This is a genomic window from Mangrovibacterium sp. (assembly GCF_041596335.1).
Taxonomy (GTDB): Bacteria; Bacteroidota; Bacteroidia; order Bacteroidales; family Prolixibacteraceae; genus Mangrovibacterium.
Map to the genome: position 1 here is coordinate 1 of NZ_JBFHIT010000022.1, position 57,671 is coordinate 57,671.

At 44.3% G+C, this 57,671-nt stretch carries 34 protein-coding genes (1 of these 34 running past the window's edge); all 34 read right to left on the minus strand.

All coding sequences use genetic code 11. From position 1 onward, the window contains the following. Positions 1-913: 913 nt before the first annotated feature. Positions 914-3,454 carry a hypothetical protein gene (locus tag ABZD21_RS09470; RefSeq protein WP_372774711.1) on the minus strand — a complete coding sequence of 847 codons (2,541 nt, stop codon included), beginning with the start codon at positions 3,452-3,454 and terminating at the stop codon, positions 914-916. 74 nt (positions 3,455-3,528) lie between these two features. Continuing rightward, a complete protein-coding gene (locus tag ABZD21_RS09475; RefSeq protein WP_372774713.1) occupies positions 3,529-5,040 on the minus strand; it encodes a T9SS type A sorting domain-containing protein in 1,512 nt (503 codons plus the stop codon). A gap of 374 nt (positions 5,041-5,414) precedes the next feature. Then, positions 5,415-6,926 (minus strand): sulfatase-like hydrolase/transferase, encoded by a 1,512-nt coding sequence (locus tag ABZD21_RS09480; protein WP_372774714.1) that lies wholly within the window; start codon positions 6,924-6,926, stop codon positions 5,415-5,417. A 213-nt stretch (positions 6,927-7,139) separates the two neighbouring features. Beyond that, entirely contained in the window at positions 7,140-8,630 is a 1,491-nt protein-coding gene (locus tag ABZD21_RS09485; RefSeq protein WP_372774715.1) for a sulfatase, read from the minus strand. 124 nt (positions 8,631-8,754) lie between these two features. After that, positions 8,755-9,126, minus strand: coding sequence for a GxxExxY protein (locus ABZD21_RS09490; protein WP_372774717.1), 372 nt, complete (start codon positions 9,124-9,126; stop codon positions 8,755-8,757). 129 nt (positions 9,127-9,255) lie between these two features. Continuing rightward, complete coding sequence (locus ABZD21_RS09495; RefSeq protein ID WP_372774719.1) at positions 9,256-10,833, minus strand: arylsulfatase; 1,578 nt, start codon at positions 10,831-10,833, stop codon at positions 9,256-9,258. A gap of 26 nt (positions 10,834-10,859) precedes the next feature. Continuing rightward, positions 10,860-12,407: a sulfatase gene (locus ABZD21_RS09500; RefSeq protein WP_372774721.1), complete on the minus strand. Its 1,548-nt coding sequence runs from the start codon at positions 12,405-12,407 to the stop codon at positions 10,860-10,862. Between the two features lie 4 nt (positions 12,408-12,411). Continuing rightward, positions 12,412-13,923 (minus strand): sulfatase-like hydrolase/transferase, encoded by a 1,512-nt coding sequence (locus ABZD21_RS09505; RefSeq protein WP_372774722.1) that lies wholly within the window; start codon positions 13,921-13,923, stop codon positions 12,412-12,414. Positions 13,924-13,933: 10 nt separating this feature from the next. Then, positions 13,934-15,364 (minus strand): sulfatase, encoded by a 1,431-nt coding sequence (locus ABZD21_RS09510; protein ID WP_372774724.1) that lies wholly within the window; start codon positions 15,362-15,364, stop codon positions 13,934-13,936. A 3-nt stretch (positions 15,365-15,367) separates the two neighbouring features. After that, positions 15,368-16,255: a hypothetical protein gene (locus ABZD21_RS09515; RefSeq protein ID WP_372774726.1), complete on the minus strand. Its 888-nt coding sequence runs from the start codon at positions 16,253-16,255 to the stop codon at positions 15,368-15,370. Between the two features lie 22 nt (positions 16,256-16,277). Continuing rightward, positions 16,278-18,107 (minus strand): hypothetical protein, encoded by a 1,830-nt coding sequence (locus tag ABZD21_RS09520; protein WP_372774728.1) that lies wholly within the window; start codon positions 18,105-18,107, stop codon positions 16,278-16,280. 138 nt (positions 18,108-18,245) lie between these two features. Continuing rightward, on the minus strand, positions 18,246-21,155 hold the full coding sequence (locus ABZD21_RS09525; protein ID WP_372774730.1) for a hypothetical protein: 2,910 nt from the start codon (positions 21,153-21,155) through the stop codon (positions 18,246-18,248). A 22-nt stretch (positions 21,156-21,177) separates the two neighbouring features. Then, positions 21,178-22,578, minus strand: coding sequence for a sulfatase (locus ABZD21_RS09530; protein ID WP_372774732.1), 1,401 nt, complete (start codon positions 22,576-22,578; stop codon positions 21,178-21,180). 19 nt (positions 22,579-22,597) lie between these two features. Then, on the minus strand, positions 22,598-25,183 hold the full coding sequence (locus tag ABZD21_RS09535) for a GH116 family glycosyl-hydrolase (RefSeq protein WP_372774734.1): 2,586 nt from the start codon (positions 25,181-25,183) through the stop codon (positions 22,598-22,600). A 91-nt stretch (positions 25,184-25,274) separates the two neighbouring features. Beyond that, entirely contained in the window at positions 25,275-26,693 is a 1,419-nt protein-coding gene (locus ABZD21_RS09540) for a sulfatase (protein ID WP_372774736.1), read from the minus strand. Further along, the gene (locus ABZD21_RS09545; RefSeq protein WP_372774738.1) at positions 26,690-27,664 is read right to left on the minus strand and encodes a sialate O-acetylesterase; all 975 of its coding nucleotides are present in this window, start codon (positions 27,662-27,664) and stop codon (positions 26,690-26,692) included. Before ABZD21_RS09545 ends, ABZD21_RS09540 begins: the two co-directional genes overlap by 4 nt. Further along, positions 27,661-27,846 (minus strand): hypothetical protein, encoded by a 186-nt coding sequence (locus ABZD21_RS09550; RefSeq protein WP_372774740.1) that lies wholly within the window; start codon positions 27,844-27,846, stop codon positions 27,661-27,663. The genes ABZD21_RS09545 and ABZD21_RS09550 overlap by 4 nt, the downstream gene beginning before the upstream one ends. A 110-nt stretch (positions 27,847-27,956) precedes the next feature. Then, positions 27,957-29,546, minus strand: coding sequence for a ThuA domain-containing protein (locus ABZD21_RS09555; RefSeq protein ID WP_372774741.1), 1,590 nt, complete (start codon positions 29,544-29,546; stop codon positions 27,957-27,959). Between the two features lie 12 nt (positions 29,547-29,558). After that, positions 29,559-31,871 (minus strand): glycoside hydrolase N-terminal domain-containing protein, encoded by a 2,313-nt coding sequence (locus ABZD21_RS09560; protein WP_372774743.1) that lies wholly within the window; start codon positions 31,869-31,871, stop codon positions 29,559-29,561. A gap of 37 nt (positions 31,872-31,908) precedes the next feature. Further along, entirely contained in the window at positions 31,909-33,333 is a 1,425-nt protein-coding gene (locus ABZD21_RS09565) for an arylsulfatase (protein WP_372774745.1), read from the minus strand. Positions 33,334-33,403: 70 nt separating this feature from the next. Next, positions 33,404-35,491 carry a Sip1-related alpha-galactosidase gene (locus ABZD21_RS09570; RefSeq protein WP_372774746.1) on the minus strand — a complete coding sequence of 696 codons (2,088 nt, stop codon included), beginning with the start codon at positions 35,489-35,491 and terminating at the stop codon, positions 33,404-33,406. Between the two features lie 37 nt (positions 35,492-35,528). After that, positions 35,529-37,448 carry a glycoside hydrolase family 97 catalytic domain-containing protein gene (locus ABZD21_RS09575; RefSeq protein WP_372774748.1) on the minus strand — a complete coding sequence of 640 codons (1,920 nt, stop codon included), beginning with the start codon at positions 37,446-37,448 and terminating at the stop codon, positions 35,529-35,531. A 21-nt stretch (positions 37,449-37,469) separates the two neighbouring features. Continuing rightward, the gene (locus ABZD21_RS09580) at positions 37,470-38,438 is read right to left on the minus strand and encodes a family 43 glycosylhydrolase (RefSeq protein WP_372774750.1); all 969 of its coding nucleotides are present in this window, start codon (positions 38,436-38,438) and stop codon (positions 37,470-37,472) included. Positions 38,439-38,467: 29 nt separating this feature from the next. After that, on the minus strand, positions 38,468-39,862 hold the full coding sequence (locus ABZD21_RS09585; protein ID WP_372774752.1) for a sulfatase: 1,395 nt from the start codon (positions 39,860-39,862) through the stop codon (positions 38,468-38,470). A gap of 4 nt (positions 39,863-39,866) precedes the next feature. Next, on the minus strand, positions 39,867-41,417 hold the full coding sequence (locus ABZD21_RS09590) for a sialate O-acetylesterase (protein ID WP_372774753.1): 1,551 nt from the start codon (positions 41,415-41,417) through the stop codon (positions 39,867-39,869). Positions 41,418-41,468: 51 nt separating this feature from the next. Beyond that, positions 41,469-42,704, minus strand: coding sequence for a DUF6786 family protein (locus ABZD21_RS09595; protein ID WP_372774754.1), 1,236 nt, complete (start codon positions 42,702-42,704; stop codon positions 41,469-41,471). Positions 42,705-42,717: 13 nt separating this feature from the next. After that, positions 42,718-44,271 (minus strand): arylsulfatase, encoded by a 1,554-nt coding sequence (locus ABZD21_RS09600; RefSeq protein ID WP_372774756.1) that lies wholly within the window; start codon positions 44,269-44,271, stop codon positions 42,718-42,720. Positions 44,272-44,451: 180 nt separating this feature from the next. Further along, positions 44,452-45,870 (minus strand): sulfatase, encoded by a 1,419-nt coding sequence (locus ABZD21_RS09605; protein WP_372774757.1) that lies wholly within the window; start codon positions 45,868-45,870, stop codon positions 44,452-44,454. Positions 45,871-45,876: 6 nt separating this feature from the next. After that, positions 45,877-48,441, minus strand: coding sequence for a GH116 family glycosyl-hydrolase (locus ABZD21_RS09610; RefSeq protein WP_372774759.1), 2,565 nt, complete (start codon positions 48,439-48,441; stop codon positions 45,877-45,879). Positions 48,442-48,490: 49 nt separating this feature from the next. After that, positions 48,491-49,159: an SGNH/GDSL hydrolase family protein gene (locus ABZD21_RS09615; protein WP_372774761.1), complete on the minus strand. Its 669-nt coding sequence runs from the start codon at positions 49,157-49,159 to the stop codon at positions 48,491-48,493. An 88-nt stretch (positions 49,160-49,247) separates the two neighbouring features. Beyond that, entirely contained in the window at positions 49,248-51,839 is a 2,592-nt protein-coding gene (locus tag ABZD21_RS09620; RefSeq protein WP_372774762.1) for a GH116 family glycosyl-hydrolase, read from the minus strand. A 430-nt stretch (positions 51,840-52,269) separates the two neighbouring features. Beyond that, the gene (locus ABZD21_RS09625; RefSeq protein ID WP_372774764.1) at positions 52,270-52,719 is read right to left on the minus strand and encodes a hypothetical protein; all 450 of its coding nucleotides are present in this window, start codon (positions 52,717-52,719) and stop codon (positions 52,270-52,272) included. A gap of 31 nt (positions 52,720-52,750) precedes the next feature. Beyond that, entirely contained in the window at positions 52,751-54,607 is a 1,857-nt protein-coding gene (locus tag ABZD21_RS09630) for a RagB/SusD family nutrient uptake outer membrane protein (protein WP_372774765.1), read from the minus strand. Positions 54,608-54,623: 16 nt separating this feature from the next. Then, positions 54,624-57,671 carry the 3' portion of a TonB-dependent receptor gene (locus ABZD21_RS09635; protein WP_372774766.1) on the minus strand. 411 nt of this gene lie beyond the right edge of the window, so 3,048 of the gene's 3,459 nt are visible here — the last part of the coding sequence; its start codon lies beyond the right edge, outside the window; it ends in the stop codon at positions 54,624-54,626.

Genomic DNA, 57,671 nt, shown 5'->3' on the forward strand with positions numbered 1-57,671 from the left:
AATGCCCACCAATATTTAGGTTGAAAAATAAGGTTTGTTAACAGCGCTTTTCATCTCTTAACAGGGAGAAGCAGTATCTTTGAATCATACAAAAAGCAAAGTAGTTAGTATAGTTTTTTTTCATAGAGATAGGTTTGGTTAAGTTAGAAAAGGATGGATCACCATCCTTTTTTTTGTTTGTAGCCGGCCGAATAGTTTGCGGTTTTACTTCTCCACATTCGATCATTGATTTAGTAGAACGCCCACCAATATTTAGGTTGAAAAATAAGGTTTGTTAACAGCGCTTTTCATCTCTTAACAGGGAGAAGCAGTATCTTTGAATCATACAAAAAAGCAAAGTAGTTAGTATAGTTTTTTTTCATAGAGATAGGTTTGGTTAAGTTAGAAAAGGATGGGTCGCCATCCTTTTTTTTGTTTGTAGCCGGCCGATCAATTTCAACATTTTCTGCTACTCATTTCTATTTGATACACTGTGTTTCAAATCAAACACACATCCGTTTTATAACATTTGTTAACATCCCTTTTCATCTCTTAACTGGTAGATGCCTTATCTTTGTTACAGACATTAAAGCAAAGTAATAAGCATAATTTTTTTCATAGAGATAGGTTTGGTTAAGTTAGAAAAGGGATGGGGCACCATCCTTTTTTTTTGTGCTTATATTTTCCGTTTGTAGTATTTCCGGATGTCGGTAACCTTCAGTAATCCATCTTTTAAGTATTGATTTTATGGATTCGGTTGAAGAAAAAAAGTCAACCCGATACGATCCAATTGCGTTGTAGGAACAAAATCGGTGTCGTAGCTTCTAATCTCGTTCAAATACTGAATTGCTCCGTATACTGCTGATCGGTTTTATGCGATTTGTGCAGTGGTTGAGGTACTCTAGGTGAGTGTTCAACAATTTTCAGGAAGCAATCATTTTCTGTTGAGGTACTCGTATTTATACAGTCTGAAATCACCGCTCTTTTGAATCTTAAACATGGCTGTCCCCTTGTTGTCGGTTTTTATAATAAACGTATTTCCTGTAAGTAGATTCGTGATTTTTAGTCTTTTCTTTTCAAGAAAGAGAAGCTGTATTGATTGGCTGTTTTCGTTGTTGTTTCGTTCGCGGAAAAGCGTAAGATAGCCTACTCTTTTTTGCGGATGAACAGCTTGGAAGCCCGACCATGATTTGTTGTCGGGTTCATTTCCGATGGGATAGATGAAGCACTCGTAAAGCTCGTTTCGAAAGGTTTTATAGGCTGCCAAAATGGATTTGATCTGAAGAACAGCATCTGCCGATAAAAACTGGGTTTCCTGAAAGAAAAGCGGTGTCGACATTAAAGGGATGGCCGTTGCGTAGGCCTGCGAATGTTGCCAGGCGTCGCTCAAGGTTTTGTCAGTCATGGCTACATTTTGTACCGATCCCTGAAATTTATTCAAATTCGCGTATTTCGAAAGGTGCCACAGGTCGCGTAAAACCAGGTGTGGCACATAAACGACATTGGTCGGCACATCGGTCTTTCGGTTTTCGAGGAATACCGAGCCATACTCGCGTGCCCAGAAATAGCCATAGCGGGGAGCGTTTTCGGTAACGTCCCAGTTGACGCGTACTTTGTGCTCGGTAGCTTGAATGAAGTTTCGGATTTTGCCAATGATTTCATCAATTCTGTCGTGTGTTGAAAGGTTTGCGAAGTCGAGTTTGTAAGTCACAAAACCACCATGCTTATAGTTGTATATCAGTGCTTCGGGAGTAATTGGCATGGCGGCTCCCCACAATCCTAGTTTTATGTTTTTTGCTTTGGCGCGTTCCACCACATTTCCCCAGCCGGTTGGGTACCATTCGGTAGAAGGTAACCAGTTTGTATCTTGCCAGCCATCGTCGATTTGCTGGATGTCGATGCCAAGGTTTGCCTGGCAGTCGATTTCCCGGAGCACGTTTTCTTCTTTAGCCGCCAGTCGGTTTCGGCTCGATCCCCAGGTATTAGCCATGGTGTAAATGTCGAGTTCCGGATTTACAGGATAGCGCAACCGGTCGAACGCTTTGATCGCCGCACGTCCGTCATTCTGATTGCCGGAGTAGAGAACAGTCCAGGACGACCAGTACCATTTGTATTCGTCGGGTGACAAATCTTTGGGATACAAGCTGGTCCCCCGGTTTTCGATTCCATCAGCAGAAACTAGAAAATCACCTGTTTCAACGCCGCGCTGGTTAACACATTTATGCGATTCTTTAACCAATGCCAGTCCCTCGTTTTGGTCGGAAACCATCAGTATGCTGGCCCAGTTTATTTTTTCAGTTTTGGCGATCGATCCCGTTATTTCTTCCTCTTTCAGAAGGGGTGTTTCAGGGGTGTTTCGATGCTGTGTATCGTTGTAATATCCGGCATACACGCGTTTGAACTCCGTTGCGTCAATCGGAAGAAAGTCGCAACGACCATAAACGGCCAGTGCTGCCTCGTCGGGTTCGTTTCCACAATCGGAGTAGGCTGCAAGTATCCATGGCTCTTTTTTCGCATTTTTCAATTGTTCTATTCGGTTTTCATCGCCTTCAAACGTTAAATCCGATGCTAATGCATCTGTTTTTTCATTGATCCACAATTCACCAATTATCGTCTCTGTGTTGTTTGCCGATTCAATTCGTACACGCATCGATCCATCCATGAGTACTTTTGCCGGAATATCGAGAACTATTTCCTTGGGGAATTCCTTTTTGTTGCGATAATCGGGAAGGGGAGTGGGGGCGAGAATTTCTTCCGTAGTTTCGCCATCAACGCTCGTCAGAATAATTTTTTGGATGCGATCTTTACCTTCAAAATCCCACCAGCTTAATCCCAATTGGTACAATTTGTTCTTGTTCAGTCCAAAAACCTGGTATTCTATTTCTTTTGGAGATACGACCCAAGCCGATTGCCATATTTTTCCGACTCCGGCAGCGGCATAGCTGTGTACTTTTTTGCCTGAATTTAGTTGAAAGCGGATCCCTTCATTGTTTTCAATTGGGATATCGCCAAGCATCGAATCGGTAGCTTTCCCTTTAATCCAGACCTGAGTGCGCAAACCGGGCGCATTGGGATATGCCCAGATGTGGTATTTAATGCGTGTTTGTGTGGCAGGATAGTCAAATTCGGCAACTGTTTCGAGATATTCCGATGTGAATCCTTCGTCGTTCCCGAGCTGCGATGAGACCTGAATAAGCTTACATTCTGAGCTGTCGGCAAGCAATCCCTCGTAGTTCCAGTCGCATTTTATGGCTGGGCTATTTACCCATTGTTTGCCGGTTTCAAGGTTTTTCAAATCTGTTGTAACCAATCCGGAGGAAGTAACTTTCCATGTTCGTTCAACTTTGCCGGTTGAAACAACCAGTTTGTTGTTGGAAAAAGAAACGGTAGCCGATCCAAGTTTCTCCTGAATTACCTGTTGTGAAAATACAAAGCTGGGCAATGTAACGAATAATAAAAGTAGTGTCGTTTTCATTTTACGGAGTCGGTTCGGTTTAAATCAGTTTCTTCTTTTTCCAATGATTGCCATTAATTAGTTATCTCTGGCTATTATGCTTTTATGAACTTCAGTATTTTACCGTCGGTCGTTTTAAGAATATAGATTCCTGTATTTAGGTTCGCAACATTTAACTGAGTTGTTTCCCCTTCCAATATTTTTTCGCCATTCAGATTATAAACCGCATAGGTTGAGCCTGCTTGAAGACCAAAAATCGATAAAATGTCGGAAACAGGATTGGGGAAAACGAAAATGGTTGAAGTTGACGATACCGAAGTTGTGCCGGTTACCGTACCTAAATTGAATGTAAACGAAGTGATTGAACGAGCAGGTAAATTCAATTCAAATTTTGTGTCGCTAATCAGATTCGCCGAGCCCGAGTTCCCAATAGTTGCTGATTCGTCTGTCCATTGTTTGAACGCGACAGTTCCATTAATGGTTCCCGAGTTCAGGTTGAAACCATAATTTGGATAGTCAAGCGTTTCGCTCATGTTGATGGCATAAACCGTAATTTGATCTCCTTTTCGGAACGCACGGGTCTGTAATTTTCCGAGTGTGGAGATGTCGCGTCCGTCAATGTCGTCCATGTCGATCGGTTGTGAATCCAGAAGAGGAACTGTGGCATTCCGCATCATGTAACCACGATGTGAGGTTAACTCATAGTTCCACCACATCACGCCACTCATTCCTAAATCAGTCTGATCCCAAAGGGCACACATGGCTTGCTCGGCAATCGCCAGCTGGTCTTGTTCAGACTTGTTATCCCAGTGAGGTTCGGTAGACCAAAACGGTTTGTCGCCGGCGTAGCTCAGGTCGGTAATCAACTTCGATTTTGGTCGGTACTGTGGGTAATAGTGAGTGCCATACAGATCAATTCTGTCGAGCCAATCGTTTTCGCTTAACGTCTTCATCCAGTCGTTTTTGTTGGGGCCATAATCTTCGTGTCCAATAATGAGCGGCATGGTGAACTGATCGGATACCGAAAATGCTTTCAGAAAGTCGACCGTTTCTTTATGTTTTTGTGGCGTCATATTTCCTTCATTGTAGACGCGTTCATTGTCGATTCCCAGTACATCAATTTCGATTCCTTTTGAATTCATGTACCTAATGAAATCGGCCAACAAAGTGGCGTATTGTTCAGGGATGATTCCATCCTCATCTTTCACCCAGTCGGGGAATGAGTCTTGTCCTTCGAGTTTTTTGCTGGCGAATATTGTTAATCCGGAGGTGCCTCGTGTTGTTTTTGCCAGATTGATGGATGAGATGAGGCCGGTATATTCCGACTCCACAACCACACCTGCCGAGGGGTGAGCCGGTTTCGAGTTGTTTCCGTAGATTGAAATCCGAACACCGTTCATGCCATCGGTAACAAACAAATCGTTGGCTTTCGATTCGCTATTGACAGCTCCGGCCCATTGTTTCAGATCGTAAAAAAAAGCATCAATGAGGGTTCCTTTTTCTTCAGGATAGATTATTGCGTCGCCCCCGGTTTGAGCCCGGATTTGGTTTGAAAACAGAGCAAGAAGAAGAAACAGGAAACAAAGATTAGTTGGAATTGATTTCATTTTGAAAACGAAAGTTGGTTAGTTTCCTGCAAGTTTAGAGAAATTGCCGCCAGACTTCTGTGAGAAATTAGTCAATCGATCGGAGATATCGTTCAAAAACAGGTCTAACTATAATCGGAGCACGAATGATTAGATGATTCGACTGAAATTTTAGAGTCAGTTCATTTCAGTAAGACTTCAGGCGAAGCCTAACTAAAATAGAACTGACTCTTGTATGCGCTATTCAAAAAGCTGCACGTCAATGTTGGGGCGTTTTCCCCTGCTGCGAACCATTGGATATGAAGCTGTAGTCGAAAACACCGATATCTCAGGCTAAAGTTTCTTCTTGTTGACGATGTTTTTGTCGACTACCAGTGGGTTTTTACGCTGCGAGATTAATGTTGTGTCCGTTTCACGTTACTCAGATCAACACCTTTAAAATACCGCTCTAAAATATACTCCGGCTGTTTGTCATCTGGTCTTTGTTTAAGCTTCGTATAGTCGTATTCAAGCGGAAGTACTGTTTTCGGATTCATTGTCGCCGTGTCATCTGTGAGGGTTTGCCATTCGTTCATCATTGCCGCTAGTTCGCTTATTTTGGCTTTGTTTTCGGGAAGTTCAGCCAGATTGTTAATCTCTAAAGGATCTGTTTTTAGGTTGAATAACTGCGTGTAATTACGCTGAGGGTAGCGAATTAATTTCCATTCGGGAGTTCGAACAGCTCGTACTGTGTTTCGGTAAACCGTATAGATTGAACTCCTGACTTCGTTCTTTTTCCCTCTGATGACAGGAGCAAGGTCTTTCCCATCAACGTTTTCCGGTTGGGGTAATTCGCACAGATCTGTCAAGGTAGGAAAGAGGTCGTAAAGGTAAACCAAGGCATCGCGCACTTCATTTTTAGGAAGGTTCGGGCCAGTAATAATGAGTGGCACCTTCATGCTGTGTTCATATAAGTCTTGCTTGCCTACAAGTCCATGACTACCAATAGCTAATCCATTGTCGGCGGCATAAACGATAATGGTATTTTCGAATAAGCCTTTTGTTTTCAATGTTTCAATGATGTCGCCAATACGGCTGTCCAAATGGCTGATCAGAGCGTAGTAGTCGGATAGTGATTTCTGAATCATTTCCGGAGTTCGGGGCCAGGGAACCAGCGTTTCGTCCCGAACATTCATATTGTCGAAAGCAAACGGATGCAGCGCTTTAAAGTTGCCGGGAAGTGGGATTGAGCCATCGGGATACATGCCAATGTAATCTTCGCGGGGCGACCGGGGATCGTGTGGAGCGGTAAACGCCACATAGCAGAAGAAGGGCTTTTCGCGTGTTCCGCTCGCGTAATCGGTGAGATAGTTTATCGTCGCGTCAACAAATAAATCGGTTGAGTACCCATTTTTTACAGGTTCGGATAGTTTCCGATCCGGGCCCAAGGTTCGACACGGCACATTGTAGTGATCGGCCATACCGCCAATAAACACGTTGTCGCCCTTCTGAAAACTTGCTTCAAACGCTTCGGCTTCGTTGTGCCACTTGCCAGTGCCAAAAGTTTCGTAGCCGTTATCGGCAAAATGCATCGGCATCGTGTGAATTCCGTTTAGTTTATCGTAAACATGGAACAGGCTCTTTCCGCTCATGAGCATAGCACGGCTTGGCGCGCAAATAGCTCCATGATGGCCACCCATGACATAACTGTTTGTAAAGCGAACACCATTTTTGGCGATCTGGTCGATGTTGGGTGTCTGAATATACGTATTACCCGAGCAGCCAAGTGCATCGGCCCGTTGATCATCGGCAAAAAGAAACAGGATGTTGACTTTGTTTTTTTCTTTTGCAGCTGCTTTTGCTGTATTGAAATTTGCGACTGTTCCTGCAAGCAGGAGAGCAGACAATGGGAAAATTGAATAGTTCATTTCAACTATGTTTGGATTATTGGTTACTAATTAAATTAATCGGTTCATTTGCAGCACCCGGCATTAATGTTTTGCGCAAAGGTCGGTGGTTTGTTCTCCGGTTGTTGTGCGACCTGGTTTTTGTTGGTATCATAAATACTTGCCAATAGAATTATGCCCCAGTGTTCAAAGCCTGACTTTTATGGCTCGTTTCAACAAGCAATTTTAGTCATTTTAATACTTCAAAATTGAAGCTGGTGGCAATGGAACTTTGTTTTCTCGGCGCCAGGTTGTAAGTTCATCCAATAAACTTTTTGCAACTGTTTTATTCACTTCCGCAAGGTTTTTACTTTCTTTCAGGTCATCTTCGAGCTTGTACAATTCTACTTTTCCATCATTCAGAAACTGGATCAGCTTCCATTTTCCTTTGCGGATAATGGAGCAGGGTGGGTCTATGTAAGTGCTGGCGATGTGCCAGAATAAAGGTCGCTCCTTCATTGTTTTTCCTTTCAATAAGGGCATTAAGCTGTTGCCATCTAATGTTCCGGTGTAATCCCGAATATCTGCCAGTTCCAAAAAGGTAGGAAAATAATCCATTCCGCTAATGGGAACGTTTGTGATACCTGCCTTCACTTTTTCGGGCCAATTGATAAATGCCGGAACCCGAATCCCTCCTTCGTAAACACTTCCTTTAGCACCACGCAAAGCATTCGAATGGCTTGTTAACCCGTTGAATCCATTGTCAGAAGTGAATATTACAATCGTATTTTTATGTAATCCTGCCTGATCCAGATAATCAAAAATACGTTTTACATTTTCATCAATGGAGGCGATCATAGTGGCGTATCCGGCAATCTCTTCACGGTTCTTTTGTCCTCCCTGCCCGGTGATCGAATCAGGAGCTTTCGCCATAAATTTCTGATACCCTTCTTTACTCCTTGGAACTATTGGACGATGTGGCGCATAAAAATGAAGGTTCACAAAAAAAGGTTCTTCTTTATTACGTTGAATAAAATCGATCGCTTCGTCTGTTAGTCTGTCAGTCAGCCACTCATCATCTGGCTTGTCGTCGATAAATGGATTCTTAAAAGGAGCTTTGTAACCGCCACTTTCCGATTTGTAGCCTTCCGGATAACCGCGGGCCGGATCGCCCCACCAGGTTCCACCTACGTTTTCGTGAAACCCACGACCTTCGGGATAATACTGCCGGTATTCCTGTTGGTGTTTTTCAACCCAACTGAAATCACCATTGTCAGGCTGAGTCAGTTTTTGTTTGAAGGGATACTCTTTCTCCCGATCCGGGTTTGGCCCAACAATGTGCCATTTTCCCAGGTGGATCAATTTATACCCAGCTTCATTCAAAGGCTCGGCATACACCGGGTGTTCATGCCCGACGGTCCAGCGAGAGAAAATATTGCTTTGATCATCGCCTTTTTCCAACACAGGAACCGTATAGACGCCCGTGCGGAAGGACTGACGCCCGGTAAGTAATGCGGTTCTGGATGGCGAACAGGTTGGATACATATAAGCATTTGTAAAAACAAGGCTTTCGTTCGCCAGCTTGTCCAGATTTGGCGTTTCGAACCATTTACTTCCCATAAAGCCAACATCCTGCCATCCCAAATCGTCAGCCATGATAAAAATGATGTTTGGTTTTTTGGATTGTGAAAAAGAGAGTGATACACTAAAACAAAAATAGAATAGGGTTATTATCTTGTTTTTCATTCGTTTATATTTTGTTTTTTTTGTGAATCTCTGTGCTTTCTTTGTGACCCTTTGTGAAACAGCTATGACACAAAGTTGCACAAAGAAGTCACAAAGTTGCACAAAGCCAATAGGTTACTTCAGATTAATTTATAACTCTTTTAATTCCATTCTTCAATATTGCAACTTGAAAATTAAGTAATATACCCAATTTATAATTGCCTAGTTTCAAATATGTAAGAACCTGTGCAAAGTGAACTTCATTAAGAAGATCAACAGTTTTAATTTCAATAACGACTTTATCTTCAACCAATAAATCAATTCTATATCCATGATCCAATTTCACTTCTTTGTAAACAATTGGCATTGGAACTTCCTTCTTTACTTTTAACCCAGAATTTCTCAACTCATAAAGCAAACATTCCTGATAGGCTGATTCTAATAATCCAGGTCCCAATTGTTTGTGCACTTCAATCGCACATCCAATGATAATATTTGACAATTCGTTTTCAGTCATTTTGTTATTTCTTAGTGAATCTCTGTGTTTCCTTTGTGCCCCTTTGTGAAACAGCTATGACACAAAGTTGCACAAAGTAGTCTCAAAGCTGCACAAAGCCAATATGATAAACGGTATTAAATACTGCTTTTATTCTTTTATAGGTATATATGTTTTCAAAATCGCATCCATCTCCTTAACAATTTCAGGGTATTCGTTATAAAGATTCGTGCTCTGGTTTACATCCTTCTCCAGATCGTAAAGCTGTGCCGGAGGAGCGTCTTCTTTGATCTTACCATTTTCGATATCGCTGTTTTTCCCGCCCACAAAGGCGACAGCCGGAGCGCCGCCCCAGGCATGATGTTCCGGTTTCGATCCAGAAAAACCGCCACTTCCCTGTGCTGGAATATAGATCCATTTTCCTTTACGAAGAGATAGGTTTTGTTTTTTAGAAGGAGCTAAAATCAATTCATCTCGAATTGGCTTTTTCGGGTTGCCCACCAAGGCAGGCATCATATTTTTACTGTCGCTGTTATCAAGCGTTTTAGGATCTTGTCCGGTAAGAGCCATAAAGGTAGCCAGCATATCCACATTGCAAATCAATTGGGCTGATTTACTTCCGGCTTCAATTTTCCCCGGCCACTTCGCAATAAAAGGTATCCGGTGTCCGCCTTCCCACACGCCAAATTTAAAGCCAAGCAAATCGCCATTTATTTTGTGCCCGGCCTTCACTGCATTCCGACCACCCAGATTCAACATCGCCCCGTTATCGCTTGTGAAGATCACCAGGGTATTTTCACTTAATCCATGCTTCTCCAGCGTTTCAGTAACTTGTCCCACCATCCAATCCAGTTCCTGAATAAAATCGCCGTAAAGTTCAGCGTCGCTACTTCCCTGAAAATTTGTCCCCGGTGTAAAGGGATGATGAATATGGGTTGTAGCCAAATAAAGAAAGAACGGATTTTGCTTATTGTCTGAAATCCAGTCAACTGCTTTTCCCGCCAACATGGTTCCTACAGTATAATCGTTGTATTGCTTGTGCGCTTCAACTGCACCTTTAAACATATTTGGCGTACGCTGCGAAGCCTCGGGCGGAATTGGAGTAATCGGTGTCGCATCTTCATGTGCTCCTCTTCCAAGATAGACCAGCGGATCCGATGGATCTCCACCAACCACACGGTCGTTTTCCACATAAACATAAGGCGGAGCGCTGTTTACAACGGGTACACCAAAGTAGTAATCGAAACCGAGATCCTGAGGGCCGGGGCGTAAGGGTTCCTGCCAGTTGTTTTCTCCTACTCCAAATCCCAGATGCCACTTGCCAAGCGCAGCCGTTTTGTAGTCACTGGTTTTGAATACATCGGCAATCGTCAACCTATCCGGTTCAATAAGGAGAGGCGAGGTGACCGGAGCAGGCCCCCATATTCCGGCGCCATTATTGGCACGCAAAGGGTATTGTCCGGTAAGCAAGGCATAGCGCGAGGGCGTACAAACAGCCGAGGCCGAATGAGCGTCGGTGAACATGCGTCCTTCGCTTGCCAGTTTGTCGATATTTGGCGTTTTAACTTTTGTTGCTCCATAGCACCCTATATCGCCATAGCCCAGATCATCGACAAAAATGAGGACTACGTTGGGTTTATCTTGTGCAACTAGTTTTAATGTGCTGCAACAAAGTAGGAGAAGAAAGACGACAGTTATACTAATTTTTGAAGATTGATTCTGTTTCATATTCATGCGTTTTGGTTTTTATAGGGTTAGTTTTTTTCCTGAATGTTTTCATTCGCGGCTTTTTCAAACATCAGATCCTTGCCATCCGGGGTAATCATTCCCTGCTGCATTCGGGCTTCTCTCGCTGTTTTTATCGGATCAAGTATGGTATTCAGTTCAGCTTCAAACTTCTTTATTATTTCTGAATAAGATGGATCAAGCGCCAGGTCATTGAGTTCCTTTGGATCAGTTTCCATATCATACAAGCTGGGTCTGTCGCGCTCGTAATAAGTATATTTATACTTCTTGTTTGCCAGCATATACCAGGCACCCGGAAACCCAACGCCATGCCATTCGGAGAATACGGTGCGATCGGCGGCGACCTCTTTCCCCTGCAAAACAGGCAGCAGACTTTTGCCCGGCATTTCCGGATCGCGGTATTCAATCCCGGCCATATCTATGATCGTCGGATACATATCAACCAGCGCGACAGGCGTATCGACTTTTGCTCCGTGTTTTACATCCGGACCGGTGATGACCAGTGGAACAGCCACAGAACCTTCCATTGAAGTATGTTTGTTCCCGATTAACCCATGTTCGCCCAGATTATCGCCATGGTCGGAAGTGAAAATGATGTAGGTATTGTCGTACATGCCGTTTCTTTTAAGTTCGGCAATTAGTTCGCCAACCATATCGTCAACAAAAGTTACCATGCCGTAATAGGCCCGAATCGCATTCTTAAGGTCTTTTTCATCCGGAGCCACATCCAGTCCGTCCCATTTTTGAAAATGCTGCAAGGCAGGATGCATATTCGTGTTCGGGAATTTGGCGGCGTGAGGCATCGGAATTTCAACATTGGCATATAGGTCGTAATATTTCTGCGGAAGGGTAAAAGGCCAGTGCGGCATAAGTAAGCCAACATGTAACATCCAAGGTTTCTGGTCGTTTTTTCTTTCTTTCAGAAATTTTAAGGCATGGTTAACCGTTGGACGATCAACAGCGTATTGCCCAAAATTTTTCGGACCGCTTTCATAAGGATCAGCCTTATAGTCACTAATTTCAAATGTGTTTACTTTCAGATGCCCTTTTGCCAGGCGATACTTGTCAGGCAGAAACCGTGAGTCGGTTCCGGTAACCTTTGCTTCAGGTCGCTTCGCAGAATTCCACTCCTCTGTAAAGCCCAAGTTACCGTACAATCCCGGCGAATCCATCTTGCCAAAGTGTGCCGTGTAATATCCACTTTCGGTCACACGTGTTGCCCATGTAATCTCATCCTTCGGCCATGCTTTGCCATTGTACCAGTTTTTAATCTGAAAAACATGTTTCCCAAACATATACGCAGCGCGGCTTGGTCCACAAACCGGAGATGAAACATAGGTTCGTGTGAAGTGCATTCCTGAGGTTGCCAAGGCATCGAGGTTTGGAGTTTTTACAACCGGATTTCCCCGAAACCCGCAAATCGCCGGATGCTGTTCATCGGTGCAAATAAACAGGATGTTTGGCTTTTCCTGTGCTGTTAGTTTTAAGAAATTGAAACACCAAAAAACCAGAAAAAGGAAACTCAATCCAGATCTTTTCCACTTTAATTTGTTCATACGTCTATTGTTTAATTTCATTTGATTTTTCATATGTCCGATAATGCGGACTACCCTTTAACCACTCGTAGTCTTTGTATTGGTATTCGTCTTTTTCACCCGCTTCATTGCTGAGTGTTTTCCAAATAGGCAGCTGACTTGATTGATTTAGCGTTTTCCACCGGGCTAACATTTCGCTAGTCCGTTCAGGTTGGGTTTTGGATAGATCTGTCGTTTCGGAGAGATCTTCTTTTAAGTTGAACAGTTGTACCTTATCCTTTTGAACGATCAGTTTATAATCGCGAACGCGCAACACACCACTTTCTTCATCAAACTCTCTGCCGATACGCCAGAAAAGTTCCTCGTGCGGAGCGGTTTTCGTGAGTCCTTTGATGTATAGCGAGATATCAGCACCATCCAGGTTCGTACCTACCAAGTTGCCGCCAGCCAATGCTATTGAAGTTGCGCCAATATCGAGCGAGCTAACCGGAGCATCCAGAACAGTGCCCGGTTTCACATGCTCCGGCCAGCTAACCACGAAAGGAACACGAAGTCCGCCCTCGTAACTGTCCCATTTGGCGCCACGAAGCGGACGGTTATCGCTGGTGCGCTTCATCCCGCCATTATCGCTTAAAAACCAAACGATCGTATTTTCTGCGAGTTTCAGTCGTTCAAGCGTCGCAATCAACTGCCCAACTCCCCGATCCAATTCATAGGTCATTGCCGCATAAATTGAACGAATCTCCGGTTTAACCCCCGGAATTTCGGTCATATTTTCAGGAGAAAACATTGCGATTGTTTCTTCCGGTGCTTCCATGTATTCGTGAGGCGCATTGTACGACATGAACAGAAAGAACGGTTTTTCCTGATTCCGTTCGATAAAAGCAACACCCTGATCGGTTAATTCATGGGTCAGATATTGATCCCACTCCACAGGTTCGTAGTTGTGAATGATGGGTAAAGTATGGTGCATATCCCGCATCCCGTATGGTTTCTTCAGTTCTGTATATTTTCCATGATAGGAAGGATGATCCATTGGAAAATAAAGATGGCCTCCACTGAGGAATCCATACCAGTCGGAATAGCCCAATTTGTTCGGATGCTGACTGGGAGCCGTGCCCATGTGCCATTTACCCACACCACCGGTTACATACCCAAGCTCCTGCATGTACTGCGCAATAGTTTTAACAGAGGATGGAAGTCCCTGCTCCGGATCCAACGGTGCTCCGGGGTTGCCATACCAACCAAAGGAGGATTGCATTCGTCCGGTAATAAACCCGGCACGCGAAGGGCCACACATGGGGCCGGTAACGTAACCAGAAGAGAAGATTGCTCCACTCTCTGCCAGCTTGTCGATGTGTGGTGTAGGAATATCCTTGCATCCATTATAACCCACATCGGCATAACCCAAATCATCGGCCATAATTACAATTACATTCGGACGAGTGGCTATCTGAGCATTTACATTCCAGCTATTCACGAACAGCGATAGAAAAATGGGAAGCGATAAATTGATTTTTAGTTCGTTGAGTTTCATAGGCCGAAAATTATTTTTTCATTTTCTCAGGAAACAGCTCATTGGGTGTAAAGTAAGGTTCATCACCCAGCGGACGGGCATTTACGCCTCGTTTGTCAAAATCTCCAATATCAGTTTTTGCCCAATCCAGAAGTTTAAGCAGTTTTGCAACAACTTTAGGATTTTCAGCAGACACATCAGTCGTTTCAGCGATGTCGTTTTCCAGGTTATAAAGCACCGGTTTTTCGAATAAAATCCGGTCTTCGGGCGCAATATGAACCGGCCATTTTGTGTAGGCTATCGACTTTGAATCCGGCTGATGCGGCAAATGCAATTTCCATTGTCCGAGGCGCACCCCACGTAAATCCTGATGCTGGTAAAAGAAATAGGGACGTTTCAGCGCACTTTTTTTTCCGTTCCAGATTTTTGAAATATCCAGACCATCAATTACCCGATCGCTTGGAATTTTCGCGCCGGCAATTTTGGCAAGGGTTGGAAGCAAATCGATGGTGGCTGTAAGCTGATCTGAAGTTTTTCCGGCAGGAACTTTTCCCGGTGCCCGGATGATGCAGGGTACGCGCAATCCGCCATCCCAAGCCGAAGTTTTTGCTCCACGCAAAGGATCGGCGTGGCCGGCATGCTCTTTCTTGATCCACCACGGACCGTTATCACTGGTGAAAATCACATAGGTATTTTCATCCAGTCCTTTTTCTTTTAAAGCTGATAAAATGCGACCCACATTGTAATCTATTTCCTCAATTACATCGCCATACAAACCACCTTCCGACTTTCCTTTAAATTCTTGTGATACTGCCAGTTTCGTATGCGGCATGGTATGCGCCAAATAAAGAAAGAAAGGTTGCTCCTTGTTTTTCTCAATAAAACCGATGGCCTCATCGGTATATCGGCGGGTGAGGGTTGACATATCAGCATTGAGCTCAATTACTTCCTTATTCCGAAGAAGATTTACATAATGATCGTTGCTGGTTGGTGTAAAGAATGAGTAGTCGAATCCCTGATTGTAAGGCAATAGTTCCGGGTTAAACTGCTCCTGATTATGCCCGGCAAGATCCCATTTGCCGATCATACAAGTTGAATAGCCAACTGGTTTTAATACTTCGGCAATGGTCACTTCGCTCAACGACAATTTGGGATGTGGCGCTTCTCCATCGTCGTTGCGGGCATTCCGCATGGGATAGCAGCCAGTTATTAAAGCCGCGCGGGATGGCCCACAAACGGTTTGCGCATAAAAATTGGTAAACTTCGTTCCCTCGGCTGCCATAAGATCCAGATTTGGGGTCTTTATGTTTGGCGAACCAAAACAGCCCACATCCTGATAGCCCTGATCATCGGTCAAGATGATGATGAAATTCGGTTGGCGCGATTTGTTTTCAGAAGTACATGTGATGCTTAATGACGCAAGCAGGAAGGATATAAAAACTACGAATAAATATTTCATCATTGTCTATTTTTTGATTTGATCCGGATAAACCTGAATGTTGGTGCAGCTGCATGTTTGCGCTGCATTGTTATATGTCCAAATGACTTTTTTATCGAGATTGATTTTAAAAAGAGGCACCCCTTTTTTGAAGGGTTTATGTCCCAGCCAATTGCAAACTACAATTTCATTGTTTGGCAAATACTGAAAACCAGCCAGATGATTAACGCCCAGCTCGGGGTATTCTTTTGCATTGAATTCCCAGATCAAGTTTCCGTTTTTGTCGTAAATCGAAAGCGCGAACTTATCGGCGATAACCGTATTCCCATTTTCCAGACGATGTGCACCATATACATTGTTGGGGCGCACAAATTCCTGAATAATTTCTCCATCACTGTTATATTCCCGTACTGTTTTATCGCCATATTGACTAACCATGTAGTTTCCGTTTTCAAGTTTACGGGCGCTTCGGAAACAAATATGACCACCAACTTTATACGTTAAAGGAATTACCTTCAGGATCTTGCCCTTCCGGTCGACTTCTAAAAGTCGTCCTGCCGAGCATTCGCCAATTAGGATTCTGTTTTTTTCAATAGCCTGGCAAGCAAAAATTTCACTTTCACTTTGATAGTCAAAAGCGATCTCGTCGGCTGGGGTGATAATTTGAACACCATAATGGCAGGTATAGAGAATATTTCCGCCTTTTAACTGATGCGCATCGTACGTGTTTTTTGCTTCAATCTCCCTGATTATTTCTTCCCTGGAATTAAGCAGCAAAACTTTACCCCGCTCTGAAGCACAAATAATAAAAGCAACCGAATCGGCTTTATTGGTTTTTTCACCATTACCTGATGCCACAAGTATTGAGGGGGATAAAACGGCCAGTAAAATGGTGAAAATCAGTAGTCTTTTCATGTATGTTTTCTGTTTTTTGAATTTACAGCGACAGGCAATACTCCTCCAAATCATCAAGTTCCTGTTCGGTTAAATCGGCAGTCTTTCCATGTTTGTCGCTGGTATTGTAGGTGGTAAAAAGTTCTTTCAAATTCATCGCTTTTCCGTCGTATAAATAGGGAGCTGTTCGCCAGATTTCAACAAGGGTAGGCGTATCGAATTTTTGACTCGCTTCCAGGCCTGTTCCTTCGCCAACATCGTAGCTTTTCATATTCGTGAAATACGTTCCGGAGTGACAATGGGCACATTGTGCTTTTTGAAATACTTCTTTTCCTCGTTTTGCCGATTCACTTAATTCCCCATTTACCAAAAGTGGGCTAGGAACCGGTTTCAGACTGCTTAAGTAAGCATCTATTGCAACAGCAATTGTTTCAGGTTGTTGGGTGAATAAAATATGTTCGATACCCGCGCGAACAGCCAGATTCGCATCAGCCCTGATTCCGGTTATCATCGATGGTGGGGTGGAGTGAGCCAACAACATACTTTTTGTATTCTTTGGGTTGCCAATGCCATCGTTTAGCAAGTCCCAGTTTAAGCCATCCACGCGCGCGTCTCCGGGATGACAAGACGTGCAACTTTGCCAATGTTGCTTGCACAAGGTGGCGTCGTTAAAATAGATCTCGCCCAATCGAGCCAGGTCTGGCTTAGCCTGAATTCCCAATTCAATAGGCGATATTGAATTTGTTCCTGATAAATCAATTTCAGTAACAAAACCTGAAAAATACATGGAGACAAAAATCTTGTTGTCTTTCAAAGCCAGCCCTTTAGCTCCTTTCCCGTTTAAGTCAATTCGCTTGCGGATGCCTTGCAAAAAGCTTAAGTCGTTTTGAATGACTTCCAATGAACGGGCATAAACAGTTAGGTCTGCGCCGTAAGCTATGTTTGCGATTCGTTGGTGCAGAGCTTCCCGGTTGATGATGCTTAGCTCGTTGGTTCCGGAGTGGGTAACATACAGGTTTTTACCATCGTCACTACATTTTACATCGTAAGGATTTGCAGCTCCTCGATCCAGATTGTCGAGCATTACCGTACAGAGATACGAGGTGTCCTGAATGTCGATAATGCTCAGTGCATTAGTATTGATCCAACCACGTTCCACCTGGTTGGTTGGAACATTGTATCGAGCCAGAATATGGGTTACATAAGCAAACTTTTCGTCGGGTGAAAGCGCTATTTTATTCAGCGAATTTGAACCGTTGGGCAACAAAATTTCCTTTAATGGCTCAAGGGTTTCGGCATTAAATACCGAAATCGTGGCTGTGTGATAATCGGCATTGGCACTGCCGCTTGGCAGATGATTGGCAACAAGAAGTAGGTTTCCTTTTTCTGCCAACGCAAGATCAACCGGTTCACGATCGGCTTGAGAAGTATTTGTGATGGTGAACGATTTCAGGTCTATTTTGCTGACACTGTTGTTGAAACGATTGCACAAATAAATTGCGTTTCCGTCGGGTGAAAGCACTGGTGACATGGGGGTGTGCCCAACTTGTACTGTGCGTTCTACTTTTTGTGTGGCCAAATCAATTTCCTGCAAACGTCCCTGAGGATCGGAAAGCGTGACGTATAATATGGACTCGTCGGCAGATAAAGCCAAACCTCCGGGTTTCCCATCCAATAAGACAGGACTTTCAAGTTCTGAATTTTCAAGGTTTACAATTGAAATTCGATTAGCCGTTTCATCAGCAATAAATAGTTTGTTTTGGGTTTTACTAACCACAATCTGGTTGGGCGACATCAGCTCGCCGGTCGACGAGGAGCATCCGACCAACACAGCGAAACAAAGGAATAGACAGGCGTAAATTGTGGATTTCATTTGTTTGTAATTAAGCCCCCTCCAAACCTCCCCCGAAGGGGAGGCTTAAAAAATGCAAAGTTTTTATTCTTGGTTTTTTAATCATCCTTCTGTGTGAGCATATTTCTCATCGCTCGATTTATTTTCTGATATTCATTATTAGTTTGCTCTTTTTAGTTCAGGGTCGAAGTGTTTCTCCTTATTTTGAATTGCTTCCCGGTTTGTGATTTCCTCTTTCAGCCGGTAATCATATTTTTCGAGGCGTTTCTTGTCCGTTTCCGAAGGGACAAAATGTTCCATATCCAGCCTTGGTTTTTGAATAAGTTGGTTTTTTCCTTTTGTAATGATGGCCAGAGCTTCCTTGTATTCTGCTGAGTTTTTGTCTGCAATGTTTTTCAAACACGGACTCAGTTCAGGTCGTTCAAAAGCAATTTGCACCCTCAAGGTTCTGCCATATTTACTCAGCTCTTTAAAATTGATGTCTGTCAATTCGCCCAGACGATTTAAATCCTTTTCTGAAATTGGGCTGCGACCGGCCGGGTTATTGGGATATGCTGAAATAAAATCGGGATAATAAACCGCATTCAAATCAATCCAGGTCGTGATTCGTTCCATCTCTTCTTCCGAAAGTTTGACATTGGCATGTCCTTTTTTTAGCATTTGAACGAGCTTACTTGGGTGTGATCCCCAGGAATAGGCTTGCTGAATTTCGGCAGGACCGGCACCGATAGGCTTTACAGCTTTCTGCATGTGCATATCCATGTACGCCGCGTTAAAGTATGGATTTCGGTCTCCGGCCAATACTAATTTTTCTCCGGCCTTTTTTCCGAAGTCGTGGCATTTAACGCAATGCTTATCGAGTACAGGTTGAACTTCTTTCGTAAATCCAAACGTTCGTGGTTCGCCGTACCAGCCGTTTAATTTTTGAGGAGGATTTTTTAAAGCCTGCGCTACCTGCGACATCGATGAAGGCGGCGCCATTCTGCGATCGTCGTGGCATCCAATACAGCCCAGCGTTTCTCCGGATTGCACCATCGTTCCGCTTCGCATGGATTGGATCATCATTTTATGCTCATCCAAAAGTTGAAAATATACGTATTTATCGGCAGGAACTTCCACATAAGCCGATCCGTCTTCCTCGACAGGAACTGTTCCCCATATTTTTTTACACTCGAAACTGTGCCAGTTCATTGCCGGACGATGAACGCCCTGTCCGCCCCAGGCAGGCACGGTCCAGCTGCGTTTTGCAATCGATTCAACTACGCGCAGGTATTTTACGGCTCCCCGCTCAACGCCATTCATGTGGGTTCCCTGGTAAACATCCTGCACGTAAAACTGACCGGTTTCCGATTGGTAATTTCGTTTATTCTCGATGGAATATTCTTTCTCGCGTGCTTGAATTGGAATGGGGTCGTAGCACCCGGGTGCTTCGGTGTAAATGAGTTGTTCGTTTCCGAAAATATCAATCAGAAACAAGCCCATTTGCTCGCCAATTCCAAGGGAGCGCGAACATAAAAACCAGGTATCATTTAAAGGAAAGGGATCTTCGTAAAGCGGTTTTACTTGTTTAAAGGTGTCCCAATTTCCTATACCAATCAGTTCACGGGCCGAAGCAGGCCAGGTTTTTTCAACCGACGCTTTTTCATCGAGGCCCTTTTCCCGGTTGATGATTCCAAGAGCTCCCCACGGACGATCGTGGCATGAACCCATAATTGCAATCACCTTATCGGTGCCGGGAATAGGGCGAGCATCGATATATCCGCCGGGTGAATTGCTGTTGTTGCCAAAGTAAATGGCCTGATTTGTTCCGTCGGGATTCATGGTCCACAATCCCTGAGCATCGCCAAAATTTCGATCGACATATTCCCAGCGGTCATACAGAATTCGGCCATCAGGTAAAATCGTGCTGTGACCTTCGAATAAGGTGCTTTTACCAAGTTGTGTAATGTTAGCGCCATCGCCTTCCATTTTAAACAGGTTGGCCATAATGTGAATGTTACACATGCAGTATTTGGGTTCACGTGTCGACGAAAACACGATGTCGCCGTTGGGAAGATACTGAGGGTCGATATCTGCCACACCAGTTGCGGCGGTTAGTTGTTTTAGGTTTTTACCATCCACATCCATTTCGTAAATGTGATAGTCTTCGTCAATGTTGTTTCGCATTGAAAAAAGCACCTTTTTACCGTCGTAGCTGATTTCAGGATCGCGAATCACACCGTCCGTTGTTTCCAGAAGTGTGGTGATTTTGCCTCCTTTTTTCAGGTCGATAATTTTCATTGAACCACCCGGCGCAAAACTATTGGTATTTGTTTCATTGGTTTGAAAAAGCGTTGCTGTGTTGTGATGGTCGATGGCATACTGATTGCGCGTAACAAAAACAATGGGCGTGTTTTTCACAAGAGGATTCGAAAGCACGGCCTCTTTTTTCAAGGCCTCATAATTTTGTACAAACTGTTCCAAATCCAACACAGCCGAGGGCGCTGAATTTGCGAGTTTCGCCTCAATCTGTTTGTGTTCTTTCTCTATTTTTTCGAGCTGAAGTAAAAATTCTTTGCTTTTGTACTGATCAGGGTATCGCGAATGAATTTCAGCAATTCCGGCTTTTAGCGCATTGAAATTAATGGAGTTGAAACGATCTGTGATTTCCAGGAAAACAATCATTTCTTCGATAAGGCTTTTTTTCTCGTCAAGTGAATGCGCTCCGTTCTTCGCGCCGATTTGACTGACTCGCTCAGAAAAAATACCCGGATAAGTTTTAATTTTTTCGAAGGTGTGAAGAGCCAGCTGATCAATGAGCAGATTTTCAGTATCAAACCACCCGACCAATTCTTCAACCTTTACGTTGCCTAAAACGAGCTGAGTTTGTGCTGGATATTCCGTGTTTAATTCCTTCATCAGAAGTCTGACACTACTGTTGTTGATGGGCTGATGTGTTGCTTGTAATTCAAGCAAGCGGCTGGTCCATTCAACCTGCGCCGGAGTAGTATCCTGAACCGGGACACAGGAAGTTAGACCTATAAACATTCCGAACAGCAATTGCTTTCCTACTTTAAGATATCTGATCATTCTTCTGAACTTTTTTCAAGGTTTAATTTGAGCTTTTACCAGTAAATTCCATATCTCCCTGTTGGTGCATCCATCTTTTTAATGCTTGCTTAAGTTCTGTCAGACGAACAGCATATTCCGGGTTCTCAGCCAGGTTATTCATTTCCCAGGGATCTGTTTTCAAATCGTAAAGCTGAAATTCGGGTTGTTTCCGAAAACGCAGTACCATATTTTTCGCATTGGTATCCGTTTTTGCCTTCTCGAGCCAGCTTTCGTATATTTTACGTACATGCCGATCTTCCATTTTATCGACGTAACCAAAATCGAAGCCATTGATTACCCGTATCGCGAAGAGATTGTCAGGTGTCAGGTTCCACATTAACTTAAATCGCCCATCAGTTACAGCTCGCGATGCAAAATCAGTTCCTTCCTTGCCGTTGTTGTAAACAAAGAATGCATGATCGCGATGTTTTGTGGTTTTACCAGAAATAAGCGGCAGCAAACTTTTTCCGTCCAGCCCATCGGGAAGATCGCCACCGGCAGCTTCAATTAATGTGGGAACAATATCGCAATATTGGGCAAGAGCATTGGTCTGGAATGCTCTGCTATAAGGTTTCGGCCACTTCATAATACAGGCCGAGCGAACACCCCAGTCGTAATTCGACCACTTTCCGCCGGGCATTCCTGTACCGTTTTCGTCCAAAACAATCAGCGCAGTATTTTTATTGAGGGCCAGTTTTTGCATCATTGCACGGGCTTTGCCAACCTGTTCGTCGAACAGACGAACTTCAGCCAGATGCTCGCGAAAATAATGTCTGGTAGTATCGGTATCCACCATGTGAGGCGGCAATTGTATTTCATCCTGATTCCAGAGCGACGTATTGCCGGCATCCCAGGGCGCATGCGCGTGGATGGAGCAAATAATCAGGCAAAAAGGCTGGTTGGGGTCGCGGGTTATAAATTCCTCAACGCCTTCCCACGATTCGGCAATTGGCGCCCGTGAATTGCAATTTTCCTCGAATCCGGCCACCTTCTCAAAAGGATAGACGGAGGTAGGCGAAAAATGCCTTTTACCGGTTAATCCAACCCGGTAACCGAGTTTTTCCAAATGCTGAACAATGCTCAATGTCCCCGTTTTTGTGTTCATGTGGTTGCTTTTGCATCCATTTCGGTGCGGCTGAAGACCGGTGTACAATTCGGCACGCGTGGGGGCACAAACTGCCTCAGAAACAAACATATTGGTAAAACGGATTCCTTCTTCCGCCAGTTTATCAATGTTGGGTGAAGTATTCAGATTGACTGAACCGTAGCAACCCAAACTTGAAGAACTGATGTCGTCGCCCAGAATAATCAGATAATTCAAGGGTTTTGACTCGGCAACCTTCATTTGTAAAAACGGAAGCATTACCCAAATTCCTATTCCATAAAGTAGTTTTCCTCTCATCGCTTCACTTTTTTGATTGTTACAACTTAATCGTTACAGCTTCTGATGCTTGAATCGTATTGCCATTCAATTTTTTAGTCCCCACCCCTTCAAGTGAAAAGCTATTCAATTCCAGTTTGCCTGAAAGTACGGTTAAAACGGCTTCCTTATTTTTTACTTCGCAAGTTCCCCAACTGTAGCCATTGCTCCAGAAGTATTTTCCGGGCGCTGAGGTAAACGACATGGATTTTTCCACTGCAGAGTAATGGAATTTTGTGCTTGCCAATACGCCTGCCCATGCGATCATGCTGCGCGAATAGTGGTGGCCACATTCCGCCTCGTCAAAAGGACTGCGCTTTTTACCATCGTAACGGTCGCGAATGTTGCGGATACATTTTAATCCGTCTGCTGTCTGCCCCTCTTGCAACATACCAATGGCGGCTGTGTATTCGAAACCCGTCATTACTTCGGTAAAATAGGGAAAGGGTTTTTCGGGACGTTCACCCGGATAGGCAGCCATCAATAAAGCAGACTCTTCACCCATGGCATATGAACGATGAAAGTTAGCATGAGAATACATCTTATCCACATAGTTGTACTTCATTATAGAAGCCGTCGTTTGCTTAATGTTGTCCTCATTCGCTAAATATCCCAGCCCAACAAGGTGTGCAAATACCTGCCCTACGAGTTGATCGACCAATACACCTTCACCTAATTGATAATCGGGTGATGTAAGATCTATGCCATCTTTGCCTGTTGCGCCCATAAGAGAAGCAGCCACATTATCAACAGACATGGGTGGCTGAATGTGCTGCACATAATACTCTCCATTAAACAAGTTAGCGTCCATCCATGCTGAACCTTGTGTAAGAAGTTGGTCGCAGGTAGTTGCAAATTTCTTATCACCTAAGTAATTCGCCATTTCGGACGATGCTTTCAACGCGCCCAGATACCAAAAGCCCATTTGTGGGTTGGGTCCAAAATATTCCACGTCCATGGTGTTGTGCTGCGAACCTTCCATCACGCCATTTTTATCGGCATCCCATCCACCGGGAATCCAGCAAAACTCCAGTGACTTTTTCACCTTTGGCCAATGTTCTTTTAGAAATTCATCATCACCCGAAAGTTGCCAGTCGCGGTAGAACTTCATTACACAACCCATCTGCCCATCGGCAGCGGCTTTGCCCCAAACTCGCGCCGAATCTAAAGGTAAATACGCTCTGAAACTCATTAGGCCTTCGTCGTCGGTGGCATATTTATACTCCACCTCGCGCATCGTTTTGGCCAATTCACCAAATAAAAAGGCGGTGGTTTGCTCGTAATTCCAAACGTGCGTACACGACCCAAAGCAACTCCCCCTATCATCAAAAGTACCTTCCCATCCGAGCATCTGTCCGGTTTTAATACGGAACGCTAACTGTGTACGTAAATGGGCCAGGTTAAACAATGCAGATTCTTTCACCTCTTCGGGTAGGTCGCTATTTATTAAGGAATTGACAAACACTTTAGTTTTATCTTCCAAGACATCAATCTGAGGAAGGGTTTTAGTAATCACATCCCAGGAATCATCATACTTTGTCGTATAATAGTTTCCAACTGTCGCTTTAATCATTTTCTGAAAGCCTGGTTTGTCCCAGGTTTGGCGGTTAGGGAAGTGCCACGCGATTAGAAAGCGAAAGTTCTTTTCTTCACCAGCCTTTAAGCTTGTTTTCACTGCCATAGAGCCCATTGGCGCATTGGCTTCGTCATTCTCACGTGGCTCCAAAACACCATCTTCGCTAAAATCATCCCAAAAGTCAAGACGCTTTTTATCCCAACGACCGGTTTTCTTTTGCCAAGCGGTACGGTAGGTCGTTTGACCTTCATTTAAAGAAACTAAACTCATTGTGCCCCATTGTTCGCTTTCGGGATCAACACCATTAGAAGTGTAATGAATGCCTTTTAGCCCATCTTCTTCACGGATGGTATTTATATTCTTAATGGCCTGACCTCGGTTGCCATCAAAACCAATAAAGTTCTGAATGGTACCTGATAACGAAATCGTAATGTCTTTTGAGCTGGTGTTTTTTACAGTGTAATTAAGAATGGCCAAAGGAATACTGCTATTATCCACGTCGCCGGGGATCAGCGGGTTAAATGCGCCAACAACCACCTCAACAGGAAGCACATCGTCACTTAAGACCGCTTGGCCAAAAGGGTAAGCCGCTTTAAATTCGGTATGACCAAAACGCGGAAGGCCAATCTGATTGGCAAGTGCTCCATTAGATGATTCATACTCTGACTCATCAGGTAAACCTTCCAACAAACGGGTATAGGTATGTCCGTCACCATCCTCAATAAAAATAGCAAAGAAAGGCCCTTTTTCTTTTACAGGCCCCCAATTTTCCAAGGTAGGATTAAAGCCTTTGGCGGGGCGATTCATAATTTCCCAATCCTCTAAAGAGCCACGGCCCGTTAGCGAAATTGTTCCTGTTCCAATCCCTCCAACAGGCATTTTAATTTTTTGAATATGTTCCTGATCGTAGGTTTTTAGTACCGGCCAATCGGTGCTCTGTTGCTGAGCATTTGAAATTACAGCAATAATCATTAGCACTGCAAACGGGTATATAAATCTCAGCTGTTTCATAGTTTTAACGTTTTGCCCCTCCAAGCCTTCCCCGAAGGGAAGACTTTAAAAAGGTATGGTTTAAATAGTTTGTTTTTAATCGTTTATCAGTCTACAATTTGGTTTTGGTTTTGCTGAGCGGTTTTGGGTTTTCCATGTATGCCGCCGGGCGAATGTTGGTTTTTATATCTTCCTGAAAATCTTTGATATAAGATTGAAGTTGATCAACAATTGTCTGGTTCCCCTCAATAACATTGGTTGATTCTGAAATATCCTTTTCCAAGTTGTACAAAGCCACCGGCTTGTTCCCATCGACATGCAATTTCCATTTGCCCGAACGCACTGCCTTCAGTTCGCGGCGTTGGTGATAGAAAAATGCTTTGTGCGGACTTTTCTCAGCTCCGGTCAGCACCGGCCAGATATCTTTACCATCAATCACGCGGTCATCAGGGATTTTGGCACCGGCCAGTTTTGCAAAAGTTGGTAAAAGATCCATCGCCGTCAGCAACTCATCATTCACTTGCCCTCCCCGAATTTTCCCCGGCCAGCGGATAATTGCCGGTTCTCGCATTCCTCCCTCATAAGTACTTCCTTTTTTGCCTCTTAAGGGGGTGGCACTTCCTGTTGTTGGGCCATTGTCTGACGTGAAAATCACCAGTGTATTTTCATCGATTCCATTTTCCTTTAAGGCATCAAGCACTTGGCCAACCGACCAGTCGATTTCGTTGATGGCATATTTGTAGAGAAGGTCTCGTGCAGCATAATCAATATAACCATCCTCTTTTTTTAGGCGATCTTTTATCGAATCCGGTGCATCGGCAATGAAATCGGGCGATACATAAATAGGCCGGTGAGGGTCGGGGTGGGGGATGTATAAAAAGAATGGCTGATCCTTATTTTCTTCAATAAAGCGAACCGACCGCTCTGTTATTTGCCTGGTGAGGTAGTCGCAATCCGGATTTTCCTCAATCACCGTTTCCATTTCAAGCAGTGGTAAAGGGGGAAAATTATAGTTCTTATTTTGATGAAAAGGACTAATGTCGTAGCTGTACGGAAGGCCGAAAAACTCATCGAATCCCTGGCGGGTTGGAAGAAATTCCGGTTGATCGCCCAAATGCCATTTTCCAAACATACCTGTTTTATAGCCTGCTGATTTTAAAACTTCGGCAATGATAATCTCATTGGGATTGAGACCTTTGGGGTCGGCATCCAACAAAACCGGGAAGTTTACACCTTCAGCCATATCAATACGCGAAGGATAGGAACCAGTCATTAATGCCGCACGTGAAGGTGTGCAGAGTGGAGCCGCTACATAAAAACTGGTCAGCTTTATTCCTTCAGCAGCCATTTTGTCGAGCCTGGGCGATTGAATGTCTGGCGAGCCAAAACATCCCAAATCCTGGTAGCCCTGGTCGTCGGTGAAAATGATAACGAAATTGGGCTTTCGCGCATCATCATCGGCAGTGCAATTTATACCCAAAAAGAGTACGAATATGGCTGCGAGTGTTGGTGTTAACTTTCTTTTGCTCATCTATTTATGTCTGTTTTATTCAAATGGAAAATTGCTTCAGCGAATTTCTCGCCCAAGTCGATATACCCATTGCTATCGTAATGCCAGGGATCTGAGTACGTATAAAATTTGGTGCTCCTGACAATGGCGGCGTTACGCTCTGTTTTTGCATACTTTTCCTGCGCATATTGCACCAGTTCTCCATAATCCCAAACTTTACCATCCTCATCATTCTCCGAATCCGATATTTTCCCAATCACAACAGGTAAATCGTTGTTACGAAATGTGGCTCTCATTAAATCCATTAATCTTTTCAGATTCGCATAATAGCGAGAAGCTACTTTTTCATCATTGCCATCGCTTTCGCCTTGCATCCAAATAATGCCCGAAGGAATGAGAACATCGTTGTTTCCATCGCCATTAATGTCGCTTACATCGAATGCATTGTTTATTGTTTTTAGAAAGTTTTCGTAATGATTTACTCCTTGCTTTCCACTATAGTCGGGCTCCCAGTAACCAGATTTACGGTTTGCCATGGTATCGATGGATGTGCCTCCACAAGCATATTTTACGAGCGCAATTTTTTCGTTGGGATAAAGCTTTTGTAGTTTTTGGGCAAAAGACAGTTCAACTCCAAATTTAGTTGAATGAGAATTTGTGGAGCCATCTGATTTAAATCCGGCGCCGTGACCCGGCTGCAGCTGCTCCCATTTTCCCGCTCCTCCGTTTTCAGACTTGCCGCCAGTTGAATTACCGGTAAAAATCCACACGTTTGAAAAGGGCTTATTGAATGATTCAGGTAAATCTTCATTCAAACCCCTGCCAACCATATTCGACTGCCCACCCAAAAAGAACACCTTTATTGAATCGGCCGTTTCTTTTTGGCTGAAGCCTATAAATGGGATAATCATACCTACCAAAAGAAAAAAGGCTTTCGTGTAATCACGTTTGTATGTAGAAGTAACAGACATAATCAGAAGGTTTATTTTCATTTAATTAATGTTTTTCCAATCCGGATCCACTTCAAAGCCTCTTGCATGTAACCCAATTTATTGGGATTTTTCCTCTGCTCCGATGTAAATTCGCTGGCAGGCTTATCGTAGCGCAGGATAAATTGTGCGTTTGCTTGTGCTGAAATAAAAACGATTGAGATTATCGGTAGTAGCTTTTTCATTATTTAAGAAATTAGAACCAAGACACAAGACCCAAGACCCAAACATTCAGTCATTATTTTTTGTGTTAAAACTCTTTTTGTCATGGTCGTTTCACGATTCATTGTTCTATTTAGTTTACTTCAATACCATATATCTCCACCAGATATTTTTGCATTTCGCATAATTCCTCATCCGACAATGGTCGTTCGAAAATGAGGAAACGGGCTATTTCGCCATCAAATGATTCTGCTCCGGGATGGTTGGTCGCATCTCGTTCCTGACCAATTGCTAATTTTGATGGATTGGCATTTTTATTTACCGGAAACTTTTTTGTGGCGACCGGTGAGGTTGAATTGACAAATAGTTCGATATCTACCGTATCTGTGCCAGCTCCCATTCTTCCCATTACCAAATAGTATGTTGCTGTTTTCAAAGGTTGAGGATTCAATACATGCGGGTTATTCTCGTTCCATAATCCTTTTTCTAGCGCGTTTCTTGAGCCCATCCAAACCTGACTGCTATCACTCAATCCGGCCCAAAAGCCTTCGTATTGTCCCAGCTTATCAGTATTTGTATTTCGCAGGTTGCCAAAAAACGAATTTACTCCGGGCTTGCCGGGCACCTGCTCGTAGGTCGACATAACGGCCAGCCAGGTATAGCCACTGCCTGTAATTAAATGGTCGAATGCATCTTCGTTGTGGTTCAGCAATTCCTGCCGGTGAAAGACCACCGAATTGTGTCCGTTCAATTTTGGTCCGTTCAATTGTAAACGCGGCCTTCCCGAACCTTTTTCTTTTCGACCTTCATCTTGCTTGACAAATAGTTTTGCCGCGCTATTTTCTACCTTATTTGTCCACGAAGCAATTTTATCTCCGTCTTCTAAATGAATGCCGTGGTCGGCATCCAAATCTACTAATATGCCTTTATTTACAGGAAGTTCGCTGCGCTCGCCGGTGCAGCCTGCAGCCCATAAAATACCTTGTTCAAGCATCTTTTGGTAATCGGGATTGGCATAAATTTCATTGGTATGCCCCAGTGATGTGAAAAACGAACGGCCACCATCGTAGTGCTGAACCCAGGTAAAAGGATGGTCGCCACCCATTTTTTGTTCCCCTTCGTACGAGTCTTCATCGACTGAGATCAGTACATGCACATTTTCTCGGGGATTGATGGAAAACCGATGCCATTCATCGGTAATCGTCCACACTTCAGGCAGGTGAGCGGTGCAGCAATGCGAACGGTCTTCAACAATAAGCTTGGCTTCCTGAACCTTGGGATGGTTGATTAAGCGCGTACCAATTAATCCTTCGTACCATTGTTGAAATGCCCCACCTTCTTCCCAAATGGCACCAGCACAATGAATTCCGACAAAGCCACCACCGTTTCGGATATATTGTTGCAAGGCCCGGTGCTGATCCGTATTCATAATTGGGCCTTTATTTCCACAATTGTTGTTGAATAGCACCACATCAAAAGTCAGTAGTTTGCCGGGTGAAAGAATTGTTGGATCATCACTTGAAACAATTTCCCAGGTATTCTTTTGTCCCAGTTCTTCGATCAAAGCAATGCCGTTTTTTTTAGAGTCATGCACAAAGCCATTGTCGCCATAAAAGTTCAGAACTTTTAGCTCCTGGGCATTCGCGAAAGCTGACAATATCACTCCCGAAAACAGAACCAAACATCGGACTATATGTTGAGGCCATTTAATCACCATGATCATTTTTATTTGTTTCTATTTCCAAACCATTGTTTCGCCTTTCTTTAAGGCAATCACTTCGCTAAGACGTTCATTGGAATAGACTCTGAATTCGCCATCCCTGATCGCCCGGATAGTTGCCTGTTCCAGCGCTCCGTTTTTCCAGTCAATATCCACTTCAAAACCACCACGTGCCCTAAGTCCTTTAATGCTTCCATTTGGCCAGGCAGCCGGAAGTGCAGGCAGCAGGTTGATCTTCCCATCGTGACTTTGCATCAGCATTTCGGTAATGCCCGAAACCACTCCAAAATTTCCGTCAATCTGGAAAGGAGGGTGCACATCGAGCAGATTGGGCAAGGTTGATTTTTGCTGCAACGCGATGATGTTTTCATGCGCTTTTTCAGGCTCCAGCAAGCGTGCCCAAAAGTTGATAATCCAGGCACGACTCCAGCCGGTATGCCCACCGCCATTGGCCAGTCGATATTCGATGGTTTTTTTGGCAGCATCGAACAATTCCGGCGTGCTCTCTTTCGAGATTTGATTCGACGGGTGCAAGGCATACAAGTGCGAAATGTGCCGGTGCCCGGGAGATGGCTCCTCAAATTCTTCCATCCATTCCATTAAGCGGCCATCGCTACCGATCTGAAGCGGAGGAATGTTTTCGAGCTGGCTTTTCAGGGTGTCGCTGAACGCTTTGTCAATTCCCAGTATTTCAGCTGATGCGATACAATTGCGATACAATTCGAGAATGATGGCCCGATCCATGGTGCAACCATAGGATACGGTAGCGAATTCTTTTTGGGCAGTATTAAAATTGTTTTCGGGCGATACCGAAGGCGAAGTAACCAGCATGCCTGTTTTCGGGTCGATAATCATGAAATCGACAAAAAACTGCGCCGCTTCTTTCATAATTGGATAGGCCTGATCGGCCAGATATTTTTTGTCACCGGTATACTCGTAGTGCGTGAAAAGGTGTTGACAACACCAGGCTGCTCCCATGGGCCACATACCATACCGGGCTTTTCCGAAAGCAGCCGTTGAAAGCCAGGCGTCGCTGGTGTGATGGGCTACAAAACCCCGGCATCCATAGGTTTCGCTGGCTGTGATCCGGCCCATTTCGCGCAGATCGCCAATGAACTTCAAAAAGGGTTCGTGGCATTCGGCCAGGTTGGTCATTTCGGCCAGCCAATAGTTCATCTGGATGTTAATGTTGATGTGGTAATCCGAGTTCCATGGCGGATTAAACCCATCGACCCAGATTCCTTGCAAATTGGCCGGCATGGTTCCCGGTCGCGAACTGCTGATGAGCAAATACCTGCCAAATTGATATTGCACCTGCGTAAGGTAATTATCAACAGTTCCTTTTTTTACCGTTTCAAGTCTTTTGTCGGTCGGCAAATCTTCGCCATCGCTTTCCGAAATCTGGAAATCCAGTCGTTTAAACAAGGAACGATAATCTGCCGTGTGCTCTTTGTACAATGCGTTGTAGTTTTTGGCTAACGCGTTTTTCAAATTGTTCTCACACAGTTCCTTCGGATTCTCTCCCCGATAATCGCTGGCGGCCACAATGCGAAGAATCAGTTCATCAGCATCGGCAATAACCAATTTTCCATCCACAACGTTCGTTGTTCCACCTTTGGTTTCAAAATGAATGGTTGAATAAAACTTAACGCCCACACCATTTCCCACATGTTCGGAGATATGAATGCTGTTGTCAGTCAGCTCGATGTTCGTGTTTTCAGTACGTTCAATCCAGGCCGATAAGCTGATTGATTTCTTTCTGTCGGCCGAATATTTAATAACCATGGCTTTAGCCGGAAAGCTTGAAAAGAACTCCCTGTTGTAGGTGATGCCATCCTTCTCAAATTGAGTCGTTTGCACGGCAGTGTTTAAATTCAGTTCACGACGGAAGTTACTCACACTATCCATGCCTTGGCGTTCAACGAAGAAATTGGCCAACATCTGATTGGTCATGGTTCCTGAAGGTAAGCGTTCGGCCAGCAAATTTTCGGTCAGGTATTCTTCGGCTTCCATGTATTTCCCCTCGAAGATCATTTTTTGAATCGTTTTGAGTACTTCAGGCCCAGCTTTTTCATTGTCGCGGTCATCTGTTTTCTCGCCAGTCCAAATGGTTTCTTCGTTCAGGCAAATAATTTCTTTGGCCGGTGTTCCGTATATCATGGCACCCAAACTACCGTTCCCCACGGGCAAACCTTCGTTCCAGTTCGCTGTGGGTTGTTCGAACCAGATTTTTAACGGCTGCTCGTTTATCGTCTCTTCAGAATTGGAGCAAGCCACCAATAACCCGATGACAAGTGAGAATCCTATTTTGTAAAAGATTGACTTCATTTTTGATATTTGTTAGGTTTAATTAATCGTTGAATCACTAATCTTCCAGATGCCCCTTGAAACCCACCGAGGCATCCAATACGTTGCCTTTGCATGGGGGAGTATGTGCTTCTTTTGCATAGAGCATCATTTTTTCAAGAATTTCAGGATGTTGATCGGCCACATTTTTGAGCTCTACAATATCGTTGCTTAAATCATACAGCTCAAATGAGGCATTTTTTTGAGGTCGGATCGCTTTCCAGTTTCCCATGCGCACAGCAATACTTTTGGGGTCTTCCCAGTACAAATACTTGTGCTGTGCCGTTTGATTTTTACCAAGCAAGGTGGGCAAAATCGAAATGCCATCCGAGCTTGAGGGAGTTTTCACGCCAGCCAGTTCGGCCAGTGTTGGCATAATATCCGGAAAGTAACCCAAATGGTCAGAAACTGCACCTTGCTCTATTTTTTCGGGCCATCTGACCATGAAGGGAATCCGAAGCCCACCTTCGTGAAAATTACCTTTTCCGCCCCGAAAGCGTTTTCCGGTGTGTGGATCCAGATTGGGAGCGAAAAAACCGTGTGGATGTTGGCTGTTCTTAAAATAAGCTTGTCCGCCATTGTCACCGGATACAAACACGATTGTATTCTCATCAATGTCAAGCTCCTTTAGCAACGCCATAATTTCGCCAATCTGCCGATCGACCATTTCTACCATGGCGGCATACATTTGCGCATCGTATTCGCCTTTTTGGTTTGTGGCATCCCACTGCTTATCCTTATATTTCTGCCAGGCTGGATCGTCATCGGGCATGGCCCAGTAACCATGAGGCGGAGTCCACGACAGGTAGGCAAAGAATGGGTGATCTTTGTTTTCGCGAATAAAGTCCAGTCCTTCAGCATGTATTAAGCCGTGAGAAAAAGTCTCGCCTGAGAGAAAATCGCCCGTGTTTCCTTTTAATGGAACTTTTTTACTGTTGTGAATCAGGTATTTGGGATAGTACGTATGTGCGTGAACCTGGTGGTAGTAGCCGTAAAATGTGTCAAAGCCATGTTTCTCGGGCACCCCGGTTGTACCCACATCACCTAAACCCCATTTGCCAAAGCCACCGGTGGCATAACCCGCATCTTTCAGTATTTTTGCTATGGTGATATCGTTCGGACAAAGGGCCAATCCTCCACCATTCGATCTTACTGTGGTATGTCCCGTATGCTGACCGGTAAGGAGTGTGCTTCGAGTTGGAGCACAAACATTTCCTCCTGCCAGAAACTGCGTAAATCGCATTCCTTCGGAGGCCAGCTTGTCGATATTTGGTGTCTGCAAAATGGGATGCCCCATTCCCGACGATTCAAAATAGCCCCATTCATCCATCATGATGTAGATGATGTTAGGCTTGTCGGCTGCAACCGCCTTTTTTGTAAAATTCGCCGTTATTGATAAGACTGCTAAAGCACCAACGGCTATGGACAATTTTTTTTGTTTCATTGGCTAAAATTTATGAGGTAAAATCTCATTTATATATTGTTGTTGAAAATCAAGCGTTTTCAGGCAAAAGCTACCTGGTAGAAATGATATATTCTTTATGCTCTGTTGCTTGTTTTAATTCGCCGCGCCACAAACCATTTTCAAGTTGTGTAAACTCAAAATTGTCAGAAGCAGGAACTTTGCCATCAGACCAAATCATCAGGGGGCCATCTTCCATCATTTTTATTTTTAGCGTTTTCTCATCGGTTTCCAGCAGTTTGACTCCGGCCGCAGACAGATATTTATCCGGTCGCCCAATAACCGACCAACCAAACTGAATCGGGCTCAACAGAAATAAGCGCTCTTTTCTCGATTCCAGGTCAAAAGCATATTCCTCCGTTAAAACAATTGCTGTTTCCGCATATTGATCATACAGCAAAACACCTTCCTCCGGAAGCTTCCACAGCCCTTCGTAAGGTTGCATCATTCCTCCGGCGAACGGGTAGTCGGATAAGCGGATCGCTGATTTTACCGGCTTTTCATCCTGATTTAAATTCACCGCCAGAATTGCTGCTGATTTGTTTTCAAGCGGGGCGATCATCCGAAAGGCTTTCCCTCCATAGAAGGGATCCTGCATCAAACTTTCGGGCAGTGGAACGCCCGGAGCCAGTGTTCCCAGGATTCGGCCATCGTTGTATATCACCGGCTTCAATACGGTATCATCGATGTTGTTAGCTTCGTCCGACAAATAAACCGGACCGCCGGAAACTGCTCTGGCCACTGCCATTAATCGGGCTGATTCTTTGTGATTGGCGAAAAACATATCCTGATCGAGCCAATGCGTATGCCCCAGCCACAACGCATTGCAAAAATTTTGAACCAGGGTCACATCCAAGCGGTAGGTGGTGGTTTTATAATCGACACTGCCACGAATTAACGCGCTGTACTTGTGATTAAACACGTTGAAATTCTGCATGGCAATGCAATTCAGTAACTGAAGATTTTGTTTGACACAATTTTCTTCCAGAGCAGCATTGTTGTAATGAACGCCCAGAATGGCATTTTCGGAACCGGTGTTGTAGCGGAAATTATCCGATTGGAAATCGACTTTAATCAGGTCGAAACCATTGTCTTTCGTGTTGGCCGTCATTTCGTGGTAAAAGGCATTGGATGCTTCGGCTGAAATCTTGGGCATGTACCGTTCGCCCCGCATTTCAAGGTGATCCTGCAAATGCGACATGGTATGATAGGGCGAAATGCCACCCCAATAGCCGTTAAAATTGCGCCAGATCCCCATCCATTTTATCTTTTCATCTTTCTGACTGATGATGGGATCCCAGCCATTCGGGAATTTTTGGGGATCAACGCCAAACGACATCAACTGACTTTTCTTCGCATCCAAATAGCCATCATCGATTAATACCCAACGAAACGGAATCGCGCTCGACTTGATTCCTTTAATGGCATCCAGAATGATTTCTTCGCTGATGTCTTTTTTGTAATGCTCCCACGAACACCAGCCCAGATATCGAAAAGCCTCGGGGTAGGTTTTATTTTCCCGCCAATTGATGTTCTCGTTGATCTCCTCCGTATTCATGGCAAGCTCCCAGGCCATCCGGGCTGCTTCATACGGATTTTCCGAACGGGCAAAGCTTATCAGCGGGACTGAAACATCTTCGGTTCTGGTGCCATAAGTGGCCATGGTTAGAAAAACGCTTTCGTCGCGAATGCTGAAGGTGTTGCCGATGTGGTTCGTAACCAAAGGCAGCAAAGCCAGGTATCGACCATCGTCTTCCTGAAGCATCAAAAAAGCGCCCAGGTTCAGGGAGTTATCCATTCGGGGACTCTTCTGAACCATGGTGGGCAAGTCGGAAATCTGGCTGAACCACAACGGTTCAACCCGGTTTCCGGCTGCCAGTTTTTCGGAAAAAGGCCGGTAATATACGCCGTTTTGAAACTTGGGCAACTGCAGTTTTATTTCGGCAATTATTCCGTTGGAATCGGGGATTAGTTGCTGCTGCTTTAAACAAAATAGCCCTTTTGCTGCCGATTGTTCTACTCCAATAAACTCGGGAATACTCTCCAATTCTTGTATTTCATTGTTTGATTCACTTTTGCTACAGGCCATGAATGCTGTTAGCAAGAGCATCAAACAAATTTTGTTTCTTAGGTTATTCATTGGTTTGTTTTTAGTTGCTTTTAGTCAGCAGCTATTTTTACTCGTTGGTTTTAGGCCTGATCCACATACAATGTCCACCGCCGGGTGCAAGAATTGCAGTAATCACATCACCCTTTTTAGCCGATCCTTTCCGCACCTGATAGGCTTCGGGATTGGTTTTGCAGTTGGTTTCGTTGGTGTCTTCGTAATAGCTTACCTCGTACTCTTTTCCTTCTTCCAGAAAATCAAGATTAATGTCCAATGTTCCACCTTGCTGGTTGTAGACACTACCGATGAACCATTCCTGATTGTGACGGCGGGCAGTGGTAATGTACTCGCCGATTTTCGAATTCAGTACGCGGCTTTCGTCCCATTTGCCAACAGGCATTTTTTGGATAAACTCGAACAAGTCGGCTTTGGCAGCATAAGCTTCCGGAGCATCAGGTATACAAACCAATCCGCTGAAAATAACCAGAGTCCGGGCAACTTCTGAAGTTACAGTCGATAAATAGGAATTCTTTACGCGTGGGCCTTTTTCCCGCAAACCGGCATTGATTCCGGTCAGGTCGAAATTTCCGTTGTTCATATCCAGCGGACCGGTAATCGCGTTAATTAAGGCCATTTTAATGAAGGTTTCAGGAGTAAAAGCTCTGCGCGAATCTTGCTGAGCATGGCAATATTCGCGGGTGATGGCATTGGGGTAGGTGCGCGAAATTCCGGTAAATGGTACCGGGCCATCGTGAAAATCGATCAATAAATTACTTTGTGCACTTCGTTGAATAGCTTCGCGGGTAAAATCGACATTGCTTCCCATGAACCCATATTTGATGCCCTTCATTCCCAACGACTGGTAGTACGGGAAAAGCTCCTCGTCGCCATATTCGCCGTGTCGCCTGTCGTAATACAACATCAAATCAACCTCTTTTTCAGCGGCATAATCAATTACTTGCTGCAAATCCAGTTTGTCGGATAATTCGAAATGTCCTTTGGTAACATGTGTGTACCACGCGTCGTCAATCAGAAAATAGTCAATCTCCTTTTCGGCAGCAAAGTCGATAAAGCGCTTGTAGCTCTCGGTGTTTATGCCATACACAAAACCATCGGGAGCTGTGTAGCCGTGAACACGCCAGTCCCAAAGGGTTTTTCCGGGTTTAATCCAATCGGTATTTTCCAGCTTGCAGGGTGTAGCCAAATTAATGGCAACAGTATTAACAACCAGGTCGCCTGCGGTTTTCCCGACCAAAATTACCCGCCAGGGAGTGGTCAGTTTTTCATTACTTAACGCCACTTGACTGACCGATTCAATTTTTCCTTCCGGAAGATTAACCCCAAGCTTCATATCGTCGAAACCGGTGGCTGCATATAAATCGGACTCCAGCAAGGCAACGAAAGAACCATCGGGAATTTCGACAACCAGCGGAACATTTACTTTTCTTTGTTTGCCATCCGTGGGGTTTACCACATCGTTCAAGCCGTTCAGGTCAACAGGCCCCAAAGGTTCGCTTTCGCCCATGGGGGTGAAATAGTTGCTTCCCTCGGGCAATGCATATTCGCATTTAAAGGTTGCTTCAACGGGTTTTTCGCCCTCGTTGACAACGAAACGAAACGCGACACCCTCGTTATAAATTCGTGCCAATATTTTTCCACCAACCCCTTCACAATCAAAATCCAAGGTCAGTTCCTTAAACTGGTCGCGAATGCTACTGTGCTGTCCCCAAACCGGGTTCCATGTCGTATCTTTTTCGGTCTCCGCGACAGCGGTAATCCTTATCGGCACATTGGCAAATAGTTCCAATTCGGAATTCCCGATCAGTTGGTTTCCCTCCCGGTTTAAACGGTAGTTCAGTTTGGCATCGATCAGTTCAATCTGAAGGGAAAGCTTACCGTCAGGTGAAGTCAGCTTGAAATTATCCAACGGTTTCGTGCAAGATGAAAGGCAGGCGATTACTACGAACAACAATAGAAGTTTATGAAACATGATGGTTTTGTTTTACTGTTTTTAAAATTTCAATTCAAATCCCTGGATAAAAGGCAGTTCAGCCTTCTCTCTGTTGGCTTTGCCAATTTTAACACCCCACTCGGGCATTTCCCCTTTACCACTTTCGGTAAATGCTTCGGGGCGATACAAACCAGCGGCTGTCGGGCTGTTTTTCAAATCGTAAATCTTGGTAAAATGAATCCCATCTTCAGCATACTGTATGGTATTGGTAATGTCATCGGGTCCGGTTGTTCCAATCATGGCTGCCACGCCTTTTCCTTGTGTCCACACCGCCACTTCGTGATTGCCCGGAATAACCGGATTTTCAGCATGTTTTACATAGGGCCCCTGCGGATGGTCGGCAATTGCTACGCCCATTTTGGTTTCCGCAGGACTTTTTCCCTGTTGGCGTCCTTTGTAATAAAACCAGTATTTTCCATCTTTCACAATAAGGCAGGCATCATCAATCAGGTGACTGTCAAAATCTTCCGGATTATCGCTATTCTTCAATGCCGGATTGTTCGGCAGGCGTTCCCAGGGGCCATCGGGCGAATCGGATACAGCAATTCCAATTTTTGAATCGGGATTGTAGGGCTGTTTAAACTTCCGTGAAACGCCGGTATAGAATAACCAGTATTTGCCTTCAGCAACAAGAATATTGGGTGTGAAAACACTTTCGCCCTCCCAGGTTCCGGGCTTCCCTTTTGCCAATGCCATTCCTTTTTCGGTCCACGACTTGCCATCTTTGGAGGTAGCGTACCAAACCGTAGCATCGTACCCGGGAGATATTTTCCCTTTGGAATACCACACGTAATACAAATCGTCTACTTTGATAATATCGCTGGGATCCCGGCGCATTACGTCTTGCTCCAGGCCAATGCCTTGCAAGTTAAAATCAACGGCAGTAACCGTTTTTGTTTCTTCCTGGCCACACGCCAACAGCGAAAGCAGTAAAAAACCAATTACAAAATATCTCTTTAGGAAGTTCATTTGATAGTTGTTTTATGTTATTTCCAGATCTAATTTTCGTTTGTTTCAGGCATTTCGGCATCAACCGTTTTTTGCCATTTTTCCAGTTTGTTCAACAGGTAATTTGCTTTGTCCGGATCCTGTAAGCTCAGGTTGTTTTCTTCGCCAAGGTCTTCGCGTAGGTTGAACAGGAACAATTCGTCCGTTTCAAATTCTTTCACCAGTTTCCAGTCGCCCTCGCGGATAGCTGCTCCCATGGATAGCCCTTCTTTGCGATGGTGTGGAAAATGCCAGTAGATGGCCCGTTCCGGGAAGCCGCTTTCCAAGGAAATTAAAGGAAGCAGGCTTTCACCTTCCTGTTGGGGGTAATCCGAAGGGGCTATCCCGGCTAACTCGACCAAGGTTGGGAAAAAATCGACTGAGGTTACGGGCACATCGCAGGTGCTACCCGGCTTAATTTTCCCCGGCCAGCTCACAATTAACGGAACTCGTATTCCCCCTTCGTTCAAGGTGCCTTTGATCCCTTTTAAGGGTGGATTTCCCCACAACCCACCGTTGTCGGAATAGAAAAATACAACGGTATTTTCAAGCAATCCGAGTTCTTCCAGTTTGTCGATAACCTTTCCGACATTTTGGTCAAGCTTTTCAATCATCGCGAAGTATTTATTGCCATGATATTTCCCCACATTTTCGGCGGGTGCTGTCAGGGGAGTGTGCACAACGTAAGTTGCCAGGTTCAGGAAAAAGGGCTTTTGTTTGTTTTGCTCGATAAAAGCCACCGCTTCGTCGCCAAGCCTGTCTGTTAAATATTCGCCCTCTTTCCGGTCGTTAATGGTGCCGTTTTTATAGGGGTCGAAATAGCTTTTTGGTTGGCCATATGCACAGCCCCCAATGTTGAGGTCGAATCCTTGCTTGTCGGGATGATAGGCCGCGTTCACAATTCCATCCTTGGTATAGATGGAGCCTTCGCCACCCAAATGCCATTTGCCAATATACGCAGTCGCGTACCCTTGCTCCTTTAAAACTTCGGCCAAGGTTACTTCTTCTTCGGGCAAATGATCCAGAAAATAAGCTTCCTTCAACTTTTTCCCTTTGCTAAGTTTCTCCAAATAGTCATTCATTCCCACACCCGGTATGTGGCAGGTCAGTTTTAGCGTGGCCGGATATTTACCTGTCATCAGGCTGGCACGGGTTGGCGAACAGACCGGAGCAGCAGCATAGGCATCACTAAAAACCATTCCTCCTTTTGCCAGCTGATCGATGTTGGGCGTTCGGATTTCCGGCTTTTGGTTCATGTAACCAACATCGGAGTAGCCCAGATCGTCGGCCACAATTAAAACGATATTAGGTTGATTGTCAGTTGCTTTTTGTTTTTGCGCGCAGGCAGGTGTAGTAAGCAAAAAGCCTGTTGTTAAAAAGCAATATAAAGTTTGAATGTTGTTCATGCGATTAAAATTGGTTGTTTAGGTTGATGCGAAAAGGACCCAGTGGCAACAGCTCGCTGTTGTACAATGTAAGCGGCGGATTGGGAAATGGCATCCAGCCATATCGTAACCATTGAACTTCTTTTACCGGGCTCAAAATACGCAAGGTATTCTCTGACGCGATGCAGGCTTTTGCCGTCTTGAAATCGCCATTCTTACCGGCGACTTCAAAACCGAAAATAGTATCTGTGGCTGATTGCAACCCATCTCCACATTCCGAAAAGCGGAGGGTAATTTCATCTTTGTCCTGCACCCAGTTTTCCGGTTTTGGAGAGCCGCTAAGATCGTTAAAGCCATACACATATTTTAAGGCGTTGTGCACTGCTCTTTCGCCAACTCGTTGTTTGTCTTTGGGGTGAATGTTTTTCGGATCTCCCAAATCGAGACTCACAACCATGGCCGTATTTGCCAAGGTTTGTTGTGCTTGTTTTTGCATTTCTCTGAATTCGGGCCACAGTTCATTTTTAAAGCCTGGTAATTGCACATAAATAAACGGGAAATCGCCCCGATTAAAATAGGCACGCCATTCATTCACCATCAACGGGAATAGATCCTTTGCTGCTTCCACCATTTCCGCATTATCGGTATCCGATTCGCCCTGATACCAAAGTACACCACGAAATGGGAGGTGTTGCAAAGGGGCGATTCCTGCCTCAAATAAAAAGCCCGGTTCGCACAACCATCGATAAGGAAATTGCCCTGCCATATAGGGCTTGCCCGGGGTTAATACATTTTGAAAGGCATCGCGTGCCCTCTCGCGATGGGCTAATTTTACCTGTTCATTTTCGAGCCAGTCGGTTGCGAACAACGATTTGGTTGAAGGATTCGCTTGGAGGGCGCCGGGTGGAATCCAGTTGTTAAGAGCTGAGCCTCCCAAAGCAACTTGTATAATCCCAACCGGAACATCTAACTTATGCTGCAGGCCGTGCCCAAATAACCAGGCAACCGCCGAAGCCTCACCGACAGTTTCTTTTTCACTTACAACCCATTCAGCATCAAAGAAGTTTTGTGTATTACACCTTGCCAGTTCTTCGTCCGAATAGCCATTTTTTGCTACAATCCGAATGTTTGTATGTTGTAGAATCCGAAGCTTATTATTTGCGGTGCAGTCAATAATTGAATCGTAAGTATCAATGTCTTTCAACTTAAAATTCATGTTCGATTGCCCGGAGCAAAGCCATACTTCACCAATCAGGATGTTCTGAAGGTTCAGATCATTCACTTTTAAAGAAATGGGCTCGAAGGATGCTTTTCTGGCCTTAAAAGTTACCCGCCAGTTCCCTTGCTGATCGGCTGTTGTGTTGCTTTTTTCATCGTCCAATTGCGCCAGGATTTTTGTGCCTGGCCTTGCTTCTCCCCAAATCGTTATGGGTTCATTCTGCTGCAATACCATATTAGAGCCCAAAGCGGAGGCTAAACGCAGTTCATGAGAATTGTTGCTACTTTTTTGGGCATAGCCTGAAAAAGCTACGACCCAAAGGGATAGCGTTAGTATAAACCGGTATTTTCGTAACATCAACTTCATTATTTAAACGGTCGATAGTGACCAGCTGTACACTTTTTTTACTTAAAAAACCAACTCAATATCGTGCAGCGAAACATGAAACAGGTTTTGTACTAATTCGTTCAAACGCATTTCATCGCCGGTGATATGAAAAATCCGCTGTGTATGGGTTATGCTTTCTCCAGCTTTCAGCAAGGCTGCGGGCGAGGAGCTTTCAATTTCGTAGAAAGGCCCCATGATCGATCCGTCATCAACTGGCCCATCGTTGTAGGAGTTTAGAGCATCACCTTTTAACGGATCTTCCTGTTCTCCCCATTTCGAATTCACGTATTTAGCAGGCTCTTCGGGTTTTGAATACCATAGCACCGTTAAGCTTTTAGATTCAGGATCGTAACTTCCGCAATAGGGAGTCGATCGTTCAGGAGATAAGCCAATCTTATTGCGTTGCTTGCCATCTACCTTAAAATAAACGACTCCATCTTTTACGATCAGGCGTTCGGACGGAACTTTCCCGAAATAATCGTCTTCAACAACTTTCCCAAGTTCATCTTCATTTCCTTCGTTATAGGGCAGGAAAACCACACCTTTTTCAGCCGGGTTGAACATGCACAGCAACCAGATGGATAAAAAGCCGGAATCTTCCGTCCAGTTATTTTCACCTTTGTTTGTCAGAATGTTTTCGGTTTCGTATGCCACCCAATGAAGCGATTCGTTAAGTGGTGTTTTCAGTGTTTTTGCTACCGCTTCTTTTGGCAGAAGTTTGATTGTGCGATTTACTCCAACCTGAAGTGAAGTTCCTGATGTATTGGTCAGTTCAAAGGTTTTTTGAAACGAAACCTTCGAGCCGCTTTTTTCGACCACGTCAAATGGAGTTGTATCAAGTTCCTTGGGTACGTTCCAGTTTTCGAAGGTTTGCTCTGCATTCGGTTTAAAATAAATTGAAAACGGTCCGCCTTCAGGTCCCAGCCAAAAGCGTTCTTCACCTCCAAAAGGATTAAACTTAGTGTTGAATTCTCCTGCTTCGATATAATCATGATTGATCCAGCCAAAACTTTTTCCTTCCATGCCACTGGCAGTGCTGGTCATTACCCGGCTTTGATATCCCGGAGCGATAAGAACGGAAGCACCACTATCTTCATCTGTCAGTTGAAGAATTTCAATTTTTTGATTTTTGAAAAGTTCAACATCATAACCGTAAGTGCCTTTCGGGAAATGATTATTTTGATTTTGACTATTGCAGGACATGAATAAAACAGTTAGTGAAACAAGACTTAATTTTTTCGCATTCAAATAGTTCATTCCGGTTGATTATTTAGTTTATGATCGGTTCCAGTTGTTTCCAGCCTTCCATCCCTTCATTTTCCTGAATGGCTCCGGGAGTGCTCCTTCCGTCGAGAATGATTTTTTTGAGGGCTGCTTTTAACTCTGCAGCTTTTTCCGGATTTTCAGCAATCAAATTATTTGTTTCGCCAATATCATCTTTCAGGTTGTATAACTGCATGGGCGGCAAATCCAATTTTTCGTTTTTTATGTCCTGTGGACGAGGGTAACTCCATCCGCCCGATCCGGGACAAACACACAACTTCCAATCGCCCTGCCGAATGGCAAACGAACCATTTATGGAATGGTGAATTGTATAGTCGCGGACCTTGGCACTGTTTGCACCCGTAATAATTGGCAACATGCTGTAGCTGTCTTCTGCTTCATGATCCTGAATTTGATATCCGGTAAGTTCGGCGCAGGTAGCAAAAAAGTCGGTGGTGCAGATTGTTTTGTCCGAACTGGTATTTTTCAGTCCTTTGCCAGGCCATTCAACAATAAAGGGCACACGGTGGCCGCCCTCGAAAATATCAGCCTTTGTTCCCTGAAACAGAAAACTTGGATCATGATCAACTTTAGCAAGCTCTTCAAAATCGGCCTTCGGCGAGCAACCGTTGTCGCTGGTAAATACCAACAGTGTATTTTCTGAAATCCCCTGACTTTTCAGTGCTTCCCGAATCTGGCGAACAACATCGTCGACCTGCATCACAAAATCGCCATACATGTTGGTGTTGCTTTTTCCTAAAAACTCGGTTGTGGGTAGAATAGGAGTGTGTGGGGCAGGCAAGGGGAAGTATAAAAAGAATGGCGACTTGCCATTGGCGTTTTTAGTGATATAGTCCACCGCCTTGTCGGTTAAATCCTGCAAAACGTTTGCATGCACAAAATCGTCGGAAGTCAGTCCTTTTCTCCAGATTCCTTTTTCATCGACAGAAATAGTCGTTTTTGTAGGAACCATTGTTGGCATGTCGTTTTCCACATACACATACGGAGCCATATCGAGCGAGCCGCAAAAGCCAAAAGAATAGTCGAACCCATGCGTTGACGGCCCGTTTTGTATCGGTACTGTGAAGTCAACACTTGGTTTTGCGTCGAGGTTATCAATGTTTTGGCTCGCTTTATTTTCCAGAGCCCAGTCCCAGCCCAAATGCCATTTGCCAATATAGGCCGTAGCGTATCCCTGGCTTTTTAGCATGCTTGCTACGGTGGCGCGATCAGGCGCGATCAGCGATTTTGAATAGCCACTTAAGACACCACTTTTCAACGAAGTTCTCCAGTTATATCTTCCGGTTAATATGCCATAGCGGGTAGGGGTGCATACGGCCGATGAAGTATGCGCGTCGGTAAACATGACCCCATTTGCAGCCATTTTATCCAGGTTCGGTGTTGGGATTTTCCCGTCCGAATTGAAACATTTCACATCGCCAAATCCTAAATCATCGGCCAGAATGTAGATGATATTCGGCCTGTGTTCCTTGGCACTGCCTGAAAAGTTACATGCTAAAAGGAAAATGGCTGCTGAATTTATAAAAAGGGAGCTTTTCATTTTTTAAACATTTTTAATTGATCGGTTGAAAATATAAAAGTATATCGCCACCAATTATTGGCATTCGTTCGTTTGTTCTTAATTATCATTCATGATCGCCCTTCTCGGCTCTGCATGCCGTATCTGGCGGTATTTTTGTATGATATTTTAATCAAATTGTCTATCTCTGTTTTAGTTTTATTATTCCGGCAGGACAAGGTGTTTCGGATTTTCAACCTGCCCAACCGGACGTGCATTTAACGTGATTTCCGCGTCAAACTTTTGAATCGCTTCTTTTAATTGAACTACAATCTCAGGGAATTGGTCGTTGAGATTTTTTTGCTCGGCAATATCCGTTTTTAGGTTGTAGAGAGTTTCTTCACCGTCAACGATTCGGAGTTTCCAATCTTTCCACCTAACCGCTTCTAAAGTTCCCCAATGAGAATAGAAAAAGTATTCGTGCGGACTCTCAGCTCCATCAATCAACACAGGCAAAATATCTTTTCCATCTATAATGCGGTCGCTGGGAATGTCAGCACCAATTAAATTTGCAAAGGTTGGCAGCAAATCCATGGTGGTAAGCAGATGATCGATTTCAATTCCTGCTTCAATTTTAGCGGGCCAGCGAATTACCGTTGGCATGCGCATTCCACCCTCTAAGGTTTGTCCCTTGTGTCCACGCAGAGGCTTGTTTGAGCCTTTTTTGGTGGCGCCATTATCGCTGGTAACTAATACGATTGTATTTTCATCGATGCCCTGTTCTTTTAGGGTAGAAAGAATTTGTCCCACCGACCAGTCAATTTCGTAAATAGCTGTTGAATAAAGTTCCGGCGAGGCCGTCTGTCCATTCGCCAGAACCCCGGCATATTCTTTTTTTATTTCGGGCGAAGCTGCCAATGGGCCATGCGGAATGGGATGCGGCACATAAAGAAAGAAGCTTTCATGTTTATGATCCTTGATGAACTTCACCGCTCGTTCCGTGATCCTCTTGGTCAGATAATTGGCATCCGGATCAAGCTCTGTCACTTCTTCCATTTCTAAAAGCGGAAGGGGCGGAAATTGAAAATATTCTTGTCGCGGATGGCGGGGCGTAATATCATGACTGTAAGGCAAGCCAAAAAACTCTTCAAAGCCTTGCCGGCTTGGTAAAAACTCCGGTTGATCGCCCAAATGCCACTTTCCAAATATCCCGGTCCGGTAACCAACCGACAGGGCAATTTCAGCAATGGTTATCTCATCAGGATTCAAGCCGTTGCCATCAGCCGCCAGGCAAACAGGAAATCGCTTTCCCGGAGGAATATTTGGCAATTCCACCGCTAAGCTTGAAGGTGGCTCCATGCTTACACGTCGTGGGTAACAACCCGTCATAAGCGCTGCGCGCGAAGGAGTACACAAAGGGGCTGCCACATAAAAACTGGTGAGCCGGGCACCTTCTTCAGCCATTTTATCAATGTTTGGTGTAAAAACATGCTCTGCTCCAAAACAGCTCAAATCGCCGTAACCCTGATCATCCGTGAAGATGATGACGAGGTTGGGTTTCGTATTTGTTTCTTTTTCCCCAAAAGAGTAGGAATAAAACAAAACTGAAAAAACCAATGTGCAAAAACTTATTCGTTCCATATTTTTCTATCGTACTACAATCAATTCCACATTTTTATTTTCACTAAAGGTTCTTCCCTTTTTAAACTTCACTTCGCCAAATCCATTCAGACTAAATGATTTTAACGAAAGTTCTCCATTCATAACCTTTAGTATGACAGATTTATCGTCGCCTGAATTTTTAATTTCAATGGTTCCGTATTGGTACCCATTCGACCAAAAGTACTTCCCTTCCCGGTCATTAAATTTCATGGTTTTATTTACGGCACTGTACTCAAAACCGGTATAAGCCAATAAACCACTGTATGAAGCCATGGCCCTTGCATAACGATGACCAAATTCGCCTTCATTGAATGGGTTTCTTTTTTTTCCATCGTAACGATCGCGAATGGCTTTAAAAACGGCTAAGCCTTCTTCTTCCAGCCCCTCGTACAACATATGCGCAGCGGTGCTATACTCAAAGCCGGTCATTACTTCGCTATAGTATGGAAATGGACGTGCTTCCCTTTTATTCTCGGGGTAGTAGCCCATAATCAGGCCCTTTTCATTGTTGACAGCGTAGCTTCTGAAGGTGCTTAAGTGGTTATTGAAGTCCTCCTGCCAGTTGTATTTTTTGATGGTTTTTAAGGTGGTGGTCATTTTGTCTTTATCCAAGAGGTAGCCTAAGCCACAAGTATGTGCCAAATATTGTCCTACCAGCTGATCCACTAAAATTCCTTCGCCCACTTGATAGTCCGTAGGTTCGGGTACTTTTTGAATGTAATACTCGCCATTGAACAAGTTTTCATCCACCCATTTGCTACCGTTTTCAAACATAGACCTGCATTTTTTCGCAAAAGCCTTGTCGTTCATTTGAATCGCCATTTCTTCACTTGCCCGTAAAGCGCCCAGGTACCAGGTAGCCATTTGAGGGTTCGGACCAATGTAGTTCACATCCATCGTATTGTGGTGTCTTCCTTCCAATACCCCATTGGCATCTTTGTCCCAGCCGCTACTTTTCCATGCAAATTCCATGGCTGCTTTTATGTAGGGATACAATTCCATCAGTTTTTCATTGTCGCCGGAAAGCTGCCATTCCCGATACATTTTAATCAAGCAACCAAGCTGGCCATCAGCCGCTGTTTTCATTCGCTGTTCACTCGTTTTTAACGGAAGCCAAACCCGATGGGCCATGGCGCCGGTATTTATGTCAGTTGCATATTTAAATTCAACCTCACGCATACTCATGGCCACATCGCCAAACAGGAAAGGCGTTGTTACCTCATAATTCCACACATGAGTACAGCTGCCAAACCCCCATCCGGCCTTTGCTCCTTTAGGGTTCAGTGCGGTACCTACTATACTTCCTGTTCCCTCCCAACCAAAGGCATATCCGTCTTCATCTAAAAAAACTGTTTGCGAGCGAAGGTTCGCGATATTAAATAGTGCCGCTTCTTTAAGCACCTGCGGAACATCTGTATTTACAAAAGCTTCAACAAATTCAACCGTTCTTTTTTCTAAGGGTTGAAGATTTGGGATTAAGTCTTTTGCTACCTGCCAGGCATCGGTGTATACCGTGGCATAATGATTTTTTATTGGTGTGTGTTCGCCGTAATTCGGTTGTGCTTCCCAGGCCAACCGGATTGGAAAGTTCCAGGTTAACACAAACACAAATTCTTTAGAGCCATTTGGCGGAATACTGGCTTTTACCGCCAGTGTTGCTGGTTTGTTACCTGTGTAGTCGCCGGTTTGTTCTTGGAGCATGCCATCGTCATTGATGTCGTCCCAAAAATTAATTAACGAGCCATTCCACCCCAATTTAGGATCCCATTGGCTACGATAGCTAATCCCCGCTGTTTCCGGAGTTACCAAGGCCATAGTTCCCCATTTACCACTGAGGGTATCTTTGTTTTCGTTTTCCATGAAAATACCGGTGAAATTGCTCTCTTTCCGGAAGGTGTTTTTATTACCTTCCGAGCTGCCGCCCCAACCGTCAGTCCCAATGAAATTTGGAATGGCACCGCAAACGGTTGCCTCAATCGCTTCATTCGTTTTATTGTAAACCACGTATTTCAGGATCGCTCCGGGAATGCTACTGACTTTTGTATCGCCGGGAACCATGGGGTTAAAAGCTTTTAGGCTAACCTTTACCGGACTGTTTTCATCGGCTAAATTGATTTGGGCGAGGGGATAGGCTGCGTTAAATTCACAATCTCCAAAGCGGGGAAATCCGCTGTTGAGTTCATTGCTCCCCCAATCGCCTTCCAGATTATCCGACGAAAGTGGTCCCTCCAGGAGTCTGGTTTGACTCTCTCCCGCACTTGTTTTTGTGCGTATGGCAAAAAACGGGGCAAGCTGAATAGAACCTCTGCCTGAATTAAATACAGGTTTCCATCCCAATGCGCCTTGATTAACGATTTCCCAATCGCGTAAATCGCCCCGACCACCAATGGATACCGTACCCGTTCCGATGCCTCCTAAGGGCATGGCGACTTTAGTGGCGTAATCGCCTTTGTAGGTTTTTAACACCGGCCACTGCTGGTAAATGTTTTGAGCATTTGAAAAACTAGCAATTAATGAAAACAGTACTCCTATTTTTATTATTTTAATCATATAGTTTATTAAAGTGCCTAGCTGCAAACTCTGATTCTTAAGCTCGATTTTAGTTAGAAGAAAATCGAATCTCTTGCTCTATAAAATCTGAGATATGCCGTCCTAAGTCTTCATATCCCTCGGGGTTATAATGAACATTATCGTTGCCTTTGCCGTACTTAGCGTGAATATTTATTGATGCTTTATATATATCATTAACTTTTACACCGTTTGCTTTCATTACGCGTTTGGCAATTTTGTTGTATTTTTTGGCATCCTTACTAAATCTTCCTGCTTCAGCAGTAGGTACATACGTGGTGGTTACAAATATCAATTCGGCATCTGATTTCTCACGGATGATTTTAACGATGGCGTCGAGTTGTTTTTCATACTCTTCAGGCGTAAAAGTGATTGTTCCATTCAGCTTGTCTCTTTTTCCCTGCACGTTAGAATCAGGGTGGCGATAACATAAATCCCACAAGCCCCAGTTAAACTGGATGAGATCCCATTCAATATCGCCGATCCACGAGGCGATGCTATCCAGGCCTTTCCCGGTATGTTGAGCGTTGCCAGGGTTATGAAAAACTTCAGCACGGTTTTTAAGCTCCTCTTGTACGAAAGGGGTATAACCGATGGAGATCGAATCACCAATGATTAAAATTTTGGCTTTCTTCTGATTAAAACTAGTGGTTGAAATCACGAGAATTAGCAGAATTAGAATTTGTTTGAATTGTTTCATGTGTTTACAATTATCTTACCCAAAGTGGATGATAAATCAAAAACAGTTAAAGTGCTTTTGCGGCTGTCACTCTGTGGCGTTATAAGTTTTATAATTTGATCGCTATCAGATTACCTTCAGTAATGGATTTTCCTTTTAGTTTCTTTTTGCCCAGTCCTTCCAGCGAGAAGCTATTCAGCTCCAATTTTCCATAAAGTACGTTTATCGTGGCTTCACCTTTTTTAACCTCGCAGGTTCCCCAGCTGTAGCCATTGCTCCAGAAATAAGTACCGGGAACGGAGGTGAATCGCATGGATTTTTCGACTCCGGAGTAGTGGAAGCCTGATGTTGCCAAAACGCCTGCCCACGCCATCATTGGCCGGGCATAGTGGTTCCCGAATTCGGCTTCGTTAAAGGGATTTCTCTTTTTACCGTCGTAACGGTTACGAATATCCTGAATGGTTTTTAAGCCTTCGTTTACCTGACCTTCGTACAACATACCTACGGCTGCGGTATGCTCAAAACCAGTCATCACTTCAGTAAAATAGGGGAAGGGTTGCTTGGGCCGTTCGCCGGGATAATCGGCCATCAGCAAGGCCGACTCATTTCCATAGGCATATGAGCGCATAAAATTGGGGTGCTTCTGTAAGCTTTGGCGGTAATTGTATTTTAAAATGGATTCATTGGTTTTTACGATGTGGTCTTTATTTGCCAAATAGCCTAAATCGAGAATATGCGCCATAACCTGGCCCACTAACTGATCGACTAAACAGCCTTCTCCCAGCTGATACTGAGGATCGTCGGGAACCAGTCGTCTAACAACACGGATAAGTCCTTTAGCAATACTATCGAGGTGCATTGGAGGCACAATTTGCTGAATGTAGTATTCACCATTAAACAGATTTTTATCCATCCAGGCAGAACCATTTTCGTACAAAGTTCTGCAGGTCTTCGCAAAGTCTTTTTCTCCGAGGTAACCGGCCATTTCTTCTGTTGCACGCAAAGCGCCCAGGTACCAAAAGCCCATTTGCGGATTCGGGCCATAGTATTCCACGTCCATGGTATTGTGCTGACTACCTTCCATTACGCCATCTTTATTGGCATCCCAGCCATTGGGAATCCAACAGAACTCCAGTGCTTTTTTCACCATTGGCCAGTTCTTTTTCAGGAATTCATCATCGCCCGAAAGTTGCCATTCGCGATAGTATTTCATAATGCAGCCCATTTGTCCGTCGGCTGCTGCCAGACCGAAACTCTGCGCTTTGGTCGCCAGAGGCAAATGAATGCGGTAATTCATCATTCCCTTTTCTGTCGTCGCAAAGGCAAACTCCACTTCACGCATATTTTGTGCTACATCACCAAACAAGAAAGGAATGGTTTGTTCGTAATTCCACACGTGGGTACACGAACCGGATCCGCTTCCATCCTGATCTTTGGTGCCTTCCCAGCCTAAATAATAGCCCGATTTGGTTTTAAAAGCGAGCTGCGTGCGAAAGTGTGACAAATTGAACAAGGCCGCTTCCTTTACAACATCGGGGAAATCGCTGGATACGAATGCATTGACAAAAGACTTTGTTTGTTCTTCTAGTCCAGGAATTCTTGCAACGTTTTTCAGGGCTACGTCCCATGAGTCTTCGTATTGTGTGGCATAGTAATTTCCAACATTTTCCTTGTTCTGAAAATCAAGGCGATTCGGGAAATTCCAGGTTATGTAAAAGCGAATGTCTTTCTCTTCATTGGGCGCTAAGGTTGTTTTTATAGCCAAAGACCCCATATTATTTTTTTGCTCAGAGGTTCTTTCTTCCAACAAACCATCATCGGTATAATCGTCCCAAAACTCCAACGTACTGTTTCCCCATTCACCGGGTTGCCAGCAAGTGCGATATGACGTTTCTCCTTCGCTGTCTGTCGTCAGGCTAAAAGTTCCCCACTGAGGACTTTTCTGATCCACATTTTCGTTTGCTGTAAAATGGATGCCTTTCAAGCTACCTTCCTCTTTATAGGTATTTATGTTTTGGTATGCTTGTCCTTCTTTGCCATCAAAGCCAATGAAATTGGGGATGTTACCGGCTAACGAAATTGTAATTGGTTTGTTGCTGATATTCTTCACTTTATAGCTCAATACCGCCATTGGGAGGCTGCTGTCATCCGTGTTTCCCGGAATTAATGGATTAAACGCACCGACTGTTACCTCTACCGGTAAGCTATTATCGCGTAGCAAAACCTGGCCGAAAGGGTAGGCCGTTTGAAATGTTGCTTCCGCAAAACGAGGCAACCCATGGTTGGGCGCTTTAGAACCGTAATAGCCTTCGTCGAAGTGGCTTGGAACCGGACCTTCCATGAGCAGCGCTTGAGCTTCTTTATTCTCTTCTTTCAGATAAATGGAGAAAAAGGGCGCACGATTAATTACTTCCACGCCTGCATATTTAGGCGTAAAACCTTTCGCCGGACGACTCATGATTTCCCAATCGACGATAGCACCGTATCCACTAAGCGAAACCGTTCCTGTTCCGATGCCTCCAACAGGCATGGCAATTCGGTCGATGTGTTCCTGATTGTAGGTTTTAAGAACGGGCCAGGTGGTTTGTTGTTGTGCGTTTGAAAAAACAGCAATACACAGAAGCAATGTTAAAGTACTTAGTTGTTTCATTCGGGTAGTTTCTTTCGATTTAAGTTTCACCAGGCTTCTATTTGACTTCATCCAATGAAAGGTCATAAAAAACGGGTTGAATAATTTCATTCCATCGCTAAAAGTACATCGGATCGTATTCAAACAGTTGCTTATTTCAATCAAATTGTATGGTTATTTCTGCATCGGGCCGGCCGAACAGAATGTCGACATGTTAGGGCACGGAATATAAGCTTGGATACTATTCGGTTCGATCCTGGTTGTTAGTGAATGACTTATTAAGAACAAACAGAGTTTGATTCCCCTTCTCACGATATGCTATTAGAATCCACGACCGAAAATGTCAAATGTTGAAGATTGAGTGGCAGTGGCAAATGAATGCCGCTCCTAATTTCCATTTTAGGTCTCCGTTCACGATTGTTTTCGGGAGCGTTTCGATCGTTGGTGATTGGAAGAAGAAAATTCCAGGTCTCCTGAAAATGAGACCTGGAATTCAAAAGCATTATTGGACAATATTTATCGTCCAGTCGTGGGTAGTGCCATCAGCTGAATAAACCCTGTACTGAAATGAAGCGGCAGATAAGTCGTTAATAATACCTGCAACCGGAGCGCCGTTTAAAGGCTCCACTTTTGTGCCGTAATGGTAGAATAAAAAACCGATGCCTGTAAAGCTTTCACCGGCCTTTAAAGTAACCGTTGCGGTAAAGTTAACATCATCTATTACAGCCGTGCCTGACGACACGGTAATCTGGCGGGTACCTGTTACCGTTGTCTCATCGACATAGTATTCCTCCAGTTTAACGCCGTCTTTTGTCTCCAGTTTGAACAATTGAACGTTGTTAATATATGCATGGTCGCCCCATTCTGCCATATCCATTTCAATGCGTGGTTCGCAAGAGTAGAGCGATGCCAGCATGAATAAAATGAATCCGAGTTGTATTATATTTTTCATTGTAATAATATTTTAAGTTAAACAAACGCGATTAGAACCAACCGGGGTTTTGTTCCAGGGTTACGCCACCTTTTTGCTCGTAAAAATCGATTTCCTTTGTAGGAATCGCGTCTAAGTAGTCTCGCCCCGGATCGATATAATAGCCCCTTCCAGTTTCGGTAAAATCTGCATTTTTCCAAAGTGGATTAATATCTTCACCGGTTACGCCAATATTTTGTCCGAGTGATAATCGAAGCCCTGATAATTGGCTTTGCGCATATCCGGCAGCAAGTACACGGGTGTCGTCATTCCAAAAGTCTTCGAATTCCTGATAGTAGGCACCTACCGGTTTGTAACCGTTCACTACATCTTCGTATATGGCCCATCGCTTCAAGTCATCTCTCCGGTAATTTTCCAATACTAATTCAACCCGGCGTTCACGGCGTATTTCATTCAAAATGTTTGCTGCAGTAGGGTCATATCCTTCGGAAACGGGATAGCTGACACTCCATGCATTGGCTTCGGCCAAGCTTAAATGAACCATTCCCACACGGTCGCGAATCACATTCACGGTTTTATCAATATCAGATTGGGTGATGGTGCCCAGGATTGCTTTGGCTTCGGCATAATTTAACAGAGCTTCGGCATAGCGTAGCATGATGTCATCACCGTTATCGCCCCATTTGTCAACGTAGTGATTACGCAAGCCTTTCCAAACTTTATAACCGCCTTTTCCTGTATAGGAGTTAATTAAATCCTGATACGGGCCTTTGCTAATGTTTTCCGGAGCCGTCATAAACTCAAGAAGTACATTTTCAAAATTCCCCCTTGCTGGTGAGTAGAGGGTTTGGTCCATGCGAGGATCCCGGGCAGCAATAATGCTGGCTAGCTGGGTATAATCATATACTTCGCTTGAAACACTCTCTGGTTTGCCATCGGCCATTAAATAGCTGTACACGGCATCCTTGGTTAATCCACCACCGTATGACGTAGCACCTGCATTGGGAGTATGGCTTACACTCAAAAGAACATCGTAGTGCTGGTATAGGAATACACCATCGATCGTACTGTAATCTTGTCGGTTGAATAGGTCGTAATATTCATAGCCGGCTCTACCTTTATAGATATTTGTTCCTTGTTGAGCAATCAACATATCTCCGGCACTAACGGCCTGGTTTAAAAACTCACTGCCGTCCTTTCCACTTACTTTGAAAACCGTATTTTCTTTGCTATGGTAATATTCCCAGCTACCTTCGTAAAGGCCTACCCGGGTTTTCAAAGCCAACGCGCTTTCCTTGTTTATTCGGGGTGCGGTTGCGAATCCCTGATTTTTCCAGTTCATGAGGGCAATGGCTGAATCCAGGTCCTGGATGATTTTGGAAGCAATAAAATCGCGGCTGTCACGGGTTTTAAATAACTCTTCGCTATCGGTTTCCAGTACCTGGTCGATATAGGGCACACCACCAAAGGCCTGAAGCAACTCAAAATAATGCCAGGCGCGTATAAAATGGGCTTCGCCAATGTATTGGTTTGCTTCATCATCACGAGCTTCAAGTTTGTCCTTGCTTCCCAATACATAATTAACCTGTCGGATATAGGAGTAGCGGTTATTCCATGTATTGTTTGTTTGGTTGGCCGCTCCACTATTTGAGTGCTGCATTTCCGAAGAGCCGGGGCTATCAGAAAGAAAATTATCTGTTCCGTTTTCTCCACCACTCACGATATGGGCTGCCCCCAGAACATTGTTGTACAAACCATTTACGTAGGTTTTAAAATCGGTGGCTTTTGTGAAAAACGTGGCGTCGCTAATCGCATCTTCCGGATACCGATCCAGAAAATCGTCTTCACAGGCAGCCATTGAAAAGATCAAAGCTGCAACTACTAATGGATATAATATTATTCGTTTCATTTTTTTTCTTTTTTAGTTAGATACCCAGTTTAAAGCCCAGTGAAAAAATACGGGAAGGTGGATAGGTATTCAAATTGTTTTGTTCTATTTGAATAGGGTCAAATTCTTTTGACCATGCTTTGTAATAAATCATGCCCAGGTTTTCCCCACTGATATTGACAGAAAGACTGCGAAGTTTTAGTTTTGAAACCAGGTAGGCAGGCACCTTGTAGCTTATATTCACGTTTTTAATCCGTAAATGAGCCAGGTTTGTGGCATACTGGTCATTCGAAAACCTTTCATAGATTTGATTTTCATTCGACCAATAAGCCCTCGGGAAATAGGCATCCTGATTGTTTAAATTCCAATAACCCCTGTCCCAGTTTTCCTGTGTGGTATAGTTTCGGTCACCAAGTAAAAATTTGCTGGTCTCGTAAACCGTTTGCTTTCCTACTCCGTCAAACAGGGCCGAAATCGTCAAACCTTTCCAGCTGGCGTTTAGGGCAATGTGATATTTGTAACGTGGATAATCGTATCCCAGCAACTTACGGTCACCCTGCGCGTACCAATAACTTCCTTGTCCGTTGTCTACCTGTCCATCACCGTTGGTATCGGCCATTAATAAGTCACCCGGATAGTACCAGCCACCTCGCCACAAGGGATTGGATTGGAAGGCTTCCGCGTTCTGAGCTATTCCCAAGCTCGTCCAGCCATACACTTCACCAAATACCTGTCCGGGTGTCCAGCCAGAGCGGGTACCTGTTTCATTGCTCTCGTATTCTACCACATATCCGATGTAATCCGATACTCCGGCGCGTACACTGTAGTTTACCGGAGAGCCTTTCAGGTTAAAAGCTTTATCGCTCCAGCTAGCCATTACTTCCCACCCTCGAGTTTCAGAAACGGCATTGTTTCGTTTGGGAGCTGCGGTGCCCAATACTTCCGAATATTGTTCAGCCGGTCCCTGTTGGTCGAACACGGTCCGTTGGAACCAATCGTATTCAACTTTTAGGCGGTTATTAAATGCTCCAGCTTCAACCCCAAAACCGATGGTGCGTGGCTTGGTCCAGGTAAGGTCGGCGGAAATAATGCCAGGCATGGTTACGTATGGCAACCTTCCTCCATCGAGGATTACAGGAGTTTGGGCATAGGTGTCCATAGTGGGCAAATAGGCATAATTGTCACCGGTGTTATTCCCCAGTTTACCCCACGAGCCTTTTAGTTTAAACATATTGACATGCTCCTTCAAAGGCCAGAAGTTTTCTTTGGCAATGTTGTAACCTGCTGAAAAAGAAGGGAAGAAAGCCCAGCGTGTGTCGGGTGAATACTTGGAAGATGCATCGTAACGCATGTTCACATCCAACAAGTAGGTTTCTTTGAAATTGTAACTTAGCCGGCCAAAATAGCCCTGAGTTGCCCACGAATAAATAACGTCGTTGACTACAGGACTGTCGCCGTAAGTTGTGCTCAGAGAGGGAATAGACTGGTTGTAGAATAAGGTATTGTAACCGGTAAGACTGTTAAACTGGTTTTCTTCCTCGTTGTATCCGGCCAAGAGTGTAAGGTCGTGCTGCTGTACATTAAGGTGGTAAGAGGCTACCAGGTTTAAGTTGTGGTAATACTTGTTGCTCGATTTCTCGGTAATTTTATCCAATTGAGGGCTACGGCGGCTTGGTTTTGGTGTTCCGTCGGCATCCCAGCTACCAAAAACCAATTCAACGTTGTTATCAAACGCATGCATCGTGTTCCAGCTATAATCACCTTTTATGCTTAAACCTTTCAACGGTTTAAAGTCAAACTGCCCCGTTAACCATAAATCGTCGGTGGTATTGTTGTAGGATCCCGAAAGCCCCTGGAGGTTTGGGATGATGGAGAACTCATTGGGCGAACCATTGTCGTCATAATCAGGCAACGTATTGAAAAAGCCGGCATGATTAAATAATGCGGCATCGCTTTGTCCTGAATTAAAAATTGTGGGGCGCTCTGATTGTTGCCGCCCGTATTTCGAGCTTACACCCACGCTAAGCCAATCGGTAATGTCGGTGTTTACTTTAATCAAAGCGGAATACCTTTTTAGCCAATCATAGTCGCTATCATACATTCCTTCGTTTCCCACATAGCCAACACTGGCATAATAGGTGCTTTTATCGCTCCCTCCGCTGATACTCGCGTTATATTTTTGGTTGAAGACGTTCTCACGAAAAGCAGAGGAGAAATGGTCTTCATTAGCATTGTACTCATAAACACCGCCATATTTCCCATTAGGCAGAATAATATTCGTGGTTGTTATCTCACCGGCTACATACTGCCGCATGCGTTCAATGGCCTCGTCGGACCAGAGTGGTGATTGAAGCGAGTTGTATCGTCGATAGCCATTCATCATAGCACTTTCATAACTCACCGTCGGAGTTGGAATGCCAAGCGGTTGGCTTACGATTAGATCCGCGGTGAAATCAATCTGCATTTGCTTGCCCTTTTTCCCCGACTTGGTGGTGATTAAGATCACACCATTAGGAGCTCGTGAACCATAAATTGCTGAGGCCGCCGCATCTTTTAATACCGAAATGCTTTCCACATCGTTGGCATTTACCAAGTCAATATCTTGTGGAACTCCATCTACCAGAATTAAAGGGGAACCACTGGCATTAAACCCGGTAAACCCACGAATATTTAAATCGGATGTCGCATTGGGAGCACCGGATGAGGTTGTAATGTTTAACCCGGGAACCGAAGCCGAAAGCATTTCGGTAACGGATTTCACCGGTCTGTTTTCAAGGTCTTTCGTGTCGACCATTTGAACTGCTGAAGTCAGGTTTACTTTCTTTTGTGTTCCATAACCGATCACGACAACTTCGTCGACTCCAACCGTCTCTTCAACCATACTCACGTTAATAACAGTTTGCGAGCCAACTTGAATTTCCTCTGTTTTCAACCCCATGAATGTAAACCGAAGAATGGCATTTGCGGGGACACTCGAAATTGAATATTTCCCATCCATATTCGTAATGACACCATTGGTTGTTTCTTTAACAACGACTGTTACGCCAGGCAGAGGCTCACCGTTTTCGTCGGTTACGGTTCCGGT

Excerpts from the sequence above, each read along its gene's own strand:
- ABZD21_RS09480 (WP_372774714.1), bottom strand. The coding sequence starts at position 6,926 with ATGAACTATTCAATTTTCCCATTGTCTGCTCTCCTGCTTGCAGGAACA.
- ABZD21_RS09605 (WP_372774757.1), bottom strand. The coding sequence starts at position 45,870 with ATGGAACGAATAAGTTTTTGCACATTGGTTTTTTCAGTTTTGTTTTAT.
- ABZD21_RS09590 (WP_372774753.1), bottom strand. The coding sequence starts at position 41,417 with ATGTTACGAAAATACCGGTTTATACTAACGCTATCCCTTTGGGTCGTA.
- ABZD21_RS09545 (WP_372774738.1), bottom strand. The coding sequence starts at position 27,664 with ATGAAAATAAACCTTCTGATTATGTCTGTTACTTCTACATACAAACGT.
- ABZD21_RS09475 (WP_372774713.1), bottom strand. The coding sequence starts at position 5,040 with ATGAAATCAATTCCAACTAATCTTTGTTTCCTGTTTCTTCTTCTTGCT.
- ABZD21_RS09630 (WP_372774765.1), bottom strand. The coding sequence starts at position 54,607 with ATGAAACGAATAATATTATATCCATTAGTAGTTGCAGCTTTGATCTTT.
- ABZD21_RS09625 (WP_372774764.1), bottom strand. The coding sequence starts at position 52,719 with ATGAAAAATATAATACAACTCGGATTCATTTTATTCATGCTGGCATCG.
- ABZD21_RS09600 (WP_372774756.1), bottom strand. The coding sequence starts at position 44,271 with ATGAAAAGCTCCCTTTTTATAAATTCAGCAGCCATTTTCCTTTTAGCA.
- ABZD21_RS09500 (WP_372774721.1), bottom strand. The coding sequence starts at position 12,407 with ATGAACAAATTAAAGTGGAAAAGATCTGGATTGAGTTTCCTTTTTCTG.
- ABZD21_RS09575 (WP_372774748.1), bottom strand. The coding sequence starts at position 37,448 with ATGTTTCATAAACTTCTATTGTTGTTCGTAGTAATCGCCTGCCTTTCA.
- ABZD21_RS09495 (WP_372774719.1), bottom strand. The coding sequence starts at position 10,833 with ATGAAACAGAATCAATCTTCAAAAATTAGTATAACTGTCGTCTTTCTT.
- ABZD21_RS09565 (WP_372774745.1), bottom strand. The coding sequence starts at position 33,333 with ATGAAACAAAAAAAATTGTCCATAGCCGTTGGTGCTTTAGCAGTCTTA.
- ABZD21_RS09620 (WP_372774762.1), bottom strand. The coding sequence starts at position 51,839 with ATGAAGTCAAATAGAAGCCTGGTGAAACTTAAATCGAAAGAAACTACC.
- ABZD21_RS09540 (WP_372774736.1), bottom strand. The coding sequence starts at position 26,693 with ATGAGCAAAAGAAAGTTAACACCAACACTCGCAGCCATATTCGTACTC.
- ABZD21_RS09505 (WP_372774722.1), bottom strand. The coding sequence starts at position 13,923 with ATGAAACTCAACGAACTAAAAATCAATTTATCGCTTCCCATTTTTCTA.
- ABZD21_RS09515 (WP_372774726.1), bottom strand. The coding sequence starts at position 16,255 with ATGAAAAGACTACTGATTTTCACCATTTTACTGGCCGTTTTATCCCCC.
- ABZD21_RS09570 (WP_372774746.1), bottom strand. The coding sequence starts at position 35,491 with ATGAATAACCTAAGAAACAAAATTTGTTTGATGCTCTTGCTAACAGCA.
- ABZD21_RS09585 (WP_372774752.1), bottom strand. The coding sequence starts at position 39,862 with ATGAACAACATTCAAACTTTATATTGCTTTTTAACAACAGGCTTTTTG.
- ABZD21_RS09535 (WP_372774734.1), bottom strand. The coding sequence starts at position 25,183 with ATGAAACAGCTGAGATTTATATACCCGTTTGCAGTGCTAATGATTATT.
- ABZD21_RS09595 (WP_372774754.1), bottom strand. The coding sequence starts at position 42,704 with ATGAACTATTTGAATGCGAAAAAATTAAGTCTTGTTTCACTAACTGTT.
- ABZD21_RS09610 (WP_372774759.1), bottom strand. The coding sequence starts at position 48,441 with ATGATTAAAATAATAAAAATAGGAGTACTGTTTTCATTAATTGCTAGT.
- ABZD21_RS09470 (WP_372774711.1), bottom strand. The coding sequence starts at position 3,454 with ATGAAAACGACACTACTTTTATTATTCGTTACATTGCCCAGCTTTGTA.
- ABZD21_RS09490 (WP_372774717.1), bottom strand. The coding sequence starts at position 9,126 with ATGACTGAAAACGAATTGTCAAATATTATCATTGGATGTGCGATTGAA.
- ABZD21_RS09555 (WP_372774741.1), bottom strand. The coding sequence starts at position 29,546 with ATGATCATGGTGATTAAATGGCCTCAACATATAGTCCGATGTTTGGTT.
- ABZD21_RS09520 (WP_372774728.1), bottom strand. The coding sequence starts at position 18,107 with ATGAAATCCACAATTTACGCCTGTCTATTCCTTTGTTTCGCTGTGTTG.
- ABZD21_RS09485 (WP_372774715.1), bottom strand. The coding sequence starts at position 8,630 with ATGAAAAACAAGATAATAACCCTATTCTATTTTTGTTTTAGTGTATCA.
- ABZD21_RS09525 (WP_372774730.1), bottom strand. The coding sequence starts at position 21,155 with ATGATCAGATATCTTAAAGTAGGAAAGCAATTGCTGTTCGGAATGTTT.
- ABZD21_RS09550 (WP_372774740.1), bottom strand. The coding sequence starts at position 27,846 with ATGAAAAAGCTACTACCGATAATCTCAATCGTTTTTATTTCAGCACAA.
- ABZD21_RS09530 (WP_372774732.1), bottom strand. The coding sequence starts at position 22,578 with ATGAGAGGAAAACTACTTTATGGAATAGGAATTTGGGTAATGCTTCCG.
- ABZD21_RS09560 (WP_372774743.1), bottom strand. The coding sequence starts at position 31,871 with ATGAAGTCAATCTTTTACAAAATAGGATTCTCACTTGTCATCGGGTTA.
- ABZD21_RS09615 (WP_372774761.1), bottom strand. The coding sequence starts at position 49,159 with ATGAAACAATTCAAACAAATTCTAATTCTGCTAATTCTCGTGATTTCA.
- ABZD21_RS09580 (WP_372774750.1), bottom strand. The coding sequence starts at position 38,438 with ATGAACTTCCTAAAGAGATATTTTGTAATTGGTTTTTTACTGCTTTCG.
- ABZD21_RS09510 (WP_372774724.1), bottom strand. The coding sequence starts at position 15,364 with ATGATGAAATATTTATTCGTAGTTTTTATATCCTTCCTGCTTGCGTCA.